Origin of the sequence: Flavobacterium ammoniigenes, assembly GCF_020886055.1 — a bacterium.
Lineage (GTDB): Bacteria > Bacteroidota > Bacteroidia > Flavobacteriales > Flavobacteriaceae > Flavobacterium > Flavobacterium ammoniigenes.
Window position 1 is genome coordinate 1,326,442 of sequence record NZ_AP025184.1, and the last position, 57,671, is coordinate 1,384,112.

Sequence of the window (57,671 nt, forward strand, 5' to 3'; positions counted from 1 at the left end):
TCTTTTCTAAATGTGATTTTGTCGGTTGGATAAACCTCTCGAGAGGGCTTTGCGATTTGTCCATTTACGGTGACATGATTTTTTTTACAAGCTTCTGTAACCATGTTTCTCGTCTTATAATACCGCACACACCATAAATATTTGTCTATTCGCATAAATTTTCTAAAATCGAAGTTAAATAGTTTACAAAAATAAATCAATATTGTATCTTGCGCACTTAAAAATTCGCCATAATGAACAAATTTAAGTATTATTTTATTGTATTAGTAACAAGCCTTTCTTTATTTTCTTGTTCCAAAGATAATGCAATTCAAACAGAAGTAATTAGAGAATACTCGACACAATATACTACTGATTTAGCAACTATTGAAGAATACCTTAAAACTACTTATTTCACTGTAGTTAACCATCCTGGTTTTGCGGATGATCAAGATATAATTATCACTAAAATTCCTACTGGCGGAACACAAGCTTCAATCTGGTCGTATTTAAACAATACTTCTTTTCCGAAATTGCTTAGTAGAGATGTAAAGCTACACGATATTACTTATAAAATATATTATTTAGTATTGAGAGAAGGTACCGGAGATAAACCAACTAATGTCGATGGTGTTTTGGCTTCTTATAGAGGGGACTATTTGACTAAAGTGGCCGCAACAACTACTACAGCAGCATCCTTAACAGTGACACAATTTGAAGAGTCTAAAAATCCACAAAGCTTTTTTAGTTTGACTAATACAATTATTGGTTGGTCAGAAATTTTTCCTCAATTTAAAAAAGGTACTTACACGGCAAACGCAGACGGAACAGTTTCGTATTCTGGTTTTGGAGCCGGAGTTATGTTCTTGCCATCAGGTGTAGCTTATTATGCATCTGGTAGTGGTTCAATTCCTTCTTACAGCCCTTTGGTTTTTAGCTTTAAACTATACGAAATTCAACGATTGGATCAAGATTCAGATGGTATTCCTTCGTATTTAGAAGATTTGAACGGAGATGGTTATATGTACGATTTTAGAAATACTATTAATTATCCAACTGCTATAGCATCTAATTCCGATGATACCGATGCTGATGGAATTCCAAATTATCTTGATGTAGATGATGATGGCGATAATTACACCACAAAATTAGAAATTAAAGATCCTATAAGTGGATTAAGTATTCCATTTGCAACTATTCCTGATTGTAGTGGTAATACAACCAATAGTGCAAGAATTAAAAAGCATTTAGATAAAAACTGTCACTAATAGGCAAACAGTAAATAAAAAATCCCGATTTCACTGAAATCGGGATTTTTTGTTTAAGGTATAAAAAGGATTATTTTCTTTTGATCACTTTTTCTGCAGCAGCCACAATCGCTTGATTGTTTAACTTGTATTTTTCCATCAATTGTTCTGGTGTACCTGATTCACCAAAACTATCATTTACCGCTACAAATTCTTGTGGAGCTGGATGATGTAAAGCCAATACTCTAGAAACACTTTCGCCTAAACCTCCTAAAATGTTATGTTCTTCAGCAGTAACGATACATTTTGTTTTGGCCAATGATTTTAAAATAGCTTCTTCGTCCAATGGTTTAATAGTATGGATGTTGATTACTTCGGCAGAGATTCCTTTTGCTTCTAATGCTTCGGCAGCAACTAAAGCTTCCCAAACTAAGTGTCCAGTAGCTACAATAGTTACATCGGTACCTTCATTTAAAAGAATGGCTTTCCCGATTACGAAAGGTTCGTCAGCCGGCATAAAGTTAGGCACAACTGGACGTCCAAAACGCAAGTAGGCTGGTCCGTGATGATCTGCCAGTGCAATAGTAGCCGCTTTGGTTTGGTTGTAATCGCAAGTATTGATTACGGTCATTCCTGGCAACATTTTCATTAAGCCAATATCTTCTAAAATTTGGTGTGTTGCGCCATCTTCTCCAAGAGTTAATCCAGCGTGAGAAGCACAAATTTTTACGTTTTTCTCAGAATAAGCAACTGATTGACGAATTTGATCGTACACACGTCCTGTTGAGAAACTAGCAAAAGTACCTGTAAAAGGAATTTTACCACCAATAGTTAGTCCTGCTGCAATTCCAATCATATTGGCTTCAGCAATTCCAATTTGGAAAAAACGTTCTGGGTGATTCTTTTTGAAATCGTCAAATTTTAATGATCCAATTAAGTCCGCACAAAGCGCTACTACATTTTCATTTTTTTGACCTAATTCAGTCATTCCCGCTCCAAAACCTGAACGAGTATCTTTACTTCCTGTATTTGTATATTTTTTCATTTGTTGTGTCGTGTTATTAGTAATCAGCTAATGTTGAAGTATTTTGTGCTAAAGCTTGTTCTAGTTGCGCATCATTTGGTGCTTTACCGTGCCAAGCATGCGTATGCATCATGAAATCAACTCCGTTACCCATTTCTGTATGCAATAAAACGCAAACTGGTTTTCCTTTTCCAGTTCGAGATTTTGCATCGTTCATTCCTGCAATGATTGCCTCTAGATTATTTCCTTCTTTGATTTCTAATACATCCCAATCAAAAGCTTCAAATTTTGCTTTTAAACTACCCATACACAATACTTCGTCAGTAGTACCATCGATTTGTTTTCCATTAAGGTCAACTGTAGCAATAAGGTTGTCTACTTTTTTTGCTGAAGCATACATAATGGCTTCCCAGTTTTGTCCTTCTTGTAATTCACCATCCCCATGTAAAGTATATACTAGGTGTTTGTCATTGTTTAGTTTTTTGGCTTGAGCCGCACCAATTCCAACAGATAATCCTTGTCCAAGAGAACCAGAAGCCATTCGGATTCCAGGTAAACCATCATGTGTAGTTGGGTGACCTTGTAATCTACAATTGATTAAACGGAAAGTCGCTAATTCAGCCACAGGAAAATAACCGCTTCTTGCTAGAACGCTATAAAAAACGGGAGAAATATGTCCGTTAGAAAGGAAGAAAAGATCTTCTCCAATTCCGTCCATATCAAAACCTTCTTTGCGTTCCATTAGGTTTTGGTACAAGGCTACTAAAAATTCAGTACAACCCAAAGATCCTCCAGGATGACCTGAATTGACAGCGTGTACCATTCGAAGAATATCTCTTCTAACTTGGATAGTTAAATCGTTTAATTGTTGTGTGTTAGGCTTCATTTGATGTGTAAAGGTTAAACTGTTGCAAATGTAATTTTTATTTAGGGTTGGGACAAACGTTTTTCTGAATTGTTGTCCATGTTTTATTAAGAATAATGTATAATTATCAACAAAAACAAAATTTTAGTAGTGACATAAAAAAAAGCCTCCCAAAATTGGAAGGCATGTATTTTAAAATAGTCAATTATAATTTGGATTGCAAACTAGACCAGCCGCCTCCATTATGAACGGAAGTAAATCCATTCGATTTTAGTATGCTTTTTGCCGAAGCACTTCGCATTCCCGAAGCGCAACAGGTGATGATGGTTTTGTTTTTGTCTTTCAGTTGACCTAAATTATTTTGTAATACTTGTACTGGAATATTCACAGACCCTTTAATATGTCCTCCTGAAAATTCTGCTTTTGAACGTACATCTAATACAATTGCTCCTTGTTGTGCTAATTCAGCAAAATTAACGCTGGGTCCTAAACCTAAAATTTTTTTTAATAGTGTGATCATATTTTTTTATTTTGATTGATAGTAGTTAACATCTAGCCAGGAACCTCCATTGTAACAATCCAATCCTTGTTGTGAAAGGTAATGTTGCGCTTGCCCACTTCTATTCCCAGAAGCACAGCATAGAATTAATGGTGAATGTAAATCTTTTAATTCTTCAACTCGTTCTGGAATTGTTTGCAGTGGAATATTGATAGAGCCTGCCACATGCCCACCCATAAATTCTTCGTGAGAACGTACGTCGACTATCGTACCTTTTTTTTCTTTGATGATGTTTTCTAAAGTCATGTAATGAATTTTATAAATTATTGATTTTGCCAATCATACAACTAGAGTAACTTTTTAGTTGTAAAAGCAATCCATTTTTTTCGGTAGCTTCTGGATAACCAAGTTGGTGCAAACGGTGTAAAATAGTCTCCCGTATTTCTTCCGAGTAAGTTACGGATACTGAATCGTTGTCTTTGTCTACTTTAACTTCATCAACTCCAATCAACTCTAATAGTTCTTTTTTTATTGTGGTAGCACAACCTCCACATTTAAGATTTGCGATTTTTATTTCCTCTGTTTTCATGATGAATATTATTTATTGAGGCAAATTTAGATCAATAGCAAGTCTGCATTAGTAACTTTTGTTACACAAGGCTATTTTAAATAAAAAAACAGGATTTTATTGAATATTAACTTTTGTGTTGGGAAATAAATTCAGATTATTTTGACAAGATATCTTGAACTGCTTTTTCCAGCAAGGGTTGCATGGTTTGATACCCTTTTAAATTGGGATGTACACCGTCTTCAGAAAATTCTTTTGGCAAACCTTTTTGGGCGTCAGCCATCGCAGAATGATAATTAACATAAGGGATATGTTGTTGTTTTGCATACGTTTGAATCATTTGATTCAATTGAAAAATGTTTTCGGCAGCTTGATCGTTCGGTCGCCAATAAAAATTATTGGCAGGTAAAACGGAACAAAGAATTACTTTAATTTTATTGGCTTTTGCCAATTCAACCATAGATTGAATATTACCAAAAATTTTCGCAAGGGTAGTAGGTCCGGTATTGCCTGCAATGTCATTTACCCCGGCTAAAATTAAGACTACATCGGGATGTAAATTTAGCACATCAGGTCTAAATCGAATCAACATTTGGGGTGTGGTTTGACCACTAATTCCTCTGTTGATATAGGATGTATTTGTAAAAAAATCGGGCTGAATTTGTGACCAAAACTCCGTAATGGAATCACCCATTAATACAATTCTTTTTTTACCAGATTGTTTAGGTGGTAGTTGGCTGTTTTCGGTTTCGTATTTTGCTAAATTAGCCCAATCTTGAGCAAATGATGTTTCAGACATACCAATAAAGATAAGTAGTAAATAAATGATCGACTTTTTCATATTTCTAACTTTTTGAGGTTGAAAGTTAGTCAAATAAATCAGAAGATAAATAACGATCTCCACGATCACAAATAATAGCAACTACCACTCCGGATTCCAATTGATTGGCAACTTTAATTGCTGTAGCTACAGATCCGCCACTACTCATTCCGGCGAAGATTCCTTCCTCTTTAGCTAAACGTTGGGTCATTTCTCTCGCTTCTTGTTCGCTTACTTCCATCACTACATCCACCTTTGAGGCATCAAATATTTTAGGTAAGTACTCTTGTGGCCATTTTCGAATCCCGGGAATTTGTGATCCATCAGTGGGTTGTACTCCAATGATTTGAATATTTTTATTTTGTTCTTTTAAATAGGTAGAGGTACCCATGATTGTCCCTGTAGTTCCCATAGTTGCAACAAAATGGGTAATAGTTTCATTAGTATCTCTCCAAATTTCCGGACCTGTGGTTTTATAATGAGCTTTCCAGTTGTCCTCATTGGCAAACTGATTGAGCATGACATAGCCCCCTTCTTCCATTTTTTTATTGACATAATCTCGAGAACCAATGATACCTGTGCTGGCCGGAGTTTGAGTAACTTTTGCACCATAAGCCAACATGGTTTGAGTACGTTCTTTGGTAGAGTCTTCAGGTAAAACCAATTCGATTTTTATATCAAATAATTGTGCAATCATTGCTAAGGCAATTCCGGTGTTGCCACTGGTAGCTTCAATGAGTGTATCGCCTTTTTTGATTTCCCCTCGTTCTACCGCCGAAGCGATCATATTATAAGCAGCACGATCTTTAACACTTCCTCCCGGATTATTTCCTTCTAATTTTAGTAGTAATTGAACATTCGGGTTTTGAATTAAATTACGGCTAATTACTAGAGGGGTGTTGCCAATTAGTTCTATTAATTTTTTGGGTTCCATGCTATTTTTTTTCTTTAACTTTTACTTCTGTAGTAGTGGTATTGGTAACGATCGAATTGGCAGGAATAGATTTAGTTACCCATGAGTTTCCTCCTACAACACTTCCTTTTCCAATAATAGTATTTCCGCCTAAAATAGTGGCATTGGCATAAATGCAAACCTCTTCTTCGACAGTTGGATGTCTTTTTGAATTTTTCATCTCTTTGGTGATGCTAAGCGCTCCAAGAGTTACTCCTTGATAAATTTTTACATTTTTTTCAATCACAGTAGTTTCTCCTATTACAATGCCTGTGGCGTGATCTACAAAAAAGGGCGAAGCTATTTCAGCTCCAGCATGAATATCAGTTCCGGTAATTCGATGCGCATATTCGCTCATTAAACGAGAAAACAAAAGTAAATCTAGCAAATACAATTCGTGGCTCAAGCGGTAAATCGCAATCGCATAGAATCCCGGATAGGCCAAATACACTTCTTCTAAACTATTCGAAGCGGGATCGTTTTCTAAAATGTAAGCAGCATCTTGATTTAATTTTTCTAAAACAGAAGGTAAAGCAGCAAGGAATTTATTCCATATCGAATCGCACAAATCAGAAGGTTTTTTGCAAGCTATTGCTGAAATTTCTTTAAAAAGCAGTTCCAGTTCGTCAATGCTTTTATCCAATGGAGCACTCCCGTCAAACAAGGTGTAGAAAAGTTTTTCTGTAAAGGTTTCTGTCTTTGTTTTGATACTGTAATTGGTTGAAAAATCACTTTTCAACAAATTGATATTTTGGATAATCTGATTTTTAGTCACGATTGTAAAATTGATTCGGTTAAATAAGCTGTAAAAGTAGGTGTTTTTTAGATTTAGTACGAATGTTTTTTGTCATTTGTCGACTTAATGGAGAGATAAAACAAAGAGTTTCATTTCTGTTATTTTTATTTGTACATTCGAATTTAAAGATTGTAAAACATTATGAAAAGGAATATAAGTACTAAACTAAAACATTTTTGGAAGCTGCTTGGGCCCGGTTTAATAACCGGCGCTAGTGACGATGATCCATCGGGAATAGCCACCTATTCTCAGGCAGGAGCTGCTTTTGGTTTGTCAACTTTATGGACTGGGCTTTTGGCTTTCCCTCTGATGGCCGCTATTCAGCAAATGTGTGCTAAAATAGGTTTGGTAACTTCTTTGGGCTTAACGGGGGCTTTGAAAAAACATTATCCTAGACCCGTTTTGTATTTGATGTTGTTATTTAGTTTCCCGGCAATTGTCATGAATATTGGTGCTGATATAGCCGGAATGGGAGCTGTTGGGAATTTATTATTTCCATCCATAGATGCGACATTTTTTAGTGTTTTTTTTACCATGCTTTTGTTGGTTTTGATTATTTATTTGCCCTATTTAAAAATTGCAGCCACTTTAAAATACCTCTGTATAGTGCTTTTAGTCTATTTAATTGTGCCGTTTATGTATGATCAAGATTGGGGATTAATAGCCAAGAAAACCTTTATACCTACTTTAGAATTCAATAAAGAATTTGTTGCAATTCTTGTTGGGATATTGGGCACTACGATTTCTCCTTATCTTTTCTTTTGGCAAGCAACCATGGAAGTTGAAGAGATGAAACATAAAAATCATCTGGTGGTGAATAAAAGAATTATCAACGAGATGAAACAAGATGTTGATTTTGGAATGACTTTTTCAGGATTAGTGATGTATTTTATCATACTTACTACTGGAACCGTTTTGTATAATGGAGGCGTTCATCAAATAGATACTGTCGAACAGGCGGCTATTGCTCTGAAACCATTAGCCGGTAATTTGGCCTATTTGCTGTTTGCTATTGGAGTTATTGGAACCGGATTATTAGCTATTCCAGTTTTGAGTGGTGCATTGTCTTACATTATTACTGAAACTTTTGGGTGGGAACAAGGATTGGATAAAAAATTCCATGAGGCTAAAGCATTTTACGTGGTGATTGCTATTTCGCTAGTACTAGGCTTATCTTTAAATTATATAGGAATATCACCAATTAAAGCATTAATTTATACTGCTATTCTATATGGTATGACTGCCCCGGTTTTAATTGCAATTATTCTTCATATCAGTAATAATAAAAGTATTATGGGAGACTATACCAATACTCTAAAGGCAAATATCTTTGGATTTATGGCTTTAATTATAATGTCATTAGCTTCATTGGTATTGCTTTACTTGCAATTTATTGATTCGAATTAATTATAAAAAGTGTTTGTAATAATATCCGCCAATCATTATGATTCCATTAAGGGTTATGAATACAGTTAGTGTTTTTTTATAATTTCGTTTCGAATCTACAAAGTGAAGACCAATAAAGAAAAGTAAAATAAGAGAGGTATAAATAGCAGGATACATGTCAAATGCTGCTTCAAAATTACCTTCCAAAAGGAATGCAAAAGCACGTTGAAAACCACATCCTAAACACTCTATTCCGAATAGTGTTTTACTGATGCAGGGAAACATGTATTTTTCTAAATTCAAGGCAGTTTTGTTTTTACAATTTTACGAAAAAATTTCAAACCTTTTTGAGATTAAATTTGCTTCTATTTTAAATTGTTTACTTTTGAAAAACCAAATTTAGAATGATGAAAAAAATTATGATTCCGATGATGCTTGTCGCTTTTTTGATTGCTTTTTATGAGCAGCAAAAAACGACTAGTAATGTTTATATTACAGTAGGGGCAGTAGCAATTTTTATGTACGGAATGATGCGTTTGAGTGCAAAAACGCCAAGTAAAAATCAAGATAAAAATCAAGAAAATGCTGAGTAAAGGAGATGAGGTTTCTGTTTTAGATGAGGCGGTCAACGGACAAGTATTATCTGTTAATGGAGAGCAGGTTACAATAGAATCTACGGACGGATTTGTGATGACATTTAATGTCAACGAATTGATTAAAGTAAACGATTCCAGTAACTTAATGGATTCTATCAAAAGTTTTAATTCAGGAGAAATAAAAAAAGAAAAAGAGATTCCAAAACCCAGAAGTTTCGTGAAAGAGCGCAGAGAAAAACGCGAAGTTGGTGTGCCTGAATTCGATTTACACATTGAAAAATTAGTTCCAAACAAAAGAGGAATGTCTAATTATGACATCTTAACTTTGCAATCAGAAACAGCTAAGAGACATCTTGATTTTGCCATCCGAAATCGGATTCCAAAAATCGTTTTTATCCATGGAGTTGGTGAAGGGGTTTTAAAAGCGGAGTTGGATTTTTTATTTGGCCGATATGAAAATATTTCATTCCAAGATGCCAATTATCAAAAATATGGTTTAGGTGCAACTGAAGTATATATTAAGCAAAATAACAAATAAAAATCAGTCGTTCTAAAGACTATTGTATTCAAATAAAATGTCCGTATTTCAATCGAAAATACGGACATTTTTTTATCATTTAGTAGAGAGGATAAACAGCTTAATTTGTCGTAATTAAATCCCCTAGAATATAACTGTCACCAAGTGTAAAATTGTTGTTTCCTTTTGTTAAAGTCACTTTCTTTAAAACGATACGATGAGTATAGGTGTTGAGCACGTTAGTGGTGGTAACTTCAATTATACCTTTTACATTGGCTACACCAGCTTCGGCAATCCATTCTTGATTAATTGTTGGGACAGTTGGTATGATAGTGTTGCAAAAGTAACTAGGCGTTACAATGCCGTTAGTAAATGAACGATATACTAATTTGTTGGAAGTTGTCCCAATTAATGCGGTTCTTGGACTGTTAAGTGGAGTGATTTGGTTTTTGATCAAATCGGTACTGATATTATCTAGGGTAACTGATTCGCTACTATTGTAATTGTAAATTTGTTTGGATGTTGAACATTGTTCTAAAGTCCCGTCAAATCCTAAAGCTACAGGGGTAATGGTACGACTGTAGTCGCCAAATGCAAAAGTCTCGTATACTTGAGTTCCATTTTGTTTTGCAAAAGTGATGTTTTTAAATACAATATTGTGATTGTAGCCGGTAATTGAAGTTTGTCCGTTTGTTGTATTGGTGGTCTTAATTGCGGTGGTGGTAATTTGGATTTTACCTGCAGTTGCAATCCATTCGTCACTTACTGAAGGTGATGAAGGAGGAATAGTTTCGCAAAACATACTGCTCGAAATGGCTCCATTGTAAAAACGATATACAACCCGATTAGTGGTATTTATATCAATAATTGTTGGATTACCAACAGCGGAGGGTTCGTCTGTGAAAGTTGAAGTAGGGATTTGAATTAGTAAGGCTTCTTGCTCTTTTATCTTGTAAATTATGCCGTTGTTACTACAGCTTTGTGTACTAACCGAATCAAAACTAATTACTTCTTGAGACAAATCGCCATCGCTACAATTTATAAACAATACAGTTAGTAATAGTAAGTAAAAACCTTTTTTCATTATTCTCAATTTTGGCTCAAAAATAGTCAAAAAAAACAATAATTAATTTAGTGTATTAGAGTATTTGTGAAGATATTTTATAAATTTGCTTTCTATGAAGAAAGTATATTTAGATAACGCATCAACCACTGCAATTCGTCCAGAAGTCATTCAAGAAATTACTCGGTTAATGACTGAAGATTATGGAAATCCTTCCTCAACTCATAGTTTTGGGCGTAATGCCAAAAGTGTTTTGGAACTTTCTCGTAAATCAATCGCCAAGCAGTTGAATGTGGTGGGTTCTGAAATATTTTTCACTTCTTCTGGTACCGAAGCGAATAACTGGATTCTGCGTTCTGCGGTTCGAGACCTAGGTGTAAAACGAATTATAACAACTAAAATTGAACATCATGCAGTTTTGTACCCAGCATTGGCGTTGCAAAAGGAATTCGGTATTCAGGTTGATTTTGTGAATATAAAATCAGATGGAAATATTGATGTGACGCATTTGGTTGAATTGCTTTCTCAAAATAGTAAAACATTAGTAAGTCTAATGCATGTCAATAACGAAGTTGGAGTGGTGTTGGACTTAGAGCGAATAGCTACTATTTGCAAAGAACGCAATGCGCTATTTCATTCGGATACGGTTCAATCCATTGGAAAAACAGAAATAGATTTAAAAGCGTTGCCAATTGATTTTATTTCAGCTAGTGCTCATAAATTTCATGGTCCCAAAGGAATTGGATTTGCTTTTATTCGAAAAAATTCCGGTCTTCAACCGTTGCTCTTAGGTGGCGAACAAGAAAAAGGAATGCGCGGCGGTACCGAGTCGGTCTACCAAATCGCCGGAATGGCAAAAGCCTTAGAAGTAGCTTATGCTGAATTAGATTCAGAAAGAGCTTATATTTCAGAACTAAAAGAATACTGCGTCAGTCAATTAGCGCAACGATTTCCCAATTCCAAAATAATTGGTTCCAAAAATAATTTCTACAATATAATTAATGTTGTTTTACCGCTTTCGGCCGACAAAACCGGAATGTTGTTATTTCACCTTGATATGAAAGGGATTGCGGTTTCTCGCGGTAGTGCCTGTCAATCTGGGAGTAGTAATCCGTCCCACGTTTTAGCTGAAATCCTTTCACCTGAAGAGTTGGTGCAGCCAAGCTTGCGTATTTCTTTCAGTCATTATAATACGAAGGAAGAGATTGATTATCTACTTGAGGTGTTAGCTTCTGTCTAGTTTTTCTGTCAAAGCCATTCGTTACGACTAATTACCTGAGCGTTCCCTGTTTGCCTCGTGGCCTCGCAAACTAGGTCGGGCTATTGCTACAAGTCCTCGCTGCGCTGTGGGCTTTTCGCTTCTATCCCTAACGCGGTTTGTGATTAAAACATCTCTATCAAAGTTCAACATTCAACATTCTTTATCGAATTTTCGTTGTTTGAACCTTCTAATTCAACCTTTACAATTCCCAATTGACAAAAAACTTTGGTATTTACAAAACGGGGAATCAGCCAGTTAAGAAAAAGCTGTAAAATAAACTCAAAAAATACTTGCCAGAGTGGATTTAGGTTGTACTTTTGCACCCGCAATAAAGGCGAGGTTCTTACATAGATATTGAAAAGCAAACAAAAGGAGATAAAAGAAATTTTACTTGTAAAAAATTTGCTAGAGATAAAAAAGTAATTATCTTTGCCCTCCCCAAAAGGAGCCAAGTTCTTAAGTAAGTTGAGTGAGTTAAAAAAGAAAGTATTTTTTCTAAAAAATTTTCAAATAGACTTGCGAGATAAAAAAGAAGTTGTACTTTTGCACCCGCTTTGAGAGATAAGCGCAACAAACAAGTTAGACACGTTCCTAGACATATTGAATTGACAGCCGTTTTGAGAGAGATCTCAAAACAAATTAAAGAGTAATAGAATCGTAAGATTCGAAAAAGACCATTAGATCATTGTCATAATAAATAGAAGCAAATTTATTTGCTTCGCATAATATACGATGAAGAGTTTGATCCTGGCTCAGGATGAACGCTAGCGGCAGGCTTAACACATGCAAGTCGAGGGGTATAGTTCTTCGGAGCTAGAGACCGGCGCACGGGTGCGTAACGCGTATGCAATCTACCTTTTACAGAGGGATAGCCCAGAGAAATTTGGATTAATACCTCATAGTATGTGAGAATCGCATGGTTTTCACATTAAAGTTCCAACGGTAAAAGATGAGCATGCGTCCCATTAGCTAGATGGTAAGGTAACGGCTTACCATGGCGACGATGGGTAGGGGTCCTGAGAGGGAGATCCCCCACACTGGTACTGAGACACGGACCAGACTCCTACGGGAGGCAGCAGTGAGGAATATTGGACAATGGGCGCAAGCCTGATCCAGCCATGCCGCGTGCAGGATGACGGTCCTATGGATTGTAAACTGCTTTTGTACAGGAAGAAACACTCCCTCGTGAGGGAGCTTGACGGTACTGTAAGAATAAGGATCGGCTAACTCCGTGCCAGCAGCCGCGGTAATACGGAGGATCCAAGCGTTATCCGGAATCATTGGGTTTAAAGGGTCCGTAGGCGGTTTAATAAGTCAGTGGTGAAAGCCCATCGCTCAACGGTGGAACGGCCATTGATACTGTTAAACTTGAATTATTAGGAAGTAACTAGAATATGTAGTGTAGCGGTGAAATGCTTAGAGATTACATGGAATACCAATTGCGAAGGCAGGTTACTACTAATGGATTGACGCTGATGGACGAAAGCGTGGGTAGCGAACAGGATTAGATACCCTGGTAGTCCACGCCGTAAACGATGGATACTAGCTGTTGGGAGCAATCTCAGTGGCTAAGCGAAAGTGATAAGTATCCCACCTGGGGAGTACGTTCGCAAGAATGAAACTCAAAGGAATTGACGGGGGCCCGCACAAGCGGTGGAGCATGTGGTTTAATTCGATGATACGCGAGGAACCTTACCAAGGCTTAAATGTAGTTTGACCGATTTGGAAACAGATCTTTCGCAAGACAAATTACAAGGTGCTGCATGGTTGTCGTCAGCTCGTGCCGTGAGGTGTCAGGTTAAGTCCTATAACGAGCGCAACCCCTGTTGTTAGTTGCCAGCGAGTCAAGTCGGGAACTCTAACAAGACTGCCAGTGTAAACTGTGAGGAAGGTGGGGATGACGTCAAATCATCACGGCCCTTACGCCTTGGGCTACACACGTGCTACAATGGCCGGTACAGAGAGCAGCCACTGGGTGACCAGGAGCGAATCTACAAAACCGGTCACAGTTCGGATCGGAGTCTGCAACTCGACTCCGTGAAGCTGGAATCGCTAGTAATCGGATATCAGCCATGATCCGGTGAATACGTTCCCGGGCCTTGTACACACCGCCCGTCAAGCCATGGAAGCTGGGGGTGCCTGAAGTCGGTGACCGCAAGGAGCTGCCTAGGGTAAAACTGGTAACTAGGGCTAAGTCGTAACAAGGTAGCCGTACCGGAAGGTGCGGCTGGAACACCTCCTTTCTAGAGCTTGAATGTTAGTTATTTTGGTAACACTTTCAAGAAAGAAGACGATAGATCGACATGGGATTGAATTTCATGATAATATTACTCTTGCTGTTAGTTCAAATAATACAAATAAGTAAAAAACAGAGTCTCGTAGCTCAGCTGGTTAGAGTACTACACTGATAATGTAGGGGTCCCCAGTTCGAGTCTGGGCGGGACTACTATTTTTTAGCTTATGGAAATTTTAGAAGTTGAGTCATCCGATGGATGTTGTCTTTATCATTATACTGTCAACAGACGACTGATAACTGACAACTAAAACACGGGGGATTAGCTCAGCTGGCTAGAGCGCCTGCCTTGCACGCAGGAGGTCAACGGTTCGACTCCGTTATTCTCCACAAGATGCTAATTAGATTTAGCACACACGTTCATTGACATATTGAGATAAGAAAATAATAAAGTAGAAAACATTTTTACTTGTTTATCATTAGACAAGTAAAAGAAACGGCATATTTTAAGTAATATGTTGGTACAATAAGCAAAATAAGGGCGTATGGGGGATGCCTAGGCTCTCAGAGGCGATGAAAGGCGTGATAAGCTGCGAAAAGTTACGGGGATTGGCACACACGATACGATCCGTAAATACCTGAATGGGGCAACCCACTATGTTGAAGACATAGTACACCGATAGGTGGGCAAACCCGCTGAACTGAAACATCTAAGTAGGCGGAGGAGAAGAAAACAAAAGTGATTCCGTAAGTAGTGGCGAGCGAACGCGGATTAGCCCAAACCAATGTTGTTACGGCAATGTTGGGGTTGTAGGACCACGACATTTCTTGCACAAAGAACTAGAATCTACTGGAAAGTAGGACCAAAGAGGGTGATAGTCCCGTATAGGTAATGAGTGTAAAGGATAGTGGTATCCTGAGTAGGGCGGGGCACGTGAAACCCTGTCTGAATTTGGCGGGACCATCCGCTAAGGCTAAATACTCCTGAGAGACCGATAGTGAACCAGTACCGTGAGGGAAAGGTGAAAAGAACCGTGAATAACGGAGTGAAATAGATCCTGAAACCATACGCTTACAAGCGGTCGGAGCCCTTTAGTGGGGTGACGGCGTGCCTTTTGCATAATGAGCCTACGAGTTAACGTTGCTGGCAAGGATAAGTGGTTAAGTCACGGATCCGTAGCGAAAGCGAGTCTGAATAGGGCGCTTTAGTCAGTAGTGTTAGACGCGAAACCGTGTGATCTACCCATGGGCAGGTTGAAGCTGTGGTAACACACAGTGGAGGACCGAACCGGTTGACGTTGAAAAGTCTTCGGATGACCTGTGGGTAGGGGTGAAAGGCCAATCAAACTCGGAAATAGCTCGTACTCCCCGAAATGCATTTAGGTGCAGCGCTGGATTTAAGTTATATAGAGGTAGAGCTACTGATTGGATGCGGGGGCTTCACCGCCTACCAATTCCTGACAAACTCCGAATGCTATATAATGTTTACCAGCAGTGAGGGCTTGGGTGCTAAGGTCCAAGTCCGAGAGGGAAAGAACCCAGACCATCAGCTAAGGTCCCCAAATCTATACTAAGTTGAAAGAACGAGGTTTGTCTGCCCAGACAGCTAGGATGTTGGCTTGGAAGCAGCCATTCATTTAAAGAGTGCGTAACAGCTCACTAGTCGAGCGGACGAGCATGGATAATAATCGGGCATAAGTATAGTACCGAAGCTATGGATTTGTATTATATACAAGTGGTAGGGGAGCATTCTAACAGGGTAGAAGGTGTATCGTAAGGTATGCTGGACTGGTTAGAAAAGAAAATGTAGGCATAAGTAACGATAATGCGGGCGAGAAACCCGCACACCGAAAGACTAAGGTTTCCACAGCTATGCTAATCAGCTGTGGGTTAGTCGGGACCTAAGGCGAACCCGAAAGGGACAGTCGATGGCCAACGGGTTAATATTCCCGTACTACTTATTACTGTGATGGGGTGACGGAGTGATGAAAGCGCCGCGAACTGACGGAATAGTTCGTTGAAGTACCTACCTATAAGAAGCGCAGGCAAATCCACGCTTCTTGGGGAAATACGATAGTACTCGGAGACTTCGGTCAAAGAGATAGTGCGCCTAAGGGCTTCCAAGAAAAACCTCTAAACTTCAGGTAATAAGTACCCGTACCGCAAACCGACACAGGTAGTCGAGGAGAGAATCCTAAGGTGCTCGAGAGATTCATGGCTAAGGAATTAGGCAAAATAGACCTGTAACTTCGGGAGAAAGGTCGCCAGCGCAAGCTGGCCGCAGTGAAGAGGTCCAGGCGACTGTTTATCAAAAACACAGGGCTCTGCAAAATCGTAAGATGAAGTATAGGGCCTGACACCTGCCCGGTGCTGGAAGGTTAAGAGGAGATGTTATCTTCGGAGAAGCATTGAATTGAAGCCCCAGTAAACGGCGGCCGTAACTATAACGGTCCTAAGGTAGCGAAATTCCTTGTCGGGTAAGTTCCGACCTGCACGAATGGTGTAACGATCTGGACACTGTCTCAGCCATGAGCTCGGTGAAATTGTAGTAACGGTGAAGATGCCGTTTACCCGCAGTGGGACGAAAAGACCCTGTGCACCTTTACTATAGCTTAGTATTGACCTTGGATAAATGATGTGTAGGATAGGTTGGAGACTATGAAGTGGCGTCGCCAGGCGTTGTGGAGTCATTGTTGAAATACAACCCTTTGTTTATCTGAGGCCTAACCCCGCTATGCGGGGGACATTGCTTGGTGGGTAGTTTGACTGGGGTGGTCGCCTCCAAAAGAGTAACGGAGGCTTCTAAAGGTTCCCTCAGTACGCTTGGTAACCGTGCGTAGAGTGCAATGGCATAAGGGAGCTTGACTGAGAGACATACAGGTCGATCAGGTACGAAAGTAGAGCATAGTGATCCGGTGGTTCCGCATGGAAGGGCCATCGCTCAAAGGATAAAAGGTACGCCGGGGATAACAGGCTGATCTCCCCCAAGAGCTCATATCGACGGGGGGGTTTGGCACCTCGATGTCGGCTCGTCACATCCTGGGGCTGGAGAAGGTCCCAAGGGTTGGGCTGTTCGCCCATTAAAGTGGCACGCGAGCTGGGTTCAGAACGTCGTGAGACAGTTCGGTCTCTATCTACTGTGGGCGTTAGAAATTTGAGTGGATCTGATTCTAGTACGAGAGGACCGAATTGGACAAACCTCTAGTGTATCTGTTGTCCCGCCAGGGGCACCGCAGAGTAGCTACGTTTGGAAGGGATAAGCGCTGAAAGCATATAAGCGCGAAACCCACCACAAGATGAGATTTCTTTTAAGGGTCGTGGAAGATGACCACGTTGATAGGCTATAGATGTAAAGGCAGTAATGTCATAGTCGAGTAGTACTAATAACCCGTAAGCTTATGTACGCTTTTCCTGCCCCGCAAGGGGCAGGGAGAAACTTTCTTAATTTTTTTCTTTATCTCAGTATGTTAAGATATTTGCTCGACGCGAGCAGTGACTAGTGAACAGTAACTAGTAATTAGTGTAAGACTAATTACTAATCACTACTAACTAATCACTAACAACCTTAAGGTGGTTATTGCGGCGGGGCTCACCTCTTCCCATCCCGAACAGAGTAGTTAAGCCCGCCTGCGCAGATGGTACTGCAGTTATGTGGGAGAGTATGTCGTCGCCTTTCTTTATTGAGCCTTGTCTTTATAGACAAGGCTCATTTTTTTTAATGGATCGACGTGTTCGCCCTAAAGGGCTCGGTTCGTCGCTTTCTTTTAAAAACCCTGTTTCTAACCAAACGGGGTTTTTTGTTTTAATACTTATTGGAGTGATGTGTTTTATATTTGGATGGGGTAGTAGATTTTTTAATTGCAAATACTCTATTAAAATAACTTAAAGATTCAAAGCCACAATTATAGGCTATGTTTTTGATGGTTTCATCTGAATGGATTAAAAGTTTACATACTTCATTTATTCTTAACTCATTCAAGTAATCTGAAAATGTATTTCCTGTTGATTTTTTAAAAAATTTACAAAAGTTACTCTCTGACATATACACTAAGTCAGCTATTTCTTTTAGGGTTATTTTTTTTGAAAAGTTATTTTCAAGATAAAGACAAACCTTGTTTATTCTTGTTTCAATTTTTTTGTTAATCTGATACTTATATAAAGTTGTTGAAATCGTAGATGATTTACTGTGGGTTAGTTTATTTAGAAGACTTATTAATTTTAATACTTTATCAATTCCTTTTTCATTTATTATATCGTATAATATGTTTTTTATTTCATTTGGTTGGTCTTCGTTAAATGCTATTCCATAATTGGATGATTCAAATAAGGCATTCATTTGCTTTGACTCTTTAAACCCAAGAATTTTTTCTACTAATTCTGATGTGAATTGGATAACGATTGCTTCAAATACTTTTTTACCTTTTGTTTTTCCAACCCATGTATGCGGGATATTGGGTCCGATTAAAACAAAATCATTATCTGAAAATTCTTGGTGACTATTTCCAATAAGACGATGACCATTACCTTTAACTATGAAAGTAAGTTCGTATTCTGGGTGAAAATGCCATTTAAAATCAAAAGATGTAGTTGTATAGGAATAAGCATAGAAGCTTGAATCTTGAAGATAATTACTAATGTTTTCTAGAACGGGCTTCATAATAACCTTATATTTTATATATTTTCTTACTAAAGTATATAAATATTCAATATAGTGTTACATTCTGAAAAAATAAGTTGCTTTTACCTTCGATTCAAATTTTATTTTTGAAAGGTTAAACATTTATTTATACTATATTATGACTTCGCTACCAAATTCTATCACCGAGTTTCTTACTCAACCTTATGAGTTAACTCAAGAACAAATTCTTTTCTATCAAAAGTTTCGCTATATAAAATTAAAAGAAGTTCTTAACCTGGAGACTTTGTTGTTCTTTAATGAAGCAATTACTGATCAAGTTAATATAATGAATCAAGAAGATAAAGCTCTTGAAGAACGGACAACATATGGAAAAGCTTTTTTACAATTATTTAATTTATGGATAGAAAATGACATTGTTAAATCATTAGTTTTTAGTAAGCGTATTGCAAAAATCGCTTCCGATTTAATGGAGGTAGATGGGGTTCGATTGTATCATGATCAAGCTTTGTTTAAAGAAGGAGGTGGTGGAATTACGCCATGGCATGCCGATCAATATTATTGGCCCTTAGAAACAGATAAAACAGTTACAGCTTGGATTCCCTTACAAGCGACTCCATTAGAAATGGGCCCCTTAGAATTTAGCGCAGGTAGTCATACTATTGTTGAAGGACGCGAATTAGAAATTGGTGATGAAAGCGAGGAATTAATCCAAAAGAAATTACGTGTTACAGATTTTAAACATGTTATTGAGCCTTTTGATGTAGGCGAAATTAGCTTTCATTCTGGGTGGGTTTTCCATCGTGCTGGTGCCAATGTGACTAATCAAATGCGTAAAGTAATGACTGTTATTTATATGGATAAAGACATGAAATTAAAAAATCCTGAAAATAAAAATCAGATACATGATTGGAATACTTGGTGTCCAGGTGCTTCTATTGGTGAAATTATTAATTCTCCTATTAATCCTGTTTTGTATGAATATTAAGTATTTATGCACATATTGGGGATGTGAACATCTTTCAGCTAAATCTTTTTTGGATTTGGTTATAAAGAATGGATATGACGGAGTAGAAATCAATTTTCCGGATGATGCCTCTTTTATTGAAGAGTTTTTATCAGAGTTGCAAACAATTAGAAAATCAAACCACCCTAAATTTATTTTTGTTGCACAACAAGTGCAACCTAACAGAATAGAAACATACGAATCTTATGTTCAACGAGTATACGACAGGTTACAGTTTTTAGTTTCATTAGGTCCCAATGCTATAAATTCTCATACAGGAAAAGATTATTTCGATTTTGGTGAAAATTCAAAAATATTGGAACTAACCAATCAAATTTCTAAATCCTCAGATATTCCTATTTTACATGAAACTCATAGAGGTCGATTTTCATTTCATGCGAAAACCTTACTTAATTATTTGGACTTATTCCCCAATCTTAAATTAGTAGGAGATCTTTCTCATTTTGGCGTTGTTTCCGAAAGTAATCTTGAAGATCAAGAAACGATTTTAACTAAAATATTTCCAAAGATTAAACATATTCATGCTCGAATAGGATTTGAACAAAGTCCTCAAGTTAACGATCCCTTTGCACCAGAATGGAATAGTTATCTGGAACGTTATCTATTATGGTGGAAGCAAATTATTTCGATACAAGAGAAGAAGGGATTAACTGAAATGTTCATTACTCCAGAATGTGGACCGTATCCATATATGCCTGAAAAACCATTCTCAAAAGAACCTTTATCTAATCAATGGGATAACAACATACGTATGATGCAATATTTACAACTAAATCTTTTACAAAATGAACAACTCTAAAAAAATAACATTTATCGCTTTAAGCGCTGCACTAGGTGGTTTGTTGTTTGGCTATGATACAGCTGTAATTTCTGGTGCCATTGGTAATTTAACTGAATTTTTTCATTTGTCTCCTGTTGAAACAGGTTGGGCAATTTCAAGTGCATTAGTTGGCTGTTTAATTGGAGCTTTTTTCTCTGATTTTTTAAGTGACAAATTTGGTAGAAAAGTAACTATGGTCATTACTGCCATACTTTTTATTTTAAATTCTATAGGAACAGCATTTCCCACTTCATTCACCATGTTTGTATTATTTCGTATAGTTGGAGGTATTGGTGTTGGTATTGCTTCAATGGTAGTTCCTATGTACATCGCTGAAATTGCACCACCAAAAAGACGCGGTGCATTGGTAGGAAATTATCAATTAGCTATTGTTATTGGTATTGTAGTAGTGTATTTTGTAAATTACTTTATAGCATTGCAAGGTGATGCTATTTGGAATTTAAACATCGGATGGCGTTGGATGTTTGGCTCTGAAATTATTCCTTCCCTTTTATTTCTAATTTTTATTTTTCTCATTCCGGAAAGTCCTAGATGGTTGTTCCAAAAAGGCGCAACAAATAAAGCGATTGCTGTTCTTCAACAATTAAATACAAAAGAAGAGGCGGCTCAAGTTCAATCTGAAATTCAAAGTTCATTACACCAAGTGGATAAAAACCAGTGGAAAAATTTAAGTAACCCAATTTATAAAAAGGTACTTTTTGTAGGTATTGGGCTTTCAGTTTTGCAGCAGTTAACAGGGATTAATGCGATATTGTATTATGCTCCAGAAATCTTTAAAAGTTTAGGAAGTTCTACCGATGTTTCGCTTTTAGAAACGAGTATTCTTGGTGTTGTGAATTTAATTTTTACTTTATTAGCAATTCGATTAGTAGATAAAATGGGCAGAAAACCCTTGTTGTACATCGGTTCAATTGCAATGACAATTGCTCTAGCATCTGTTGGTCTATTCATATATTATAACGCTGTTGGAAATTGGGTATTGCCATTCTTACTACTATTTATGGGCGCCTTTAGTATATCTTGGGGACCTATAGTATGGGTATTATTATCAGAAATTTTTCCAAATAAAATTAGAAGTTTAGCTCTTGCTATAAGTGTATTTATTCAATGGGTTGCAAATTTTGTTGTAACTCAAGTCTTTCCAAGCTTAGTCGAAAATCAATGGTTGAAAGATCACTTTAATGGAGCTTTCCCATTTTACTTGTTTTCAATAATCTGCTTGTTTTCAATTTACTTTATCTATAAATACATCCCGGAAACAAAAAATAAATCACTTGAAGAAATCAATGAATTATGGAAAATATAACGAAAAATAAAAACTGGATTACCGTACTTATTGTTGGATTATTTACTCTTGTATTGAATGCCCAACATCAACATGAAAAGTATCAATTGTTGCCTTTCGGTTCTGTAAAGCCTACTGGATGGATCAAAACACAAATGCAAAAAGATGTTGCAGGATTTGTCGGAAATTTAGATCGCATTGTACCCGATTTGATTAATGATCCTATTTATAGTTCAGCAAGGCTTCATAAAAACAGTGCAGTTAAAGATTTAGGAAATAACAAAGAGGGAGACACTGAGGGATCTGAACAGTACAAATGGTGGAACAGTGAAACCCAATCAAACTGGTGGGATGGGTACATCAGAAATGTTTTGCTTTTAAATGATAAAGAAGGGCTAAAAAAAGTAGACAAACATATTCAAGAAGTATTGCAATCGCAAGATGAAGATGGTTACATTGGTATTTATGATCAAGAATTACGCTATAAATTTAATTCAGAAAATGGTGAACTTTGGTCTAAAGCAACGATGTATCGTGGATTGTTAGCGTATTACGAATTTACTAAAGATGTAAGCGTTTGGAATGCATTATTAAAAGCGGTTGATGATGTAATTACTAATTATCCAATTGGAACATCTAGTCCTTATTTTTCTGGTAATCAATTTAATGGAGGTGTGTCTCATGGATTGACTTTTACGGATGTCTTAGATAAAATGTACCAGATAACGGGTGATACAAAATATACGGATTATGCTCTTTTTTTATTTTTGGATTTCAGTAAAACGTATCAATCTGAAAAAGATGTTCAATTACCGAATATCTTTAATCCAACTTATAAATTACAATCGCATGGAGTTCATACCTATGAACATTTAAGACCTTTAATTGTGGCGGCTTATGCATCAAATAATATTGAATTACAAAAAGCATTGCAAATTTACATTCAACGTATTGAAAAAGCTACAACCTTAACGGGTGGTGCTATAGGTGATGAATGGATAGCAGAAAGAAATGCGGATGCGACTACTACCGGTTATGAATACTGCTCTTTGCATGAATTATTGGATAGCTATTCTGTTTTGTTGCAAAAACAAGGAGATCCAAAAACAGCAGAAGCCATTGAAACTATTTTCTATAATGCAGCTCAGGGATCTAGAAACCCAAATCATTCTGTTATTGCTTATTTAAAAACAGATAATTCATATGAAATGGAAGGAACTAAAAATGGTGAAGTTGAGCCGAATCGGAAACAAACTAGATATAAGTATTCGCCTGCACATCAGGATGCTGCTGTTTGTTGTAATCCTAATGCGGGTAGAATTACACCTTATTTCTTAGAAAAAGCGTGGATGAAGGAAGAAGAAAATGTTTTGGTAAATATGCTTTTAATGCCTAATGTATTGGAGACAAAAATCCAAAATCAATCGGTTAAAATTGAAACCATTACTGAATATCCATACCAAAATAAATTGGTTTTCAAAATTTCAAATCCTGAAAATGCTATTTTTAAAATCAAGATTAGAAAACCATCATGGGCAAAAGCAATTGCAACAAAAGAAAACTACACAATTGAAAATGGGTTGGTAATTATTGATAGAAAATTTGCTAAAGAGGATCAAATTCAAATTGAATTTGAAACTGATATTCAAGTCAAAGAAGATGCTAATAAAGAAAAATATTTTAGCTATGGCGCTTTATTTTATGCTAAACCAATTGAATCAGTTGAATTAAAAGGCAAATCGTATTTCGCTAATTTCTCTGATTTAACTTATAAACCAAAAAACAAGATTCGCTATCAGTTTATTAATGATAATCAAGCCAAATTAAATAATGGTCAAATTACGATCAAAGCCAAAAATACAACTACCAATCAAATAGAAAATATTACACTTATTCCATTTGGTAAAACAATTTTACGACAACTAAGTTTTAAAAAATAAACAATGAAAAAATACCTATTACTAGCACTTTTACTAGCCCCTACATCTTTAATTTGGGCACAAAATAAGAATACTCAAACAGCCAAAGGCGAAGTAATTTACCACGTTTGTCAACGTAGTTTTTATGATAGCAATGGGGATTTGAATGGCGATCTGAACGGACTACGTCAAAAACTAGATTATCTTCAAGATTTGGGTGTTACTTCAATTATGCTTTTGCCACTATATGAAGCCGATTGCTATCACAACTATTTTGCAAATGATTTTGAGAAAATAGATCCTGAATTCGGAACTATGCAAGAATATCTCGAATTGGTAAAAGATATTCATAAAAGAGGAATGAAAATCTATATGGATATGGAATCGCAATATGTAACCGCTAAACATGTTTGGTGGAAAGATGCCGTTGGGAACCTTAAATCTGAATACAGTGATTATTTATTGTTTGATGATGCTGAGCACAAAATACCAGCAACAATGGTTTTTGATTTACGTGAATTAAAAAGTTTTGATGGTTCAACAATAAAAGTAACTACTGTAAATCTTAAAAGTCCTAAAGTTTTAGACTACAATATTCGACTGTTTTCTTTCTTTATGGATCCCAACAAGGACGGTAAGTTTGATGATGGTGTGGACGGATTTAGATTGGATCATGCAATGGATCATTTGGATGGCAAACCCACTTTAACGAATCTTTTTACTGAGTTTTGGAAACCTTTAATTGCGGAGATCAAAAAAGTAAATCCGAAAATTAATATTGTTGCGGAACAAGCAGATTGGAACGACTATGGTTTTGATTATTTCGAAAAAGCAACAGTTGATAGAATGTTTGGTTTTGGATTGAAGCAAGCTATCCTTTCTTTTGACAAACAACAACTTGTCCAAAATGCCGATATACTCCTTACTAAAACCCCAAAAGGAAAAGATCAATTGCTATTTATTGAAAACCACGATTTGGATCGATTTGCTTCTGTGGAACCTAATTTTAAGAAACAAAAAGTAGCAGCAGCTTTAATGCTACTTATAGGTGGTATTCCTTCGATTTATTATGGACAAGAAATTGGAATGCAAGGAAAAGCTAATTCGTACAGCAACACGGACGGAAATGATATTGGACGACGTGAAGCGTTTGATTGGTACCAATCTGGAGAAGGTAAAGGAATGGCTTTTTGGTATAAAAACACAGGTGATTGGTGGACAAATAAAAATCAAAAATCCAATGATGGTATTTCTTTGGAGGAGCAAATGAAAGAACCGAATTCGTTATTTAATTTCTACAAAAAAATAATAAGTATTAAACAAAGTAATATTGCCTTAGCCAAAGGGCGCTATGAAAATGTTCAAAATAATGCAGATTCTGTATTTAGTTTTTATAGAAAAGAGGAAAATAATACTATTTTGGTTGCTGTAAATTTATCGGCTTCAATTCAAGAGTTTGTATATTCTGATTTTAAAAATTCGACAATAGATATATTAAACCCAAAACAGCAATTACAGAAAACGAATGTAATGCAGCCATTTCAAATTTCGATTTGGAAGATTGAATAAAGATTAATTTTGTAAATTGGGACTGCTTTTAATTATATCTTAGAAAATATAGATTATGACTTCTAAAAAACTATTATTTCCAAAACTATCACTTCTGCTAAATATATTGGTTTTAATTCCGGTAAGTTCAGGATTGCTTTTGAATAGTAATTGGGCTATAGAATCGTACGGAATTGAATCGCCAGCAAGAGGAATACTTCTTGCAATTTATTTGGCAATTCTTATCTTGTCTTGTGTATTGCTATACAAATTTGATGCTAAGTTAGTATTGGCTCTATTAACCGTTCAAGTAATTTATAAAGTATTAAGTCCAATAATGGTAGGTACAATATATAATCCAATTTTAATAAGTAATTTAATTATTGCCCTACTTCATTCGTATAGTATTTTCGTTTTGGTTTCAAATGATAAAAACATTAAGTAGTTTCCAGGAGAAGTGTTACTAAATAAAAATATTGTCACAAAAAAATCCTCAATTATTAATTGAGGATTTTTTTATTAGCTATAGGCTTGTAAAACTATTATTCATTCACAATAACCCATTGACCTGAAGTTACTAAGCTCTCCGCCTTTTTGTACTTCATGGTTTCTGTTTTTCCAGTAGCGACTTCTTGAATCGTTACGGTATCGTTACGATTGATTTTAGGCATGTCTCTCACTATGGTTTCGGTTACTTGACGTTGTTGTGTTTCGCCTGCTTCGTGGTTCAAGTTTTCGCTGTTCGGAATTTCGTCTTTGCTTAATTTGTAGTTTTCTTTTTGACGAACTTCTTTAGCTTCTTCAATCTTAGGTGCATTTTGCTGTGGCAAGTCACCTTTGAATAAAAATGAAATTACTTCTTTATTGACATTGTCAAGCATGGCTCTGAACAAGTTGAAGGCTTCTAATTTGTAGATTAGTAACGGATCTTTTTGTTCGTGAACAGCCAATTGAACCGATTGTTTCAATTCGTCCATTTTACGCAAGTGTTTTTTCCAAGCTTCATCGACAATAGACAAGGTAATGTTCTTTTCAAAATCAGCCACTAATTGCGCTCCTTGTGTCTCGTAGGCTTTCTTTAAGTCAGTAACTACGTTCAAGGTTTTGATTCCATCTGTAAAAGGAACTACAATACGCTCAAATTGATTGTTCTTGTCTTCGTACACACCTTTTATGATAGGGAAGGCTTCTCTGGCACTTCGCTCCGTTTTATCGGTATAGAATTCTAAAGTGGCTTTATAAATTTTACCAGTCAATTCGACGTCTGACAATTTTGCAAAATCAGCTTCTGTAACTGGAGAAGTTATAGAGAAATAACGGATTAATTCAAATTCAAAGTTTTTGAAGTCATTCACAGCTTTATTAGCTGAAACAATTACTTCGCAAGTATCATACATCATATTGGCGATGTCTAATTTCAGACGTTCTCCAAACAAAGCATGACGACGACGTTTGTATACTACTTCACGTTGCGCATTCATTACATCATCATATTCTAACAAACGTTTACGCACTCCAAAGTTGTTTTCTTCTACTTTTTTCTGTGCACGTTCAATAGATTTAGTCATCATGGAATGTTGGATTACTTCACCTTCTTGCAATCCCATTCTGTCCATCACTTTGGCAACTCTTTCCGAACCAAACAAACGCATCAAGTTATCTTCTAACGAAACGTAGAATTGTGAACTTCCAGGATCTCCTTGACGTCCAGCACGGCCTCGTAACTGACGGTCAACACGACGTGAATCGTGACGCTCTGTTCCAACGATAGCTAAACCACCTGCGGCTTTTACTTCGGGAGATAATTTAATATCGGTTCCACGACCCGCCATATTGGTAGCGATTGTTACTACACCTGGTTTTCCTGCTTCTTCAACGATTTGCGCTTCTTGTTTGTGCATTTTAGCATTCAACACATTATGTGTGATGCCTCTCATTTTCAACATTCGGCTCAATAATTCGGAGATTTCAACCGAAGTTGTTCCAATTAAAACTGGTCTTCCTGCTTTTGATAATTCCGTTACATCTTCGATAACAGCGTTGAATTTTTCACGAGTCGTTTTGTAGATGAAATCATCTTTATCGATTCTGGCAATTCCTCTATTGGTTGGAATTTCGACTACGTCTAATTTATAGATTTGCCAAAGTTCACCTGCTTCAGTAACCGCTGTTCCTGTCATACCTCCCAGCTTGTTGTACATTCTGAAGTAGTTTTGCAAGGTAACCGTCGCAAAGGTTTGTGTCGCCGCTTCGATTTTTACATTTTCTTTGGCTTCAATTGCTTGGTGCAAACCGTCAGAATAACGACGGCCGTCCATAATACGTCCTGTTTGCTCATCGACAATCAGGATTTTGTTTTCCATGATCACATACTCTACATCTTTTTCGAATAAAGTATAGGCTTTTAAAAGCTGTGTTAAAGTATGGATACGCTCACTTTTTACACCAAAATCTTGGAACAAACGTTCTTTTGCTTCTGCTTCCGCGTCGGCGTCTAATTTTTGTTTTTCGATGGTGGCAATCTCTGTTCCAATGTCTGGAAGGACAAAGAAATCGGAATCAGTATCTCCAGATAAGAATTGGATTCCGTTATCGGTCAATTCTACTTGATTATTTTTTTCTTCAATTACAAAGTACAAAGCTTCGTCTACCAAATGCATTTCGCGTTTGTTGTCTTGCATGTACTGGTTTTCGGTTTTTTGAAGCAATTGTTTCACTCCTTCTTCCGATAAAAATTTGATTAAGGCTTTGTTTTTTGGCAAACTTCTGTAGGCTCTCAATAATTGGAATCCTCCGTCTTTGGTATTGCCTTCTTTGATTAATTTTTTGGCTTCAGCCAAGAATCCATTAGCTAATTGACGTTGCAAACTAACCAAGTTTTCAATTTTTGGTTTTAACTCGTTGAATTCGTGACGATCTCCTTGCGGAACTGGTCCAGAAATAATTAACGGCGTTCTAGCATCATCAATTAAAACAGAATCCACCTCATCGACAATTGCATAGTTGTGTTTGCGTTGCACTAGATCCTCCGGCGAATGCGCCATATTATCTCTTAGGTAGTCAAAACCAAATTCGTTATTGGTTCCGTAAGTGATATCCGCATCATAAGCTCTTTTTCTTTCTTCTGAACTTGGTTGGTAGTTGTCAATACATTCAACAGTTAAACCATGGAATTCAAATAATGGTGCTTTCCAAGTACTATCACGTTTGGCCAAGTAATCATTTACGGTTACTAAGTGAACTCCGTTTCCAGTTAAAGCATTTAAGTAAATAGGAAGGGTAGCAACCAAGGTTTTTCCTTCTCCAGTTTGCATCTCGGCAACTTTACCTTCGTGCAATACCATTCCACCAATCAACTGCACATCATAGTGAATCATGTCCCAAGTAATTTGCTTACCTGCGGCATTCCACGAATTAGCCCAAACGGCTTTTTCTCCTTCAATAGTTACATACGTTTTGGTAGCAGAGAATTCTCTATCTTTTGGAGTTGCAGTAACTTCAATTTGAGTGTTTTCTTTGAAACGTCTTGCGGTTTCTTTAACCACAGCAAAAGCTTCAGGTAAAATTTCCATTAAAGTTTTCTCCGAAATATCGTAGGCTTCTTTTTCTAAAGCATCAATAGCCACATAGATATCTTCTCTTTGGTCGATATCTTCGATGGTTTCTACTTCTTGTTGTAAAGATGCAATTTTAGCATCTTTGTCTGCACGTGCTTGTTGGATTTTTTCTTTGAAATAAGCAGTACGAGCTCTTAATTCGTCATTGGATAATGCCATTAAGCGACTCTCGAATCCTTTAATTTTCGTAAGGTAAGGTTGTAATGCTTTAACGTCATTTTGTGATTTATCACCGACAAAGATTTTTATAATGCTATTGATGAAACTCATAATATTGTTTTGTATTTCTGTATGTTGTGTAAATGTCTAATATAACCAAAAAAAAAGCCTCTTTTGAGACTTTTTCTTTGGTTTATTTTTTAATATTCATCCTCATTCCAAAGGTAATCTTCGTCTGTAGGATAATCTGGCCAAATTTCTTCCATTGATTCATATATCTCGCCCTCATCTTCGATAGATTGAAGGTTTTCTACTACTTCTAATGGAGCTCCTGCTCTAATAGCGTAGTCAATAAGTTCGTCTTTGTTAGCAGGCCACGGCGCATCACTTAAATAAGATGCTAATTCTAATGTCCAATACATCTTTTGTCGATTTAGTTTAGTGCAAAAATAAATTTTTTACTGAAAAAGGCAAGTAAAAAATGATTTATTTTTATTAAAAGTTAAGAACGTTTTTTTGTTTGTTTTTTCGTTGTTGTTTCACTTCGTTTTGGGAAGGAAAATTTAACAACTATTTCCTAGGAATCCATTGAATTTCCTCGGCGTTTAAATCTTTAGACAACTTCCGTGCCAAGACAAAAAGATAGTCAGAAAGTCGGTTCAAATACTGGATAGCAATCTCTGATACGGCTTCGTTATGACTTAAATGAACCGCAAGACGTTCGGCTCTGCGGCATATGCAACGTGCAATATGACAATGTGACACAGTAGGATGTCCACCAGGTAAAATAAAATGGGTCATTGGCGGAAGCGATTCTTCCATTCGGTCAATTTCGTTTTCTAAAAATTCAATGTCTGAATCAATGATACCTAATTTTTGCAAACGTAACTCGCCATTTTTTAGCACTTCCTTTTCAGGTGGTGTCGCAAGCATGGCGCCTACGGTAAAAAGGCGATCCTGAACTTCTATAAGAATCGTTTTGTAATGCGAATCGATATCTTGATCTCGAATCAAACCAATGTAAGAGTTTAACTCATCCACGGTGCCGTAGCTTTCAATACGATCGTGATCTTTGGGAACTTTTTTTCCTCCAAATAATGCTGTAATTCCTCCGTCTCCTGTCTTAGTATATATCTTCATGGAATTAGTTGGGTTTATTTTGAGGTGTCGCTTTCAATCAATCCGTCTCTCAAACGAATAACGCGATTAGCATAAGCGGCAATTTCTTCCTCGTGTGTAACTAAAATTACGGTATTACCACTGGCATGAATGTCACCAAATAATTTCATGATTTCTACAGAAGTTTTACTATCCAAGTTACCTGTTGGCTCATCGGCTAAAATGATAGAGGGTTTGTTAACCAATGCTCTTGCCACGGCTACACGTTGTCTTTGTCCTCCCGAAAGTTGGTTGGGTTGGTGATCCATTCGGTCAGCAAGATTCACTTGTTTCAATACTTCGGTTGCTCTTTCGTTTCGTTCAGATTTGGAATAGCCAGCATAAATCATGGGTAAGGCTACATTATCCAAAGCCGTTGTTCTTGGTAAAAGGTTGAAGGTTTGAAAAACAAAACCGATTTCTTTGTTTCGAATTTCAGCCAATTCATCGTCTTTCATTTGGCTCACATCTTTTCCATTCAAAATATAGGTTCCAGAAGTAGGGGTATCTAAACAGCCTAAAAGATTCATTAAAGTAGATTTTCCGGAACCAGAAGGGCCCATTAAGGCTACATATTCTCCTTTGTTGATTTGTAAATCGATACCTTTTAAAACATAAACAATTTCGTTACCTAGAACGAAATCACGTTTAATGTTGCTTATTTTGATTAATGGATTTGCCATTGTTATTGTTGAAATTAAAATGCGTTGAATTCGGATTTAAAAGTACGAAAGACTTTTGAATAAATCCATAAGTAGTAGCAAAAGGATTTTTGTTACAGGAAATAGCGATTATGCACGGAGGATAAAATGCTCTTCTACTTGTTCTTTTCTAAAAAAGACCAATCCAAAATGAAAAGTGTCAATCGTGACTGTAACTTTTGGATTTGATTTTAGATTGCTCCAAAATGCTTCTGCAGCTCGATTTGCGTGAATGTTTTCTAAAATCCAAAAACTATCATTTTCTGTAGTCTTTAGCAATTGTTCCATTTTTTTGTTGGCTAGGCCAGCAAATTCATCTGAATGGATAAAAATACAGTTAAATAATGTGCTTTCATTGTCAAACTTGGCTTTAGGACTTCCCTTTGCCATGACTTCAATTTCAGAAGCATTTGCGCCAATTGTCAAAATGGATTTCGGTTCAAAATAGCGAACAATTTTATAAAGCAATTGCTCTTTTTTGGAAACCGATTTGTTTGAATTTGATAAAGCATCAGCTGCCAAACGCACTTTTTTATTGTACAAACCTTTCGTCAACAAAAGAAAAACAAAAGGGGAGTGGACTCCATGTTCGTTTTTGGAGTGCCAAAGAAATTGTAAATACGATTGAATGCGAAAGTTCATTTTTTACTAATTACTCTATTTTAGCTGAAAGTTCAAACCAGCGCTCTTCCTTAGTTTCAATTTTTTGAATGATTGCTTCCAACTCTTTGGCTTTTTGCTCGATGTCCTCATCGGCAACTTTTCCATCCGAAAATAATTGTTCGATATTAGCTTTTTGAATTTCTAGTTCTTTTATTTCTTTCTCGATTTTTTGATATTCCTTTTGTTCGTTAAAGCTCAAATTTCCGGTTGGATTATTTTGTTTCCAATCTTTTTTCTCGGCTTTGTTTTCTTCTTTTTGAGCAACATCAGCACTATCTTCATAAGCTCTAAAATCAGAATAGTTGCCTGGAAAATCTTCTATTTCGCCATCACCTCTAAACACAAATAAGTGATCGACAATTTTGTCCATAAAATACCTATCGTGCGAAACTACCAATAAACAACCCGGATAATCTAAAAGAAAACTTTCTAGTACATTTAAAGTAACAATATCCAAATCGTTGGTAGGTTCATCCAAAATCAAAAAGTTCGGATTTTGAATCAAAACAGTACATAAATACAAACGCTTTAATTCGCCACCACTTAATTTTTCGACATAATCGTGTTGCTTTTTTCGGTCAAACAGGAAACGTTCCAATAATTGTCCGGCCGAAATGATTTTCCCTTTAGCAAGCGGAATGTATTCTCCGTATTCTTTTATAATATCAATAACTTTCTGACCCGGTTTTGGATTGATACCACTTTGAGTGTAATATCCAATTTTAATTGTGTCTCCTTTAATTACTTTTCCGCTATCTAAAGGTAATGTTCCTGTCAAAAGATTCAGGAAAGTTGATTTTCCTGTACCGTTTTTACCAATAATTCCGATGCGTTCCCCACGTTGAAAATCAAAACTAAAATTATCTAAAATGACGTGGTCTTTAAATTTCTTAGAGATTTTATGCAATTCGATAATCTTGCTTCCCATGCGCTCCATATTGATCTCGAGTTCCACCTTGTTTTCTCGACGTCGGTTTTGCGCTTTTTCTTTGATGACATAAAAATCATCTTGACGGGATTTGGATTTGGTTGTTCTTGCTTTTGGTTGACGGCGCATCCATTCCAATTCTTTTACAAAAAGGTTTTGCGCTTTGTCTACACTTGCGTTTTCAGAGGCAATTCGCTCTTCTTTTTTCTCCAAATAATAGGAGTAATTTCCTTTGTATTGGTATAATTTTCCGTTGTCTAATTCAATGATTTCGTTACAAACACGTTCCAAAAAGAAACGGTCGTGCGTCACCATAAATAAGGTGATGTTTTCTTTGGCAAAATAACTTTCTAACCATTCAATCATTTCTAAATCCAAATGGTTGGTTGGCTCATCTAAAATTAATAAGTCGGGACGATTGATTAGAATGATGGCTAATGACAAACGCTTTTTTTGGCCACCCGAAAGATTTTTTACTTTCAATTTAAAATCTTCCAATTTTAACTTGAAAAGAATTTGCTTGTATTGGGTTTCAAAATCCCAAGCATTCAATTGATCCATTTTGTCGAACGCTTTTTGGTAGGCTTCTTCGTCTTCTGGATGTTCCAATGCTTTTTCGTATTGTTCAATTACTTTGAGGGTTTCATTATCTGATGCGAATATACTTTCCTCGATAGTCAGTTCATCTTGCAAATTATGATCTTGTGACAAAAATGCCATTTTGATTTCTTTTCGCAATACAACTTGTCCAGAATCTGGTTCGTCTTCGCCATTGATTATTTTCATAATACAGGTTTTTCCGGAACCGTTTTTGGCAATAAAAGCTATTTTTTGGTCTTTGTTGATACCAAAAGAAATGTTTTCAAAAAGGGTGCGTTCTCCAAAAGATTTGGATATATTTTCAACTGATAAATAATTCACAAGAGTAATTTTTTTGCAAAAGTAATCTTTTGAAGTGAAACAATGATTTTTGATTTGTTTTTCGCCAAAACACGAACACTTTTAAAAGTAGGTTTATTTGATTTAATCGTACCTTAAACTAAAAATATTTCCTAATTTTGCAATCAGAAAATCAAAATCACCTTTTACGTTAAGATTATGGCAAGATTTGAATTGAAACTTCCAAAAATGGGAGAGAGTGTAGCCGAAGCAACTATCACCAATTGGTTAAAACAAGTGGGTGACAAGATTGAAGCGGATGATGCTGTGCTTGAAATCGCCACAGATAAAGTAGATAGCGAAGTTCCTAGTGAAGTTTCGGGTGTTTTGGTTGAACAATTGTTTGCCAAAGACGATTTAGTTCAAGTTGGCCAAACGATTGCTATTATTGAAACCGAATCCGATTCTGAACCAACAACTGTAATCGCAGAAAAGGTTATTATTCCACAAGCAGTTGCCGAAATCGAAAAAGCGGTTGAAGTTGCTCAAGCTATTGTTGCTCCAGTGGTTGATTTTAAAGGAACCGAAAAATTCCTTTCGCCATTAGTTAAAAATATTGCTAAAGAAGAAGGCATATCTATTGCCGAATTAGAAACTATATCCGGAACAGGAAAAGAAGGTCGTGTGACCAAAGAAGATATTTTGGCCTATGTGGCTGGAAGACATAAATCATCTGTATCGAATCCAACTATTCCAAATCCAACAGCAATTCCAAGTACACAAACGGCACCGGTATCGGTGAATGGCGAGGATGAAATTGTGGAGATGGATCGAATGCGCAAGTTGATCTCGGGTTATATGACGGCTTCCTTGCAAACATCGGCACATGTACAATCCTTTATTGAGGTTGATGTGACGAATATTGTAAAGTGGAGAGATAAAGTAAAATCAGCTTTCGAAAAGAGAGAGGGAGAGAAGTTGACTTTCACACCTATCTTTATGCAAGCGGTAGCAAAAGCCTTGAAAGATTTTCCAGGAATGAATATTTCGGTAGATGGGAATTACATCATCAAAAAGAAAAATATCAATTTAGGATTGGCTGCGGCTTTGCCTAATGGTAATTTGATTGTTCCTGTGATTAAAAATGCCGATCAATTGAATTTGGTAGGAATGGCCAAAGCAGTCAACGATTTAGGTAATCGCGCTAAAAATGGAAAATTAAAACCAGATGATACTCAAGGTGGAACCTATACAGTAACGAATATTGGTTCTTTTGGTAGTGTCTTTGGTACCCCGATCATCAACCAACCTGAAGTAGGAATTTTAGCTTTAGGTGCTATTCGGAAAGTGCCTGCGGTAATCGAAACTCCAGAAGGAGATTTCATTGGCATTCGTCAAAAAATGTTCTTAACGCACAGCTATGATCACCGAGTGGTGGATGGCGCTTTGGGCGGAATGTTTGTCAAACGCGTTGCCGATTATTTAGAAGCTTTTGATATAAATACGGACATCTAGATAAAAAAGTAATGTAATAAAAACCCTTTCTTAGTTCGACTATGAAAGGGTTTTCTTTTTTAAAATACATTCACCACAAATCTCTATATTTGTGATCTTATAAAATTATTAGATGGAACTTAAACTCAGTAGACCAATTTGCTTTTTCGACTTAGAAACAACGGGAATCGATATTGGAAAAGATCGAATTGTAGAAATTTCAATTTTCAAAGTCTTTCCTAATGGGAATAAAGAAAGTAAAACTTGGTTAGTGAATCCAACGATTCCAATTCCGCCACAAACCACAGCTGTTCACGGTATCGATGATGAAAAAGTGGCGAATGAGCCTACTTTTTCGCAATTGGCAAGCCAAATTCAAAACATGATTAAAGATAGCGATTTAGCGGGCTACAATTCAGATCGTTTTGATATTCCCTTATTAGCCGAAGAGATGTTGCGTGCGGGAGTTGATTTTGATATGAAAAACAGAGTTTCGGTTGATGTGCAAACGGTTTTTCATAAAATGGAAGAGCGTACGTTGAGTGCGGCACTTAAATTTTATTGTGGAAAAAAATTGGAAAATGCTCATTCTGCTGAAGCAGATACCATGGCAACCTATGAAATTTTAAAAGCACAATTGGATCGATATCCAGAATTGGAAAACGATATGAAGTCGCTTGCTGAATTCACCACTCGAAAAAAGATTGCTGATTTTGCAGGTATGATCGCTTTTGATAAAGACGGAGAAGAAATATTTACTTTTGGAAAACACAAAGGCGCTAAAGTGGAAAAGGTATTGGAAACCGAGCCGGGTTATTTCAGTTGGATTCAAAATGCCGATTTTCCATTGTATACCAAAAAAGTATTGACTGCAATTAAATTGAGAAAATTAAATACTAAATAAAGTAAATTACTTTAAGAACATGAAAATAATTTGCATCGGTAGAAATTACACCAATCATATAGCCGAATTACAAAACGAACGCCCTACGGAGCCAGTAGTTTTTATGAAACCCGATTCGGCAGTACTGTTGAAACAACATCCTTTTGTACTTCCAGAATTTTCTAATGAGGTACATCACGAAATTGAATTGATTGTCAAAATCAATAAAGTTGGGAAGTATATCGAACCGAAATTTGCGCATAAATACTATGATGAAATTAGTGTTGGAATTGACTTTACCGCACGTGATTTGCAAGATCAATTGAAATCAAAAGGATTGCCTTGGGAAAAAGCAAAAGCGTTTGACGGTTCAGCTGTAATTGGCGAATTTCTTTCCAAAGAACAATTTGCGTCATTAGACGATGTTAATTTTGAATTGCTCAAAAATGGAGCAGTGGCTCAAAAAGGAAATTCCAGTTTGATGCTATGGAAAATAGACGAATTGGTAGCTTATGTGTCTCAGTTTTTTACATTGAAAATTGGCGATATTATTTTTACTGGAACCCCTGAAGGAGTTGCTTCGGTAGCGCCCAACGATGTTTTGGAAGGCTATTTAGAAGGACAACAATTATTTAGAATTCAAGTAAAATAATGGCACTACACTACAACCTTTCGAAAGTGTATGCGCTTTCAGAAAATGATTCGGAATTTGTAAATCAAATAGTTACTTTGTTTGTCAATGAAGTGCCTAAAGATTTATTGGAAATAAAATTGGGCATCAAATCAGAATCGCACAAAGAAGTCTATGCTTTTGCACACAAAATTAAACCAACTCTAGATTTGATGGGAATGCATGTCGCTTTTGAAGAATTGGTATTGATTGAAGCATGGGCAAAAGCCGAAGGAAAAACCAAGAACATCAAGGAAACGTATAAGTGCGTAAAATCTCAAGTTAAAGAAGCTATAAAAGAGATTAAGAAAGACTTTAATTTGTAAACCAATTCGTTAATGAAAGCAGCTATAGTTACCATTGGAGATGAGATTTTAATCGGTCAGATTGTTGATACAAATTCGGGGTTTATAGCCAAGTCATTGGATAAAATCGGAATTGAAACCTACGAAATGCTTTCCATTTCAGACAATAAGCAACATATTTTAGACACCTTTTCTTTGTTGCAAAACAAAGTTGAAGTGGTAATCATAACTGGAGGTTTAGGGCCTACAAAAGACGATATTACCAAACATACCTTGTGCGAGTATTTTGAAGATACTTTAGTTCGCAATACTGATGTCGAAAACCACGTGATTGAATTGATTGAACGTGCATTGGGTAGAGAGGCTTCTCAAATTAATAAGGATCAAGCGTTGGTTCCATCGCAATCTACGGTGCTTCATAATCAAGTAGGAACCGCGCCAGGTATGTGGATTAAAAAGGAGAATACAGTGTTTATTTCCTTGCCAGGGGTTCCTTATGAGATGAAGTATTTGATCGAAAATCAAGTCATTCCAAAATTAGTTCAGGAATACCAACGTCCCTATATAATTCACAAAACGATTTTAACCTACGGTCAAGGCGAAAGTCATGTAGCAGAAAGAATCGAAGATTGGGAAAATCAATTGCCTGAATATATCAAGCTGGCTTATTTGCCAAGCCCCGGTCGAGTGCGATTGCGCTTGACGGCTAGAGGAACCAACAAGCAACAATTGGAAGATACTATTGCTGAGAACGTAAAATCGTTGGATGCGATAATACATGATATTATAGTAGGATTTGAAGAGGAAGATACTATTGAAGTAGTTCTTGGACGAATTTTAAAAGAAAAACAACTAACGGTGGCAACAGCAGAAAGTTGTACTGGGGGGAAGATAGCGCAACTATTCGCTTCCGTTCCAGGAGCCTCTACTTATTTTAAAGGAAGTGTAGTATGTTATGCTACTGAAGTGAAGATGAATGTCCTAGGAATTTCCAAAGACTTGATCGCTCAACATTCGGTAGTGAGTAAAGAAGTGGCTTCGGCTATGGCTTTGAGTGTGCAAAAAATAATGCAAACGGATTATGCAATTGCCACTACTGGAAATGCTGGTCCAACAAAAGGCGATGCCGATGCAGAATTAGGAACGGTTTGTATTGCTTTGGCTACGCCAAATGGAGTAATTGTTGAAGAATTTAATTTTGGTCAACCCCGTGAAAAAGTGATAGATAGAGCTGTAATTAAGAGTTTGGAACTACTACAGAAAGAAATTTTAAAAAATGTGCTTTAATTTTTTTGTTTGATCCGTTTATTTTTCTTTTCTTTGCACCCTGATTTTGAATAACGATAAAAGATAAAGAATAATGTCAAGAGTTTGTGACCTTACAGGTAAAAGAGCGATGGTAGGAAATAACGTTTCTCACGCTATGAACAAAACTAAGAGAAAATTTTCTGTGAACTTAGTTAAAAAGCGTTTTTATCTTCCAGAAGAAGATAGATGGATTACTCTTAGAGTAGCTGCATCTACAGTAAAAACAATTAATAAAAATGGAATCGCTGCTGTTTTGAAAAAAGCACAAGCTCAAGGATTTATTAAATAATCGTTTCCTAAATAAATAGATAGCAAGATGGCAAAGAAAGGTAACAGAATCCAAGTGATTTTAGAATGTACTGAGCACAAAACAACAGGTGTTGCAGGTACTTCAAGATATATTACAACTAAGAACAAAAAAAATACTCCAGATAGATTAGAGATTAAAAAATTTAATCCAATCTTGAAAAGAGTAACCGTTCACAAAGAAATTAAATAATAATTAGAAATGAGATTCGGTCTCAGATGTTCACATCTAGATCGTATTTATTTCAAATAACATTGAATCATGGCAAAGAAAACCGTAGCATCGTTACAAACCGCTTCTAAGAGATTATCAAAAGCCATCAAAATGGTGAAGTCTCCAAAAACTGGCGCATATACATTCGTTGAATCTATTATGGCTCCTGAAGCAGTTGATGAATTCTTGAAAAAGAAATAATTTACTTTTACAGTATATAGAAAAGCTACTTTCAGTCGGAAGTAGCTTTTTTATTTTCTATATTTACCATTAGGAAATACAATCTGTTTTCTGATCCTAAATCATTCATATATAATACGATTGCAATATGAGTTTTTTCAAAAGAATATTTTCTTCCGATAAAAAAGAAGAAAGTCTTAACGAACAGGAGAAACAATCCTTAGACAAAGGTCTCGAAAAGTCAAAAACTACTTTTTTTTCCAAGTTATCCAAAGCGGTTGCTGGAAAATCAAAAGTAGATGACGAGGTTTTAGATAATTTAGAAGATATCCTTATTTCTTCAGATGTGGGTGTCAATACAACACTAAAAGTAATTCAGCGTATTGAAGCGCGTGTTGCTTCAGACAAATATTTAGGGATTAGCGAATTGAACCAAATTCTTCGCGAAGAAATTGCAGCCTTGCTATCTGAAACTAATTCAGGGGAAGCTACAGAATTTGTTGCTCCAACACAAACGAAACCTTACGTTTTGATGGTAGTGGGTGTAAATGGAGTAGGGAAAACCACTACTATAGGAAAATTAGCCTACCAATTTAAGAAAGCAGGTCATAAAGTAGTTTTAGGTGCAGCGGATACTTTTCGCGCAGCAGCGATTGACCAATTGCAAATTTGGGCCGATCGAGTAGGAGTTCCCATTGTAAGACAAAATATGGGAAGTGATCCTGCTTCGGTAGCATTTGATACCTTACAATCTGCAGTGGCTCAAGATGCCGATATTGTAATTATTGATACTGCAGGTCGTTTGCACAACAAAGTGAATTTAATGAACGAATTGACCAAAGTAAAACGTGTGATGCAAAAAGTAGTAGGCGACGCACCTCATGATGTTTTATTAGTCTTAGATGGTTCTACTGGTCAGAATGCTTTTGAACAAGCCAAGCAATTTACAGCTGCGACAGAAGTTACTTCTTTAGCTGTAACTAAATTAGATGGAACTGCCAAAGGTGGTGTGGTTATTGGAATCTCGGACCAATTTCAAATTCCAGTCAAATATATTGGAGTAGGAGAAGGTATTGAAGATTTACAGGTGTTTAATAAATTCGAGTTTGTAGATAGTTTCTTTAAATAATCTGGTATGAGTTCTTTTGGTAAACTAAGTCCAATAACTTTTTATTTTATTAGTATAATTTCATTCGTTTTGGCAAATGTGATTCGGGAACAAAGTATTCCGATTTATTATTTATGCTTAATGATAGGTGTGGTTTTTTTCTTCCTGGGTCTATATAAGCGAATTGCTTCAAAAAAATAATCATATGAAACAGTTGTTTAAAGTATTATTCATTTCCTTAGCTTTCGTTAGCTGTAAACAAAAAATACAATCTACAGATATTCCTAAAATCAATGGGTATTGGGAAATCGAAAAGGTTGTTTTTGATGAAGGTGAAGACAAAGAATATGCGGCCAATCAGAATTATGATTATTTCCAAATCAGCTCCAATAATCAAGGAATTAGAAAAAAAGTAGCACCTCAATTAGACGGTACTTTTTTAGTCGATGATTCTTTTGAAAAAGTAAGTATTCGTTTTCAAGAAGACAAAGCCTATTTGGATTATGCTACCCCTTATATGAAATACACAGAAGAAATTATTGCTTTATCGGCTGAAGAATTAGTGGTCTTGAATGCGCAAAAAAAAGAATACCATTACAAGAAAGCAACGGCTATAAATATTTTGGGTGATGGCAAAAAGACAAAGTAATCAAAGTACTGTTGGCGATGTTTTAAAGCAAATTATTCAAGCGAATAAATTGCAGCCTGGCATGGATCAAATTGATGTGAAAGAGGCCTGGCAAAATCTAATGGGAAATGGTGTGAATAGCTATACTAAAAACGTAGCTCTGCGTGGGAGTACTTTGTATGTAGAATTGTCTTCTTCAGTATTAAGAGAAGAATTGAGTCATGGTAAATCCAAAATTATAGCCATGATTAACGAAGAATTGCAACGAGAGGTAATTAAGGATGTAGTTTTGCGATAGAATTCTAGAAAGTAAGATATAAAAGAAAACCCATTTCAATAGAAATGGGTTTTCTTTTTATAAAATCTAAGAAGTTTAATCTTCTATAAATCTAGTGATCTAAATTAAAATTGCTCTCTTCCTGAAAAATGAAAGGCTCCTTCGATCGCAGCATTTTCATCTGAATCAGAACCGTGAACTGCATTTTCTCCCATTGAAGTAGCATATAATTTACGAATTGTTCCTTCTGCAGCTTCAGCTGGATTTGTAGCGCCAATCAAAGTTCTAAAATCGTTTACTGCATTTTCTTTTTCCAAGATGGCAGCAACAATTGGTCCGCTTGACATGAATTCAACTAATTCTCCGTAAAAAGGACGAGCGCTATGTACGGCATAAAATGCTTGTGCATCAGCAACGGTTAATTGCGTGAGTTTTAAAGAAACAATTTTAAATCCTGCATTAGTAATCATTGCTAAAATGTTTCCGATATGACCATTTTTAACCGCATCAGGTTTGATCATGGTAAAAGTTCTGTTTGTTGCCATTTTTTTGTGTAAAAATTATTTTGGATTCCAAAAATACTGCTTTATTTGTTATTTATATAACAAAACATACGAAATGTTGATTAATTGTAAATTTAATTAAACAATTACTACTTCAAAATACTGTTCTAATGGTCGCAACTTTTTGATTAAAGTTGGAATCAAATCATCACCATTTTCCAAATAGAATTCAGAGAAATTGTTTTGACGTTCTTGAAGACTTTGATTGGGGAATAATTCATTTTGCAATTGAATAATGCGTTCTAAAACGTCGACTAATTTTCTTTTTTGTGCTTTGAGTAACCGTTTTTCCAGGTGTTCAATTCCTTTAATCTGTTTGATTTCCTGAGCTTTTAGTGCACCAATAAAGGATTGGTCAGTTTGTAGTGCAATACTTTGAAGTTCGCTAAATTGCTTTCTTAATTGTTCTTTTATACCTGATAAATCCAAGTCGATTTCGGAAAGTGTTTTTGTTTTTTGGTTAGCCAAATCATTTTGCTTGCTAAACAAATCGGCCCAAGAAAGCTGTAAAGAGTCTGCTTTTTTGATTTGTTTTTCGGTTGCCAACAGAACCGAATTACGAACTAATAAGATAGGAAAACTCACTTCTGTCGCATTGAAAAAAGACTGTAGTTCTAGCCAATAGGCAATTTCGCCGCCACCACCAATGTAGCAAAGATTTGGTAAAAGGACTTCTTGGTACAATGGGCGTAAAATTACATTCGGACTAAATTGCTCAGGATGGTTTTCAACCAATTGCAATAGTTTTTCTTTGGAAAAAGATATGTTAGTATGGTTTACTTTGTAAGTGTCGTTTTCGAATACGATTCGCTCACGCAGGTTGTTCTCAATGTAAAATAAATTGATTTCACGCGGGTTAACTTGGATGCTGTAATCTTTAAGTTTTTCTAGAGTTGCAGTAACTTCTTTGAAAGATGTTTGATTTTCTATTTCGTCTTTGATGTACGGAATGAAGACGCTTTTCAAATCGGCAGCGTCAGCGTCAAGGATTACTAAGCCATAGTCGCTAAAAAGTTCATTCGCTAAATACCGAGTAGCATCGGCTAAATTTGAATGCTCCAAATATGATTTTTGAAATAGTTCTTTAATTTTTTGAGCATTGGTACTTGAACCTAATTCTAAAGCAAAAACTTCAAATACAGCTTCTAAACCTTCAGTAGATAATCGCCCAACAGGTCCTGAACTGTCTTTGTTCCAATGAAATTTTTTGCCATTGAAATTAAAATAGTTGATTTCTTCAAAATCGTGATCTTCCGTAGCCATCCAATAAACAGGAACAAAATTCGATTGAGGGTATTTCGCTTTTAGTTCGGAAGCCAAATTGATGGTTGAAATGATTTTGTATAAAAAATACAGGGGACCACTGAATAAATTCAACTGATGTCCGGTTGTAATTGTAAAAGTATTGGATTGTCCTAATGCTGTAATATTATTTTGAGTAGCATCAGAAACAGTTGTGTTTTGATATTGCTTTTGTAATTCAGTTACAAGTAATTTTCGGTTTTCGGGATTGTAGTTGGCTTCTTTTTCAAGAATTTGTCCCTCAAAATTTGCTATGGTTGGAAACCGATTGTATAACGAATCCAGACTGGATTTTTGATCCAAATAGTCTTTGATTAAAGAAGTAAAATAGCCTGAGTTTTGATAGCGTATACAGTCAGTGGGCATATTGGTTTTGTTTGGAGTAAAAATACTAAAAAAATATTGGAACTAAATAGTTGTGGCTTTCGAAAAATAGTAGCATTTTTATGCTCGTTTGCTACTTGACAAAAAACTAAAATATATGAACACAACTTTACATCCACAAAATTCTTTGCGCCATGTCCTTTTTGGGAGCCTAATTGGTACTACAATTGAGTTTTTTGATTTTTATATTTATGCTAATGCAGCTGTATTGGTTTTCCCACAATTGTTTTTTCCAGGTACAGATAGTACTATATCGGTATTACAATCCTTGGCGACTTTCTCAATTGCTTTTTTCGCACGTCCCTTAGGTTCGGCTATTTTTGGGCATTACGGAGATAAAGTCGGACGAAAAACTACTTTAGTCGTGGCTTTGTTGACTATGGGAATTTCAACCGTTTGTATTGGTTTTTTGCCTAGTTATGCCAATATCGGAATTACCGCTCCAATTTTATTGATGTTGTGTCGTTTTGGTCAAGGTGTTGGTTTGGGTGGCGAGTGGGGAGGAGCGGTGTTATTGGCTATTGAAAATGCACCCCCTCACAAACGTGCTTGGTACGGCATGTTTCCTCAATTAGGCGCGCCAATTGGTTTAGTGCTTTCTGGAGGCACCTTTTTACTATTGACTAGTTATTTGAATGCACAAGATTTTTTAGAATATGGTTGGCGAATTCCATTTATCGCTAGTTCATTATTAGTTTTGGTTGGGTTTTATATTCGTCTAAAAATCACTGAAACGGTTGCTTTTGAAAATGCTAAACAAGAGCAAGAAGAAGTTAAAGTCCCATTTATTACCCTTTTAAAATCCTACCGAAAAGAATTGTTTTTCGGGACATTTACAGCAGTTACTACTTTTGTAGTGTTTTATTTGATGACAGTATTTATGCTGAATTGGAACACCAAAGAATTGCATTTTTCCAATAAAGAAGCCTTATTAATGCAATTGTTTTCCGTTTTATTTTTCGCAGGTTTTATTCCTGTATCGGCTTTAATTGCAGATAAAATTGGTCGCCGAAAAATGCTACTTTATGCTTCAATTGCTATTGCTCTTTTTGGTTTGTTCTTTTCGTTATTTCTAAATTCAGGAAGTACAATACTGGTTACTTTCTTTTTGTGTTTAGGGATGTCATTGATGGGATTTACCTATGGGCCAATTGGTACTTTTCTTTCCGAATTGTTCCCAACAACCGTTCGTTATTCAGGAGCGTCATTGACTTTTAACTTAGCGGGAATTATTGGAGCCGCATTTGCCCCAATGATTGCGATATGGATTGCTACCAACTATGGTTTAGCTTTCGTTGGTTATTATCTTTCTGTAGCAGCAGTTATTTCGGTAATTTCATTGTTGGTCATCAGCAAAAAAGAACATCAATTTTAATGTAATCGTATTTTATTGAACGATATTTGTTCACCAAAACAATCCTTTTGAAAACAAAACTATTTCTAGTTACGCCGCCATTTACTCAGCTGAATACGCCATATCCGGCAACGGCTTATATCAAAGGATTTTTGAACACCAAAAATATAGATTCGGTTCAAGCCGATCTTGGAATAGAAGTTATTTTAGCTTTATTTTCCAAAAAAGGGTTAGGTGATTTGTTCGAAGCTTCAAGCGTCGCATCTCAAATTGAAACTTGGTCTGAAAATGCACGACGTATCCTTGCGCTTCAAGACGAGTATGTTAAAACCATTGATTCGGTTATCGCCTTTTTGCAAGGGAAGAACCCAACTTTGGCTTTGCAAATTTGCCAAGAAGATTTTCTGCCCGAAGCGTCTCGATTTGCGCAGTTAGAAGAATTGGATTGGGCTTTTGGCACCATGGGTACTCAAGACAAAGCCAAGCATTTAGCTACATTGTATCTGGAAGACATTTCAGACTTTATTGTAGAATGTATTGATCCTAATTTTGGTTTCAGTCGCTATGCAGAACGTTTAGGGCGATCTGCCAATTCGTTTGATGAATTATATACAGCCTTACAACAACAGCCAACCTATATCGATACATTATTGCTTTCCATTCTGAAAGTAAAAATCGAAACGATTCAACCCAATGTGTTTTTAATTTCAGTTCCTTTTCCGGGCAATTTGTATGCTGCTTTTCGTTCGGCCCAATGGATTAAACGACACTACCCTGAAATCAAGATTTTGATGGGTGGCGGATTTGCTAATACAGAATTACGTTCGCTTTCTGATGAACGAGTTTTTGAGTTTTTTGATTTTATTAGTTTGGATGATGGCGAATTGCCACTTGAATTGCTAATTGAAAATATTGAATCTGGATCGTTTGCCGAATTCAAACGTACTTTTTTGTTGGAAAATGGTAAAGTGGTATATAAAAATAACACCCTACGACACGATTACAAACAAGCACAAGTAGGCACGCCGGATTATTCAGATTTACTTTTAGATCAATATATTTCTGTTATCGAAATTGTCAATCCAATGCATCGTATGTGGAGTGATGGGCGTTGGAATAAATTGACCATGGCGCATGGTTGTTATTGGGGAAAATGTACTTTTTGCGATATATCATTAGATTATATTAAGGTATACGAACCAATCGCTGCTGGAATTCTATGCGATCGAATGGAAGAAATGATAGCGCAAACTGGCGAAACGGGATTTCATTTTGTAGACGAAGCGGCACCACCTGCCTTGATGCGTGAATTGGCTTTGGAAATCCTACGCCGAAAATTAGCGGTGACTTGGTGGACTAACATTCGTTTTGAGAAAAGTTTCACTAAAGACCTATGTCAATTGCTTAAAGCATCCGGTTGTATCGCAGTTTCTGGTGGACTCGAAGTAGCCTCAGATCGATTGTTGCAATTGATTGATAAGGGAGTTACGGTCGAACAAGTGGCTAAAGTAACGCGCAATTTTACGGAAGCTGGAGTGATGGTTCATGCCTATTTAATGTACGGTTATCCAACACAAACTGTTCAAGAGACAGTGGATAGTTTGGAAATGGTGCGTCAATTGTTTGAAGCCGGAGTTTTACAATCGGGCTTTTGGCACCAATTTGCAATGACAGCACATAGTCCAGTTGGAATGTATCCCGAGAAATTTGGTGTTCAGAAAGAATCAGATGCTGTTGGCACTTTTGCTAATAACGATCTTACGTATATAGACGCTACCGGAATTGATCACGATCAATTTAGTTTTGGCCTGAAAAAATCATTATATAATTTCATGCACGGAATCTGCTTGGATTATGCTTTGCAGGATTGGTTTGACTTTACTATTCCTAAAACCACTATTCGACCTGATTTTATTTATGAAGCTTTAGAAGAAGAAACTAATTTTAGTGTTAAACCCAATGCTAAAGTAATTTGGTTGGGAGGGAAACCATCGGTTAACAGTTTTACTAAAACTAAAAAAGGTACTTCGTGGGATATGATGCGTTTGACATTTTATGATAAAAAAGAAACTTTCGAGATTCAGCTAAGCCAAAGGGAAGGGGAATGGCTAGTTACTATTTTAGATATAATTTCTTATTCTAATTCAAAAACAAAGCAATTTCAAGAACTAAAAGCTGATTATGAAAACGAATTGGAAGATTTTGAGTTATTCTGGTTTTCAAAACCGATAACTACATTAAAGGAATTTGGATTGTTAGTTCTGTAGTTTATTTTCTCAATTTTAGATTATGAACTATAAACCCACCTTAAATAAGGCGGGTTTTTTATTTTATTCATATATTTTAATTATACCCTATATTTTTAGGGGGTATAAATTAATTTAATTTATAAAATTCACCTTAACCTCTCTATTTTAAATATAATTTTTTATTTACCCCGTAATTTTTATGGGTACTATGTAATTTTCTATTATCAATACTTTAAATTATAGTCGATTTGAATTGTATATCGATATTTTTTGTGAATTTTATTTTGAATTTCATAAAAATGACTATTTTAATGAATAAAATGTATCGTTTTGTCTTTTTCGTTGATAAAAGTTTATAGTTTTGTTTCAAGAAAAAGAAATAATTTAATCTTTTAAAAGGGACTAATTCTCGATTTCTTCAATAAATTAAAAAGTAAATTAAAATCGATTAAACATGAAAAAAGTAATTGCCACTTTAGCCGTAGTACTAACAAGTACATTTGCATTTGCACAAGACACTCCACTAGAAATTTCAGGTTCTGCTGATGCATACTGGAAATATGATTTTGCTAAAACTGCTAATATTCCAACTAGTTTTGCTACTGACCATAATTCGGTTTCACTAGGTATGATAGATGTGGTTTTGAAAAAGAAAACGGGAAAAACATCTTTTGTTGGTGAAGTTTCTTTTGGACCAAGAGGAGCTGGTCAATCGATACCAGATGTAGACGGACAATCTTTCCACATTCAAAATTTATATGCAACCTATGCGGCTTCAGATAAATTGAGTTTAACTGCTGGATACATGGGTACCTTTGTTGGTTATGAAGTCATTTCGCCTTTGGCTAACTTTCATTATTCAACTTCGTATTTGTTTACAACAGGGCCATTTCAAAATGCAGGGATAAAAGCCAATTATGCAGTATCAAGTAAAGTTGGTTTAATGGTTGGATTATTTAACGACCAATGGAATACTTATAAAGCGACTCCTGAGTTTGGATTGAATGCTTTTGGAGCGCAATTAACTCTAACTCCTGCTGAGGGTTTAACAGCGTATTTCAATTTATTGACAGGTTCAGAAAGTGGAACTATCGTTGATTTAACCGCTGCTTATCAAGTGTCTCCAAAATTCAAATTAGGATTAAATGCAGCTGATTTTTCTGGAGTTGAAAGTGGTTCTGGTTATTCTGGTATTGCATTGTACCCATCAGTTGCTATCTCAGATTCATTTGGTTTAGGATTACGTGCGGAATCATTTAAATCTAAAACCTTGGATACTTCTGTATCAGCATTTACATTGTCAGCTAATTTAAAATCAGGAGGATTGACATTTATTCCTGAAATCAGATTGGACAGTGCTTCTGAAGATAGTTTTTATAAATCTAATGGAAACCCTACAAAATCAGCTTCCCAATTTGCTATAGCAATGGTGTACGGTTTTTAAATAAAATAAAGTTGTGTTATTTGTTTCCTAGAAACAAAGTGTTTTAAATAGTAAGAGACTGCTCTGATATGATAAATATTAGAGCAGTTTTTTTTATTGTTTTTTGTAAATCGAATAGATGGTATTGATGGTTTTTTCGTCAAGGGTATCGTCTACTTCAGTTTGAATATAATGTAGTTTGAAAGCTTTGATTGCTGAAGAAAGATTTTGAGTATTATAACCTATAATTCGCAAGGCTTGTTCCACATTAAAATAATCAGGGGCTTTTTCTAATTGGTCCTCAGGCCAAAATCCAAAACCTAATGCTGCTAGATTTTTCCATGGAAAAAATGCGCTTGGATCTGCTTTTCTTGAAGGTGCTATATCGGAATGCGCAATTATATTATTAGTTGGAATATTATAGTCTTTTTTTAATCGAGTTAATAAAGCAACTAAACTATTGATTTGTGCTTCAGAAAAAGGTTCGAATCCATTATTGTCTAATTCAATTCCGATAGATGCTGAATTGATATCAGTGTTTTTACCCCAACTCGCATTACCGCCATGCCAAGCTCTTAAATAGTCATTGAGCATTTGGACCACAGTCCCATCATCACTAATGACATAATGTGCACTAACTTGTGTTTTGGAAAGGGTAAAAGTTCTTAATGTTTGCTGTAATGAATCTTGAGCCGTATGATGAATTACCACAAAATTAGGTTTGCGGAGGTTGAAATTAACGGTACTTATCCATTTAGGAGTTTGTCCGTTTTCAAGTGGTTTTGTATCGGCGTTTCCAATACTTTTTTGGTATGCCTTTATTTGTTTTTTATACGATCGATCACTTAATCGGTAGGGATTTATCTTGCAAGAATTTAAAATAAAAAGGGCAATAATTGCGTAAAAGTAGTTTTTCATGCAGCATAAAAAGATTAATTAGAATCAGAAGTATCTTTCTTTTTTTTCTTCATTTTCTTTGGATTTTTTGCGTCCTCTTGCATGGCTTTGTATTTCTCTTTTTGAGATTGGGTTAACAATTGCTTTATTTTAGAATCCGTAAGCTCTGATAAAGTTTGAATTTCTTTTAACTTATCGTCTTGACTAATTTCTTGTTTAATAATGGCTCCTTGTGATTTAATACTTCCAGTTAAAATGTTGGCAATAGCAATTTCTTGCAGTGCGTCAAGTTGTAATTCAGATTTTAATTGCTCCATGATTTTCCCAACAGTTACTTCCACAGGAATTTCTTTTGGCTTTTCTTGTTGTTGATTCATTCCACTACCCATGCCACCCATTTGGCTCATTCTTCCCCCGTAGCCCCCATAGCCTCCTCCATAACCTCCGTATCCACCATACCCTCCGTATTGTGCGAAAACAGTATTACAAGTAAATAGTAAAAAAACAAGACTAAAAGTTGAAAGTAACTTTTTCATAATCGGCAGTTTATGGTTTTATTCTGAATCAAATATAAAAAAAGAAATTAACTTAAACAGGTTCTCCGTACAAATCAAATTCAGTAGCTTCAATAATTTTTATTGTTGCAAAATCACCTGTTTTCAAATAGTGTTTGGTAGCATCAATTAAAACTTCATTATCGACATCGGGGCTGTCAAATTCGGTACGTCCTACAAAATGACCACCTTCTTTTCGATCGATAATGCACTTGAAAGTCTGACCTACTTTTTCTTGGTTCAAGTCCCAAGATATTTGCGATTGTAATTCCATAATTTCATTGGCGCGTTCTTGTTTGATAGTATCAGGAACATCATCTTCCAATAAATAGGCAGAAGTGTTTTCTTCGTGAGAATAAGCAAAACAACCCATTCGATCAAACTTCATTTCTTGTACAAAATCTTTTAAAATTTCAAAATCTTCTTGCGTTTCACCAGGATAGCCTACAATTAAAGTAGTACGAATTGCCATTCCAGGAACAGCAGCTCTAAAATCTTTTAATAATTGAGTTGTTTTTGCCTGTGTTGTCCCACGTTTCATAGACTTCAAGATAGAATCTGAAATGTGCTGCAGAGGAATGTCTATGTAATTACAAATTTTCGGCTCTCGCTTCATGATCTCTAAAACGTCCATTGGGAAACCGGTAGGAAAGGCATAATGCAAACGAATCCATTCAATGCCTTCTACTTTTACTAACGCTTCTAGTAGTTCAGCTAAATTTCTTTTTTTGTATATATCAAGACCGTAATAGGTTAAATCCTGTGCAATTAAAATAAGTTCTTTAACACCATCACGTGCCAAGCCTTCAGCTTCTTTTACTAATTTTTCAATGGGTTGCGAAACGTGTTTTCCTCTCATTAAAGGAATAGCACAAAAACTACAGGGTCTGTCACAACCTTCAGCAATTTTTAAATAAGCGTAATTTTTTGGAGTAGTAGTCAAACGTTCTCCTAACAGTTCGTGTTTATAATCTGCTCCTAAAGCTTTCAAAAGTTGCGGTAATTCGGTCGTGCCAAAAAACTGATCTACATTCGGGATTTCCTTTTCTAAATCAGGTCGGTATCTTTCTGATAAACATCCTGTGACAAATACCTTATCTACTAAACCGCGTTCTTTTTTATCGGCATATTCTAAAATCATATTCACCGATTCTGCCTTGGCATTATCGATAAATCCACAGGTATTAATTACGATAATATTACCTTCTTCCGCTTCAGGCGCCTCGTGTGTTACTTCTTTGCCACTGGCACGTAATTGTCCCATTAAGACCTCGCTGTCGTAGATGTTTTTGGAACAACCAAGAGTAATTACATTGATTTTATTTTTCTTTAAAGATTTCGTTCTCATAGTAGTAAGCTTTCAATAGTTTGAAAGGTGGGCAAAATTACGTTATTTATTTTTAGGAGCATAAATCTTTCTGTTTTTTATGGCGTTAATTCCTGCTGTTCGTTACAATCTAACGAAGAAAATTCGGTAGGATTTTCACTTCCATCAGGGCTAAAAAAAACATCTTGTTTTTTAGTACAAGATGTTTTTTAAATTTAATTAAAATAGTGGCTATAGTTCAAACAGCACTGTTAAGGTAACCGTGCTATTTTTTGAATTGATGGATGCACCATCCGTAAGACCTTTTTCAAAGAATCCTTGTTGCGTATTTCTTTTGAATGTAGCATAGGAAAGATCTAATTTAGATCCCCCAAAATTGTAACCTATCCCGGCTGAATGTCCTTTTAAATCGCCAATAGTAGTTTTGTTTTTATAGGGACTTTCTTCTTCTCTATATCCAGCCCTTAAGCTCCATGCCTGAATTTTATATTCTGCTCCAATTCGTAATTCTTTGGTTTTGTTTAACAAATTTGAAAGAGTATTATTTAATCCTCTGTAATAGGAGTCATTTGATGGTTTGAATCGAGTGCTACTATAATCTTTAACGGCATAGTCTATACTAATTAATCCTTTTTTACCAAATATGTACGCCATACTTCCAGTCCATTTACTTGGAGTTTGTAATTTGTATGGTTCGTAATAATTGATCACTTTTGGATCTACAACATCAGGAGCAAGTTCTGATGTAGAATTGGCACTAACGCCGATTAATTTTTGAAAAAATTCATCATTTAAACGAAGCCAAGTTGGTGATTCAAAAGCAGCACCAATTCGAAGTTGTTTAGTTACTTTAGCAATAGTTCCAAGTTGAAAAGAAAAACCAGTACCATAGGTGTATAGATCATTGTCAAATTGTACTCTAGATACAGTATAATTATTGGTTAATGGAGCGTTGTTGTCTTCGTAAAAACGTGAAGATTGTCTAAAATCTACAAAATGAGAATTTAAATTCAATCCAAAGTAAAATTTGTCTTTATATGAGGTAGCTGCATTGAATGATAACTTTCCAGTGTATCCTTTAGAAGTTACTGTATTTTCTTGATAATAATTCCCTGAACCAGGCACATTAGAGTTGTAATTTGTGTTGTTAGGATTGGTATTTAAAGGATTAATGATATAGCCTTGGTAGCCCATAAAAGCTTGTTGTTCTCCGTGGCCTAATTGATCATAACTTGAATTTTCTAATACATTTAGAGGCACGCCATTGGCGTAGTATAAAAAATAATTTGCAATTGAATTCGTTGGATTTGTTCCTGCAGAAAAAATAGAGTTGTTTAGATTGTTGGTGTTTTCAAAATTTATTGCAAAAGAGAATTTTTTCCAATTACTAGTTTTTTCTAAATTTTTAAAAACAAAAACACCCCCCGCTTGATTTAAATCAATGGAATTGTCAGTTTCTGTTGCCGAACTACCAAAATAGTTTGCTTTATTCGTTACGAAGGTATTGTTTAAAGTGAAACCAAGCTGATTATTAGAAAAAATTACAGAACCTGCAGGATTAACATTGATGGAAGATAAATCTCCACCAAGGGCACCAAAAGCACCACTCATAGCTCTAAAACGAGCTGTTCCATTTAAATTATCTTGTGAATATCGTATGGCATCTCTACTTTCTTGCGCTTGGATGGCATTGATTGATATTCCTGCTATTAGTAAAAATATAATTTTATTCATGATTTAAGTTTTGAGATTAAATTCTAATTGTATTCAAAAGGAGTGGGTGTGAGTGTTATCTTCCGCCTCGTCTTCCGCCACCATCAGACGATCTTCCACCGCCTGAATTTGATGAATTCGAATCCATTGATCTTGAAGGAGTATAATTGTCGTTATTTGATGGAGTGTACGTTCTTGAAGGGTTAGAATTACTTCTGCTATTAGTTCGGACAGGAGTTGTATTGGTGCTAGAAGAGTTGTTTTGCCTTGATCTACCAATATTGTTGTTGATGTAATTTTGATTTTGGAAGTTAGATGAATTTCTACTAAATGTTGGTCCGATATTATTTCGATTAAACGAATTACGATTTGTAGAATTAGAATTTTGAATTTCTCTTCTTCCTATTTCAATTCCAGATGGTCGTGATTGATTGTAATTGGATCCTCTACGGCTATTATTGTAACTGAAAACTCGTTCTCTTTGATAGTTGCCCGGATAAGAATAAAAATTTTGATATCCCCAGTAATAATTCGGATAGTAATTAAAACCAAAGTAATTAGTGTAGCCCCAACCCATCATGTATGGGTCGTTCCAGTAGTTGAATGGGTAAAATCCACCAAAATAGGAATTTCTCCATCCGTAATTAACATAAGGATATCCAAAACCCAACGCCCAACCTAAATTGCTTGGGTAATAGTTGATGTTTATATTTTGTGAATTGCTACCCCAACTTGGGTATGATGTTGGGTTTTCTTGATTGTTTGTATTGGAGTAGGAGTTATAACTTGCTACGTCTGTAAATACTGAGGTAGTGTCTTTGGTATCTTGAAGTGCGTTGAAGTAGTTTTCATATGCTATTGCTGATTCTTGTTGAATAGCTCTTTTGCGCATTCCGGCTTCGGTTGTTCCGTAGATCCCATCAGTGTCATAATAGGAACTGTTTTGGTAGGACCCACATGAGGAAAGAAATAAAATGCTAATAAAACTAATCAGGAAAAGAGGGGAGGGCGTTGGGTAAGAAATACAATTAGTTTTCATATCTGTAGGTATTTTTATTGTTGCACATTACAAAAATAGTTAGTTTTGCCAAACTATTGCGTCAATATCGTAGAAAACAAAATTTGTGCCAAACTATATAATATGAGTAAGAACCTTACCACACGATCAGAAGATTATTCAAAATGGTATAATGAATTAGTTGTTAAAGCTGATTTAGCCGAAAATTCAGGAGTTAGAGGTTGTATGGTAATTAAACCTTACGGCTATGCAATTTGGGAGAAAATGCAGGCGGAGTTAGACAGAATGTTTAAAGAAACTGGACACCAAAATGCTTACTTCCCTTTATTTGTTCCTAAAAGTATGTTTGAAGCTGAGGAAACAAATGCAGAAGGATTTGCTAAAGAATGTGCTGTTGTGACTCATTATAGATTGAAAAATGACCCTGATAAACCAGGTAAGTTAATGGTAGACCCAAACGCCAAATTGGAGGAGGAGCTAATCGTTCGTCCGACCAGTGAGGCTATTATTTGGTCTACCTACAAGGGGTGGGTGCAGTCCTATCGCGATTTGCCGTTATTGATTAATCAATGGGCGAATGTGGTTCGTTGGGAAATGAGAACACGATTGTTTTTGAGAACTGCCGAATTTTTATGGCAAGAGGGTCATACTGCTCACGCAACCCGTCAAGAAGCTATTGAAGAATCTGAAAAAATGATGCATGTGTATGCTGATTTTGTCGAAAATTTCATGGCAATTCCGGTTGTAAAAGGTTTAAAAACAGAAACGGAGCGTTTTGCAGGAGCTGATGAAACCTATTGTATAGAGGCCTTAATGCAAGATGGTAAAGCTTTACAAGCAGGAACTTCTCATTTTTTAGGTCAAAATTTCGCTAAAGCGTTTGATGTAAAATTTGCTACCGCTGAAGGAAAACAAGAATATGTTTGGGGAACATCTTGGGGAGTTTCGACTCGTTTGATGGGAGCTTTGGTAATGACACATTCTGACGATAATGGATTAGTTTTACCGCCAAACTTAGCGCCAATCCAAGTTGTAATTGTTCCAATATACAAGTCGGATGAAGAACTAGAGAAAATTACTGCGGTAGTGACTGATTTGATGACTCAATTCAAAAAATTAAAAATATCTGTCAAATTTGATAATAGAACGACTCAAAAACCAGGTTTCAAATTTGCTGAATGGGAATTAAAAGGAGTTCCAGTTCGAATTGCAGTTGGGCCCAAAGATTTAGAAAATGGTACGTTTGAAGTAGCAAGAAGAGATACCTTAAGTAAAGAAGTAGTTTCCAAAGATGGCATAGTAAATTATATCAATGATTTATTAGAAACAATTCAAAACGATTTGTTTCAACGTGCTTTAGGTTATAGACAAAACCACATAACTGAAGTTAATTCGTTTGAAGAATTTAAAGAGGTTTTAGAAAATAAAGGAGGATTCCTATCAGCACATTGGGATGGTACTCCAGAAACAGAAGAAAAAATCAAGGATTTGACTAAGGCTACTATTCGTTGTATTCCTTTAGATAGAGTGGATGAGCAAGGAAAATGTATTTTTACAGGTGCAGAATCTGCTGGCAGAGTGTTATTTGCAAAAGCCTATTAAAAAAATATTTTTTTTTTCGCATCTGCTCTTGTGCGTATAAAAAATAGTTGTATTTTTGCATCCGCATTACAGAAATGAGGTCCGTTCGTCTATCGGTTAGGACGCCAGGTTTTCATCCTGGTAAGGGGGGTTCGATTCCCCCACGGACTACAAAATCTGTTTAATGATAAAGCTTTCCTGAGCTCAGAAGGAAAAATGGTCCGTTCGTCTATCGGTTAGGACGCCAGGTTTTCATCCTGGTAAGGGGGGTTCGATTCCCCCACGGACTACAAATTAGTTTTGAAATGGTTTTATGAAACAAATTTTGGTGTCTCCTTATTTGTTTTGTTAGTTAAAACTGAAGTGATTGATTGAGAAATTGATTGTGGGAGGTTTTTCTAATTTTATTGCTAATAATTAATTAGTTATTTACATTTTAAAATATACACCAAATGGCAAATCATAAGTCAGCTTTAAAAAGAATTAGAAGTAACGAAAAGAAAAGAGTATTAAATAGATACCAACACAAAACTACGCGTAATGCGATCAAAGCTTTGCGTTTGGCTACTGATAAAGCGGATGCTTCATCTAAATTATCTGCTGTAATCTCAATGATTGACAAGTTAGCTAAGAAAAATATCATTCATGATAATAAAGCTTCAAACTTGAAATCTAAGTTAACAAAACACGTTGCTAAATTGTAATAAATACAATTGAATAAAGTTAAAGCCTCCTTTAGGAGGCTTTTTTTATTCTATATTATTTTGATGTTAAGTAATGAATAGAAACAATTTTTTATCTCAAAATAAAGTGTACCTTTGCACCCATTAAAAATCACAGATGGAATCTATTAGAAACATTGCAATTATTGCCCACGTTGACCACGGTAAAACGACTTTGGTTGATAAAATTATGTATCACTGTCAATTATTTCGTGATAACGAAAACACAGGTGACTTAATCCTTGACAACAACGACCTAGAGCGTGAAAGAGGAATTACAATTACTTCAAAAAACGTTTCGGTTGTTTACAAAGGAACTAAGATCAATATTATTGATACTCCTGGTCACGCCGATTTTGGTGGTGAGGTAGAACGTGTATTGAATATGGCTGATGGAGTTTGTCTTTTAGTAGATGCTTTTGAAGGACCCATGCCACAAACACGTTTCGTATTGCAAAAAGCAATTGATTTAGGTTTAAAACCATGTGTTGTTATTAATAAAGTGGATAAAGAAAACTGTACTCCTGAAGAAGTTCATGAGAAAGTATTCGACTTGATGTTTGAATTAGGAGCTACAGAAGAACAATTGGATTTCCCAACTGTTTATGGTTCTGCTAAAAATAACTGGATGTCTGATGATTTCAGAAATCAAACAGAAAATATCGAACCATTGTTAGATATGGTAATCCAAAATGTGCCTGCTCCTAAGGTTTCTGAAGGGACACCACAAATGTTGATCACTTCATTAGACTTTTCATCTTTTACAGGACGTATCGCAATTGGTCGTTTAGAAAGAGGAGTTTTGAAAGAAGGTATGCCGATTTCTTTATGTAAAAGAGACGGTTCTATCTTAAAATCTAGAATTAAAGAATTACATACTTTTGAAGGTCTTGGACGTAAAAAAGTAGCTGAAGTTGTAGCAGGTGATATCTGTGCAATTATAGGTGTGGAAGGATTTGAAATTGGTGATACTATCGCCGATCATGAAAACCCAGAAGCGTTACAAACGATTGCAATTGATGAACCTACTATGAGTATGTTGTTTACCATTAACGACTCTCCATTTTTTGGAAAAGAAGGTAAATTTGTTACTTCTCGACACATTAGAGACCGTTTGACTAAAGAATTAGAGAAAAACTTAGCGATGAAGTTAGGTGAAACTGATTCTGCTGATAAATTCATGGTTTTTGGTCGTGGTGTATTACACTTGTCTGTTCTTATCGAAACGATGAGAAGAGAAGGGTATGAATTGCAAATTGGACAACCACAAGTTATCATCAAAGAAATTGATGGTAAAAAATGTGAGCCAATTGAAGAACTAACCATCGATTTACCAGAATCACTTTCAGGAAGAGCCGTTGAGTTTGTCACTTTACGTAAAGGAGAGATGTTGAGTATGGAAACCAAAGGGGAGCGTATGATTATCAAGTTTAATATTCCATCTCGTGGAATTATTGGATTGCGTAATCAATTGTTAACCGCTACGGCTGGTGAAGCCATTATGGCACACCGTTTTATTGGATATGAACCATTTAAAGGAGAAATTTCTGGACGTAACAAAGGATCTCTAATTTCAATGGAAAAAGGAAAAGCAATTCCGTATTCTATCGATAAATTACAAGATCGTGGAAAATTCTTTGTGGAGCCAAATGCTGAAATTTACGAAGGTCAGGTAATTGGAGAAAACTCTCGTGGAGATGATATGTGTGTGAATGTAACCAAAGAGAAAAAACAATCGAATGTTCGATCTTCAGGAAATGATGAAAAAGCGAGAATTATTCCGCCAATTATCTTTTCATTAGAGGAAGCATTGGAATACATTCAAAAAGATGAATATGTTGAGGTTACGCCAAAAAATATTCGTTTACGTAAAATTTATTTGACAGAAACAGATAGAAAAAGATTTAAAGTATAACTATTCTCTATCTAGATCATAAAGAAAACCACCAATTAATTGGTGGTTTTTTAATTTATAAAAGATTTTATTTATCGTTTTAAACTAAAATGCCCTTTAACTTCTCTACCATCCTCTAATTTTAATGTG

54 protein-coding genes, 4 tRNA genes and 3 rRNA genes (2 of these 61 only partly in view) are annotated in these 57,671 nt (G+C 35.9%); 35 read left to right on the forward strand and 26 right to left on the reverse strand.

Annotated features, from left to right (window positions below; genetic code table 11):
* A protein-coding gene (locus LPC21_RS06085) for an RNA-binding S4 domain-containing protein (RefSeq protein WP_229316281.1) crosses the window boundary here: on the reverse strand, positions 1 to 155 show its 5' portion. It extends 241 nt beyond the left edge of the window; only the first 155 of its 396 coding nucleotides appear in the window; its start codon is at positions 153 to 155; the stop codon falls past the left edge of the window.
* Between the two features lie 78 nt (positions 156 to 233).
* On the opposite strand from LPC21_RS06085, the gene LPC21_RS06090 reads away from it, so the two are divergent.
* Positions 234 to 1,247 carry a BamM family beta-barrel-assembly machinery protein gene (locus LPC21_RS06090; RefSeq protein ID WP_229316282.1) on the forward strand — a complete coding sequence of 338 codons (1,014 nt, stop codon included), beginning with the start codon at positions 234 to 236 and terminating at the stop codon, positions 1,245 to 1,247.
* A gap of 70 nt (positions 1,248 to 1,317) precedes the next feature.
* Here LPC21_RS06090 and LPC21_RS06095 read toward each other — a convergent pair whose 3' ends face one another.
* From LPC21_RS06095 to epsC, 8 genes are all read right to left on the reverse strand, one after another.
* Entirely contained in the window at positions 1,318 to 2,271 is a 954-nt protein-coding gene (locus LPC21_RS06095) for a transketolase family protein (protein WP_229316283.1), read from the reverse strand.
* 16 nt (positions 2,272 to 2,287) lie between these two features.
* Positions 2,288 to 3,136: a transketolase gene (locus LPC21_RS06100; RefSeq protein ID WP_229316284.1), complete on the reverse strand. Its 849-nt coding sequence runs from the start codon at positions 3,134 to 3,136 to the stop codon at positions 2,288 to 2,290.
* Between the two features lie 184 nt (positions 3,137 to 3,320).
* Positions 3,321 to 3,635, reverse strand: coding sequence for a rhodanese-like domain-containing protein (locus LPC21_RS06105; protein ID WP_229316285.1), 315 nt, complete (start codon positions 3,633 to 3,635; stop codon positions 3,321 to 3,323).
* A 6-nt stretch (positions 3,636 to 3,641) separates the two neighbouring features.
* On the reverse strand, positions 3,642 to 3,920 hold the full coding sequence (locus LPC21_RS06110; RefSeq protein ID WP_229316286.1) for a rhodanese-like domain-containing protein: 279 nt from the start codon (positions 3,918 to 3,920) through the stop codon (positions 3,642 to 3,644).
* A 10-nt stretch (positions 3,921 to 3,930) separates the two neighbouring features.
* Positions 3,931 to 4,203 (reverse strand): heavy-metal-associated domain-containing protein, encoded by a 273-nt coding sequence (locus tag LPC21_RS06115; RefSeq protein ID WP_229316287.1) that lies wholly within the window; start codon positions 4,201 to 4,203, stop codon positions 3,931 to 3,933.
* A gap of 136 nt (positions 4,204 to 4,339) precedes the next feature.
* Positions 4,340 to 5,023 carry an SGNH/GDSL hydrolase family protein gene (locus tag LPC21_RS06120; RefSeq protein WP_229316288.1) on the reverse strand — a complete coding sequence of 228 codons (684 nt, stop codon included), beginning with the start codon at positions 5,021 to 5,023 and terminating at the stop codon, positions 4,340 to 4,342.
* Positions 5,024 to 5,048: 25 nt separating this feature from the next.
* Positions 5,049 to 5,936 carry a cysteine synthase CysM gene (gene cysM / locus LPC21_RS06125; protein ID WP_229316289.1) on the reverse strand — a complete coding sequence of 296 codons (888 nt, stop codon included), beginning with the start codon at positions 5,934 to 5,936 and terminating at the stop codon, positions 5,049 to 5,051.
* A 1-nt stretch (position 5,937) separates the two neighbouring features.
* Positions 5,938 to 6,729 (reverse strand): serine O-acetyltransferase EpsC, encoded by a 792-nt coding sequence (gene epsC / locus LPC21_RS06130; RefSeq protein ID WP_229316290.1) that lies wholly within the window; start codon positions 6,727 to 6,729, stop codon positions 5,938 to 5,940.
* Positions 6,730 to 6,891: 162 nt separating this feature from the next.
* On the opposite strand from epsC, the gene LPC21_RS06135 reads away from it, so the two are divergent.
* Entirely contained in the window at positions 6,892 to 8,157 is a 1,266-nt protein-coding gene (locus LPC21_RS06135; protein ID WP_229316291.1) for an NRAMP family divalent metal transporter, read from the forward strand.
* Here the strand turns inward: LPC21_RS06135 and LPC21_RS06140 are convergent, their stop codons facing one another.
* Positions 8,158 to 8,421, reverse strand: coding sequence for a DUF2752 domain-containing protein (locus tag LPC21_RS06140; protein WP_229316292.1), 264 nt, complete (start codon positions 8,419 to 8,421; stop codon positions 8,158 to 8,160). It lies immediately after the preceding gene.
* Positions 8,422 to 8,540: 119 nt separating this feature from the next.
* On the opposite strand from LPC21_RS06140, the gene LPC21_RS06145 reads away from it, so the two are divergent.
* Together LPC21_RS06145 and LPC21_RS06150 are read left to right on the forward strand one after the other, a co-directional pair.
* Positions 8,541 to 8,729, forward strand: a complete 189-nt coding sequence (locus tag LPC21_RS06145; RefSeq protein WP_229316293.1) for a hypothetical protein — start codon at positions 8,541 to 8,543, stop codon at positions 8,727 to 8,729.
* Positions 8,719 to 9,270: a Smr/MutS family protein gene (locus LPC21_RS06150; RefSeq protein WP_229316294.1), complete on the forward strand. Its 552-nt coding sequence runs from the start codon at positions 8,719 to 8,721 to the stop codon at positions 9,268 to 9,270. The genes LPC21_RS06145 and LPC21_RS06150 overlap by 11 nt, the downstream gene beginning before the upstream one ends.
* Before the next feature lie 100 nt (positions 9,271 to 9,370).
* On the opposite strand, the gene LPC21_RS06155 is transcribed toward LPC21_RS06150, so the two are convergent.
* Positions 9,371 to 10,333 (reverse strand): hypothetical protein, encoded by a 963-nt coding sequence (locus tag LPC21_RS06155; RefSeq protein WP_229316295.1) that lies wholly within the window; start codon positions 10,331 to 10,333, stop codon positions 9,371 to 9,373.
* Between the two features lie 94 nt (positions 10,334 to 10,427).
* Between LPC21_RS06155 and LPC21_RS06160 the strand changes: the two genes are divergently transcribed.
* From LPC21_RS06160 to rrf, 6 genes are all read left to right on the forward strand, one after another.
* Entirely contained in the window at positions 10,428 to 11,552 is a 1,125-nt protein-coding gene (locus LPC21_RS06160; RefSeq protein ID WP_229316296.1) for a cysteine desulfurase family protein, read from the forward strand.
* Between the two features lie 750 nt (positions 11,553 to 12,302).
* Positions 12,303 to 13,816 (forward strand): 16S ribosomal RNA (locus tag LPC21_RS06165).
* 129 nt (positions 13,817 to 13,945) lie between these two features.
* A tRNA-Ile gene (locus LPC21_RS06170) sits at positions 13,946 to 14,019 on the forward strand.
* Positions 14,020 to 14,122: 103 nt separating this feature from the next.
* Positions 14,123 to 14,196 (forward strand) — tRNA-Ala (locus LPC21_RS06175).
* A 134-nt stretch (positions 14,197 to 14,330) separates the two neighbouring features.
* A 23S ribosomal RNA gene (locus LPC21_RS06180) occupies positions 14,331 to 17,210 on the forward strand.
* A 162-nt stretch (positions 17,211 to 17,372) separates the two neighbouring features.
* A 5S ribosomal RNA gene (gene rrf, locus LPC21_RS06185) occupies positions 17,373 to 17,482 on the forward strand.
* Together the 16S, 23S and 5S rRNA genes with 2 tRNA genes alongside form the textbook arrangement of a ribosomal RNA operon.
* A 126-nt stretch (positions 17,483 to 17,608) precedes the next feature.
* On the opposite strand, the gene LPC21_RS06190 is transcribed toward rrf, so the two are convergent.
* Positions 17,609 to 18,463, reverse strand: a complete 855-nt coding sequence (locus tag LPC21_RS06190) for an AraC family transcriptional regulator (protein WP_229316297.1) — start codon at positions 18,461 to 18,463, stop codon at positions 17,609 to 17,611.
* Between the two features lie 307 nt (positions 18,464 to 18,770).
* Here LPC21_RS06190 and LPC21_RS06195 point away from each other — a divergent pair, with 307 nt between their 5' ends.
* Genes LPC21_RS06195 through LPC21_RS06220 form a run of 6 tightly spaced genes read left to right on the forward strand, consistent with a single transcriptional unit; the run spans position 18,771 to position 25,507 of the window.
* Positions 18,771 to 19,430, forward strand: coding sequence for a phytanoyl-CoA dioxygenase family protein (locus tag LPC21_RS06195; RefSeq protein WP_229316298.1), 660 nt, complete (start codon positions 18,771 to 18,773; stop codon positions 19,428 to 19,430).
* The gene (locus LPC21_RS06200) at positions 19,420 to 20,268 is read left to right on the forward strand and encodes a sugar phosphate isomerase/epimerase (RefSeq protein WP_229316299.1); all 849 of its coding nucleotides are present in this window, start codon (positions 19,420 to 19,422) and stop codon (positions 20,266 to 20,268) included. Before LPC21_RS06195 ends, LPC21_RS06200 begins: the two co-directional genes overlap by 11 nt.
* Positions 20,255 to 21,616, forward strand: coding sequence for a sugar porter family MFS transporter (locus tag LPC21_RS06205; RefSeq protein WP_229316300.1), 1,362 nt, complete (start codon positions 20,255 to 20,257; stop codon positions 21,614 to 21,616). Before LPC21_RS06200 ends, LPC21_RS06205 begins: the two co-directional genes overlap by 14 nt.
* Positions 21,604 to 23,535 carry a beta-L-arabinofuranosidase domain-containing protein gene (locus LPC21_RS06210; protein ID WP_229316301.1) on the forward strand — a complete coding sequence of 644 codons (1,932 nt, stop codon included), beginning with the start codon at positions 21,604 to 21,606 and terminating at the stop codon, positions 23,533 to 23,535. Before LPC21_RS06205 ends, LPC21_RS06210 begins: the two co-directional genes overlap by 13 nt.
* A 3-nt stretch (positions 23,536 to 23,538) precedes the next feature.
* Positions 23,539 to 25,083, forward strand: coding sequence for an alpha-amylase family glycosyl hydrolase (locus tag LPC21_RS06215; protein WP_229316302.1), 1,545 nt, complete (start codon positions 23,539 to 23,541; stop codon positions 25,081 to 25,083).
* 55 nt (positions 25,084 to 25,138) lie between these two features.
* Positions 25,139 to 25,507 carry a hypothetical protein gene (locus LPC21_RS06220; RefSeq protein ID WP_229316303.1) on the forward strand — a complete coding sequence of 123 codons (369 nt, stop codon included), beginning with the start codon at positions 25,139 to 25,141 and terminating at the stop codon, positions 25,505 to 25,507.
* Positions 25,508 to 25,604: 97 nt separating this feature from the next.
* On the opposite strand, the gene secA is transcribed toward LPC21_RS06220, so the two are convergent.
* The 6 genes from secA to LPC21_RS06250 form a co-directional block, all read right to left on the reverse strand.
* Positions 25,605 to 28,949: a preprotein translocase subunit SecA gene (gene secA, locus LPC21_RS06225; protein ID WP_229316304.1), complete on the reverse strand. Its 3,345-nt coding sequence runs from the start codon at positions 28,947 to 28,949 to the stop codon at positions 25,605 to 25,607.
* 89 nt (positions 28,950 to 29,038) lie between these two features.
* Complete coding sequence (locus LPC21_RS06230) at positions 29,039 to 29,260, reverse strand: DUF2795 domain-containing protein (protein WP_007138072.1); 222 nt, start codon at positions 29,258 to 29,260, stop codon at positions 29,039 to 29,041.
* Positions 29,261 to 29,408: 148 nt separating this feature from the next.
* Positions 29,409 to 29,978 carry a cob(I)yrinic acid a,c-diamide adenosyltransferase gene (locus LPC21_RS06235; RefSeq protein WP_229316305.1) on the reverse strand — a complete coding sequence of 190 codons (570 nt, stop codon included), beginning with the start codon at positions 29,976 to 29,978 and terminating at the stop codon, positions 29,409 to 29,411.
* Between the two features lie 14 nt (positions 29,979 to 29,992).
* Positions 29,993 to 30,679: an ABC transporter ATP-binding protein gene (locus LPC21_RS06240; RefSeq protein ID WP_229316306.1), complete on the reverse strand. Its 687-nt coding sequence runs from the start codon at positions 30,677 to 30,679 to the stop codon at positions 29,993 to 29,995.
* Positions 30,680 to 30,787: 108 nt separating this feature from the next.
* Positions 30,788 to 31,339 carry a hypothetical protein gene (locus LPC21_RS06245; protein WP_229316307.1) on the reverse strand — a complete coding sequence of 184 codons (552 nt, stop codon included), beginning with the start codon at positions 31,337 to 31,339 and terminating at the stop codon, positions 30,788 to 30,790.
* Positions 31,340 to 31,349: 10 nt separating this feature from the next.
* Entirely contained in the window at positions 31,350 to 33,209 is a 1,860-nt protein-coding gene (locus LPC21_RS06250) for an ABC-F family ATP-binding cassette domain-containing protein (protein ID WP_229316308.1), read from the reverse strand.
* Between the two features lie 177 nt (positions 33,210 to 33,386).
* Here LPC21_RS06250 and LPC21_RS06255 point away from each other — a divergent pair, with 177 nt between their 5' ends.
* The 11 genes from LPC21_RS06255 (at position 33,387) to LPC21_RS06305 (ending at position 40,561) form a co-directional block, all read left to right on the forward strand.
* Positions 33,387 to 34,682 carry a dihydrolipoamide acetyltransferase family protein gene (locus LPC21_RS06255; RefSeq protein WP_229316309.1) on the forward strand — a complete coding sequence of 432 codons (1,296 nt, stop codon included), beginning with the start codon at positions 33,387 to 33,389 and terminating at the stop codon, positions 34,680 to 34,682.
* A 112-nt stretch (positions 34,683 to 34,794) separates the two neighbouring features.
* Entirely contained in the window at positions 34,795 to 35,565 is a 771-nt protein-coding gene (locus tag LPC21_RS06260) for a 3'-5' exonuclease (protein ID WP_229316310.1), read from the forward strand.
* 19 nt (positions 35,566 to 35,584) lie between these two features.
* Entirely contained in the window at positions 35,585 to 36,196 is a 612-nt protein-coding gene (locus LPC21_RS06265) for a fumarylacetoacetate hydrolase family protein (protein ID WP_229316311.1), read from the forward strand.
* Entirely contained in the window at positions 36,196 to 36,540 is a 345-nt protein-coding gene (locus tag LPC21_RS06270) for an Hpt domain-containing protein (RefSeq protein WP_229316312.1), read from the forward strand. Before LPC21_RS06265 ends, LPC21_RS06270 begins: the two co-directional genes overlap by 1 nt.
* Before the next feature lie 12 nt (positions 36,541 to 36,552).
* A complete protein-coding gene (locus LPC21_RS06275; RefSeq protein WP_229316313.1) occupies positions 36,553 to 37,806 on the forward strand; it encodes a competence/damage-inducible protein A in 1,254 nt (417 codons plus the stop codon).
* Positions 37,807 to 37,879: 73 nt separating this feature from the next.
* A complete protein-coding gene (gene rpmB, locus LPC21_RS06280; RefSeq protein ID WP_007138096.1) occupies positions 37,880 to 38,116 on the forward strand; it encodes a 50S ribosomal protein L28 in 237 nt (78 codons plus the stop codon).
* Between the two features lie 27 nt (positions 38,117 to 38,143).
* A complete protein-coding gene (gene rpmG / locus LPC21_RS06285) occupies positions 38,144 to 38,326 on the forward strand; it encodes a 50S ribosomal protein L33 (RefSeq protein ID WP_007805817.1) in 183 nt (60 codons plus the stop codon).
* A 69-nt stretch (positions 38,327 to 38,395) separates the two neighbouring features.
* Positions 38,396 to 38,548, forward strand: coding sequence for a DUF4295 domain-containing protein (locus tag LPC21_RS06290; protein WP_066310049.1), 153 nt, complete (start codon positions 38,396 to 38,398; stop codon positions 38,546 to 38,548).
* Between the two features lie 127 nt (positions 38,549 to 38,675).
* Positions 38,676 to 39,656 (forward strand): signal recognition particle-docking protein FtsY, encoded by a 981-nt coding sequence (gene ftsY, locus LPC21_RS06295; protein WP_229316314.1) that lies wholly within the window; start codon positions 38,676 to 38,678, stop codon positions 39,654 to 39,656.
* A gap of 184 nt (positions 39,657 to 39,840) precedes the next feature.
* A complete protein-coding gene (locus LPC21_RS06300; RefSeq protein ID WP_229316315.1) occupies positions 39,841 to 40,284 on the forward strand; it encodes a lipocalin family protein in 444 nt (147 codons plus the stop codon).
* Positions 40,265 to 40,561, forward strand: a complete 297-nt coding sequence (locus tag LPC21_RS06305) for a DciA family protein (RefSeq protein ID WP_229316316.1) — start codon at positions 40,265 to 40,267, stop codon at positions 40,559 to 40,561. The genes LPC21_RS06300 and LPC21_RS06305 overlap by 20 nt, the downstream gene beginning before the upstream one ends.
* Positions 40,562 to 40,665: 104 nt before the next feature.
* Here the strand turns inward: LPC21_RS06305 and LPC21_RS06310 are convergent, their stop codons facing one another.
* Both LPC21_RS06310 and bshC read right to left on the reverse strand, forming a co-directional pair.
* A complete protein-coding gene (locus LPC21_RS06310) occupies positions 40,666 to 41,085 on the reverse strand; it encodes a nucleoside-diphosphate kinase (RefSeq protein WP_229316317.1) in 420 nt (139 codons plus the stop codon).
* A 96-nt stretch (positions 41,086 to 41,181) separates the two neighbouring features.
* The gene (gene bshC / locus LPC21_RS06315; protein ID WP_229316318.1) at positions 41,182 to 42,771 is read right to left on the reverse strand and encodes a bacillithiol biosynthesis cysteine-adding enzyme BshC; all 1,590 of its coding nucleotides are present in this window, start codon (positions 42,769 to 42,771) and stop codon (positions 41,182 to 41,184) included.
* Between the two features lie 115 nt (positions 42,772 to 42,886).
* Between bshC and LPC21_RS06320 the strand changes: the two genes are divergently transcribed.
* From LPC21_RS06320 to LPC21_RS06330, 3 genes are all read left to right on the forward strand, one after another.
* The gene (locus LPC21_RS06320; RefSeq protein WP_229316319.1) at positions 42,887 to 44,164 is read left to right on the forward strand and encodes an MFS transporter; all 1,278 of its coding nucleotides are present in this window, start codon (positions 42,887 to 42,889) and stop codon (positions 44,162 to 44,164) included.
* Positions 44,165 to 44,211: 47 nt separating this feature from the next.
* Complete coding sequence (locus LPC21_RS06325; protein ID WP_229316320.1) at positions 44,212 to 46,410, forward strand: B12-binding domain-containing radical SAM protein; 2,199 nt, start codon at positions 44,212 to 44,214, stop codon at positions 46,408 to 46,410.
* 436 nt (positions 46,411 to 46,846) lie between these two features.
* On the forward strand, positions 46,847 to 47,836 hold the full coding sequence (locus tag LPC21_RS06330; RefSeq protein ID WP_229316321.1) for an outer membrane beta-barrel protein: 990 nt from the start codon (positions 46,847 to 46,849) through the stop codon (positions 47,834 to 47,836).
* A gap of 93 nt (positions 47,837 to 47,929) precedes the next feature.
* On the opposite strand, the gene LPC21_RS06335 is transcribed toward LPC21_RS06330, so the two are convergent.
* The 5 genes from LPC21_RS06335 to LPC21_RS06355 form a co-directional block, all read right to left on the reverse strand.
* Entirely contained in the window at positions 47,930 to 48,733 is an 804-nt protein-coding gene (locus LPC21_RS06335) for an N-acetylmuramoyl-L-alanine amidase (RefSeq protein ID WP_229316322.1), read from the reverse strand.
* 14 nt (positions 48,734 to 48,747) lie between these two features.
* Positions 48,748 to 49,248, reverse strand: a complete 501-nt coding sequence (locus LPC21_RS06340; RefSeq protein WP_229316323.1) for a hypothetical protein — start codon at positions 49,246 to 49,248, stop codon at positions 48,748 to 48,750.
* 52 nt (positions 49,249 to 49,300) lie between these two features.
* Positions 49,301 to 50,614: a 30S ribosomal protein S12 methylthiotransferase RimO gene (gene rimO / locus LPC21_RS06345; protein ID WP_229316324.1), complete on the reverse strand. Its 1,314-nt coding sequence runs from the start codon at positions 50,612 to 50,614 to the stop codon at positions 49,301 to 49,303.
* 210 nt (positions 50,615 to 50,824) lie between these two features.
* The gene (locus LPC21_RS06350) at positions 50,825 to 52,327 is read right to left on the reverse strand and encodes an OmpP1/FadL family transporter (RefSeq protein WP_229316325.1); all 1,503 of its coding nucleotides are present in this window, start codon (positions 52,325 to 52,327) and stop codon (positions 50,825 to 50,827) included.
* 55 nt (positions 52,328 to 52,382) lie between these two features.
* Positions 52,383 to 53,345, reverse strand: a complete 963-nt coding sequence (locus LPC21_RS06355; RefSeq protein WP_229316326.1) for a hypothetical protein — start codon at positions 53,343 to 53,345, stop codon at positions 52,383 to 52,385.
* Between the two features lie 102 nt (positions 53,346 to 53,447).
* Here LPC21_RS06355 and proS point away from each other — a divergent pair, with 102 nt between their 5' ends.
* From proS to typA, 5 genes are all read left to right on the forward strand, one after another.
* A complete protein-coding gene (gene proS / locus LPC21_RS06360; protein WP_229316327.1) occupies positions 53,448 to 54,926 on the forward strand; it encodes a proline--tRNA ligase in 1,479 nt (492 codons plus the stop codon).
* 78 nt (positions 54,927 to 55,004) lie between these two features.
* A tRNA-Glu gene (locus LPC21_RS06365) sits at positions 55,005 to 55,076 on the forward strand.
* A gap of 47 nt (positions 55,077 to 55,123) precedes the next feature.
* Positions 55,124 to 55,195, forward strand: a tRNA-Glu gene (locus LPC21_RS06370).
* A gap of 162 nt (positions 55,196 to 55,357) precedes the next feature.
* The gene (rpsT, locus tag LPC21_RS06375; RefSeq protein WP_229316328.1) at positions 55,358 to 55,609 is read left to right on the forward strand and encodes a 30S ribosomal protein S20; all 252 of its coding nucleotides are present in this window, start codon (positions 55,358 to 55,360) and stop codon (positions 55,607 to 55,609) included.
* A 136-nt stretch (positions 55,610 to 55,745) separates the two neighbouring features.
* Complete coding sequence (typA, locus tag LPC21_RS06380; protein WP_229316329.1) at positions 55,746 to 57,542, forward strand: translational GTPase TypA; 1,797 nt, start codon at positions 55,746 to 55,748, stop codon at positions 57,540 to 57,542.
* Between the two features lie 71 nt (positions 57,543 to 57,613).
* Here typA and LPC21_RS06385 read toward each other — a convergent pair whose 3' ends face one another.
* Positions 57,614 to 57,671, reverse strand: partial view of a T9SS type B sorting domain-containing protein gene (locus LPC21_RS06385; RefSeq protein WP_229316330.1) — the 3' end only. It continues 4,259 nt past the right edge of the window; the window shows 58 of its 4,317 coding nt (coding positions 4,260-4,317); its start codon lies beyond the right edge, outside the window — the gene reads right to left on this strand; it ends in the stop codon at positions 57,614 to 57,616.

Bases quoted from the DNA above. Each gene is read 5' to 3' on its own strand.
- LPC21_RS06090 (WP_229316282.1), top strand. From the start codon at position 234: ATGAACAAATTTAAGTATTATTTTATTGTATTAGTAACAAGCCTTTCT.
- LPC21_RS06095 (WP_229316283.1), bottom strand. From the start codon at position 2,271: ATGAAAAAATATACAAATACAGGAAGTAAAGATACTCGTTCAGGTTTT.
- LPC21_RS06100 (WP_229316284.1), bottom strand. From the start codon at position 3,136: ATGAAGCCTAACACACAACAATTAAACGATTTAACTATCCAAGTTAGA.
- LPC21_RS06105 (WP_229316285.1), bottom strand. From the start codon at position 3,635: ATGATCACACTATTAAAAAAAATTTTAGGTTTAGGACCCAGCGTTAAT.
- LPC21_RS06110 (WP_229316286.1), bottom strand. From the start codon at position 3,920: ATGACTTTAGAAAACATCATCAAAGAAAAAAAAGGTACGATAGTCGAC.
- LPC21_RS06115 (WP_229316287.1), bottom strand. From the start codon at position 4,203: ATGAAAACAGAGGAAATAAAAATCGCAAATCTTAAATGTGGAGGTTGT.
- LPC21_RS06120 (WP_229316288.1), bottom strand. From the start codon at position 5,023: ATGAAAAAGTCGATCATTTATTTACTACTTATCTTTATTGGTATGTCT.
- cysM (WP_229316289.1), bottom strand. From the start codon at position 5,936: ATGGAACCCAAAAAATTAATAGAACTAATTGGCAACACCCCTCTAGTA.
- LPC21_RS06135 (WP_229316291.1), top strand. From the start codon at position 6,892: ATGAAAAGGAATATAAGTACTAAACTAAAACATTTTTGGAAGCTGCTT.
- LPC21_RS06140 (WP_229316292.1), bottom strand. From the start codon at position 8,421: ATGTTTCCCTGCATCAGTAAAACACTATTCGGAATAGAGTGTTTAGGA.
- LPC21_RS06145 (WP_229316293.1), top strand. From the start codon at position 8,541: ATGATGAAAAAAATTATGATTCCGATGATGCTTGTCGCTTTTTTGATT.
- LPC21_RS06150 (WP_229316294.1), top strand. From the start codon at position 8,719: ATGCTGAGTAAAGGAGATGAGGTTTCTGTTTTAGATGAGGCGGTCAAC.
- LPC21_RS06155 (WP_229316295.1), bottom strand. From the start codon at position 10,333: ATGAAAAAAGGTTTTTACTTACTATTACTAACTGTATTGTTTATAAAT.
- LPC21_RS06160 (WP_229316296.1), top strand. From the start codon at position 10,428: ATGAAGAAAGTATATTTAGATAACGCATCAACCACTGCAATTCGTCCA.
- LPC21_RS06190 (WP_229316297.1), bottom strand. From the start codon at position 18,463: ATGAAGCCCGTTCTAGAAAACATTAGTAATTATCTTCAAGATTCAAGC.
- LPC21_RS06195 (WP_229316298.1), top strand. From the start codon at position 18,771: ATGAATCAAGAAGATAAAGCTCTTGAAGAACGGACAACATATGGAAAA.
- LPC21_RS06200 (WP_229316299.1), top strand. From the start codon at position 19,420: ATGAATATTAAGTATTTATGCACATATTGGGGATGTGAACATCTTTCA.
- LPC21_RS06205 (WP_229316300.1), top strand. From the start codon at position 20,255: ATGAACAACTCTAAAAAAATAACATTTATCGCTTTAAGCGCTGCACTA.
- LPC21_RS06210 (WP_229316301.1), top strand. From the start codon at position 21,604: ATGGAAAATATAACGAAAAATAAAAACTGGATTACCGTACTTATTGTT.
- LPC21_RS06215 (WP_229316302.1), top strand. From the start codon at position 23,539: ATGAAAAAATACCTATTACTAGCACTTTTACTAGCCCCTACATCTTTA.
- LPC21_RS06220 (WP_229316303.1), top strand. From the start codon at position 25,139: ATGACTTCTAAAAAACTATTATTTCCAAAACTATCACTTCTGCTAAAT.
- secA (WP_229316304.1), bottom strand. From the start codon at position 28,949: ATGAGTTTCATCAATAGCATTATAAAAATCTTTGTCGGTGATAAATCA.
- LPC21_RS06230 (WP_007138072.1), bottom strand. From the start codon at position 29,260: ATGTATTGGACATTAGAATTAGCATCTTATTTAAGTGATGCGCCGTGG.
- LPC21_RS06235 (WP_229316305.1), bottom strand. From the start codon at position 29,978: ATGAAGATATATACTAAGACAGGAGACGGAGGAATTACAGCATTATTT.
- LPC21_RS06240 (WP_229316306.1), bottom strand. From the start codon at position 30,679: ATGGCAAATCCATTAATCAAAATAAGCAACATTAAACGTGATTTCGTT.
- LPC21_RS06245 (WP_229316307.1), bottom strand. From the start codon at position 31,339: ATGAACTTTCGCATTCAATCGTATTTACAATTTCTTTGGCACTCCAAA.
- LPC21_RS06255 (WP_229316309.1), top strand. From the start codon at position 33,387: ATGGCAAGATTTGAATTGAAACTTCCAAAAATGGGAGAGAGTGTAGCC.
- LPC21_RS06260 (WP_229316310.1), top strand. From the start codon at position 34,795: ATGGAACTTAAACTCAGTAGACCAATTTGCTTTTTCGACTTAGAAACA.
- LPC21_RS06265 (WP_229316311.1), top strand. From the start codon at position 35,585: ATGAAAATAATTTGCATCGGTAGAAATTACACCAATCATATAGCCGAA.
- LPC21_RS06270 (WP_229316312.1), top strand. From the start codon at position 36,196: ATGGCACTACACTACAACCTTTCGAAAGTGTATGCGCTTTCAGAAAAT.
- LPC21_RS06275 (WP_229316313.1), top strand. From the start codon at position 36,553: ATGAAAGCAGCTATAGTTACCATTGGAGATGAGATTTTAATCGGTCAG.
- rpmB (WP_007138096.1), top strand. From the start codon at position 37,880: ATGTCAAGAGTTTGTGACCTTACAGGTAAAAGAGCGATGGTAGGAAAT.
- rpmG (WP_007805817.1), top strand. From the start codon at position 38,144: ATGGCAAAGAAAGGTAACAGAATCCAAGTGATTTTAGAATGTACTGAG.
- LPC21_RS06290 (WP_066310049.1), top strand. From the start codon at position 38,396: ATGGCAAAGAAAACCGTAGCATCGTTACAAACCGCTTCTAAGAGATTA.
- ftsY (WP_229316314.1), top strand. From the start codon at position 38,676: ATGAGTTTTTTCAAAAGAATATTTTCTTCCGATAAAAAAGAAGAAAGT.
- LPC21_RS06300 (WP_229316315.1), top strand. From the start codon at position 39,841: ATGAAACAGTTGTTTAAAGTATTATTCATTTCCTTAGCTTTCGTTAGC.
- LPC21_RS06305 (WP_229316316.1), top strand. From the start codon at position 40,265: ATGGCAAAAAGACAAAGTAATCAAAGTACTGTTGGCGATGTTTTAAAG.
- LPC21_RS06310 (WP_229316317.1), bottom strand. From the start codon at position 41,085: ATGGCAACAAACAGAACTTTTACCATGATCAAACCTGATGCGGTTAAA.
- bshC (WP_229316318.1), bottom strand. From the start codon at position 42,771: ATGCCCACTGACTGTATACGCTATCAAAACTCAGGCTATTTTACTTCT.
- LPC21_RS06320 (WP_229316319.1), top strand. From the start codon at position 42,887: ATGAACACAACTTTACATCCACAAAATTCTTTGCGCCATGTCCTTTTT.
- LPC21_RS06330 (WP_229316321.1), top strand. From the start codon at position 46,847: ATGAAAAAAGTAATTGCCACTTTAGCCGTAGTACTAACAAGTACATTT.
- LPC21_RS06335 (WP_229316322.1), bottom strand. From the start codon at position 48,733: ATGAAAAACTACTTTTACGCAATTATTGCCCTTTTTATTTTAAATTCT.
- LPC21_RS06340 (WP_229316323.1), bottom strand. From the start codon at position 49,248: ATGAAAAAGTTACTTTCAACTTTTAGTCTTGTTTTTTTACTATTTACT.
- rimO (WP_229316324.1), bottom strand. From the start codon at position 50,614: ATGAGAACGAAATCTTTAAAGAAAAATAAAATCAATGTAATTACTCTT.
- LPC21_RS06350 (WP_229316325.1), bottom strand. From the start codon at position 52,327: ATGAATAAAATTATATTTTTACTAATAGCAGGAATATCAATCAATGCC.
- LPC21_RS06355 (WP_229316326.1), bottom strand. From the start codon at position 53,345: ATGAAAACTAATTGTATTTCTTACCCAACGCCCTCCCCTCTTTTCCTG.
- proS (WP_229316327.1), top strand. From the start codon at position 53,448: ATGAGTAAGAACCTTACCACACGATCAGAAGATTATTCAAAATGGTAT.
- rpsT (WP_229316328.1), top strand. From the start codon at position 55,358: ATGGCAAATCATAAGTCAGCTTTAAAAAGAATTAGAAGTAACGAAAAG.
- typA (WP_229316329.1), top strand. From the start codon at position 55,746: ATGGAATCTATTAGAAACATTGCAATTATTGCCCACGTTGACCACGGT.